General features: G+C 45.6%; 54 protein-coding genes and 3 riboswitches (2 of these 57 cut by a window edge). Of the genes, 26 read left to right on the top strand and 28 right to left on the bottom strand.

Translation table 11 applies throughout. The annotated features are described in order from the left end of the window. Positions 1-2,207, top strand: the 3' portion of a protein-coding gene (locus ADM98_RS02110; RefSeq protein WP_053452046.1) for a DUF3427 domain-containing protein. 958 nt of this gene lie to the left of the window's left edge; the window shows 2,207 of its 3,165 coding nt (coding positions 959-3,165); its start codon lies off the left edge, out of view; the stop codon is at positions 2,205-2,207. On the opposite strand, the gene ADM98_RS02105 is transcribed toward ADM98_RS02110, so the two are convergent. Next, positions 2,182-2,586: a (deoxy)nucleoside triphosphate pyrophosphohydrolase gene (locus ADM98_RS02105; RefSeq protein WP_053452045.1), complete on the bottom strand. Its 405-nt coding sequence runs from the start codon at positions 2,584-2,586 to the stop codon at positions 2,182-2,184. The two genes, ADM98_RS02110 and ADM98_RS02105, sit on opposite strands and share 26 nt — an antisense overlap. 179 nt (positions 2,587-2,765) lie before the next feature. Here ADM98_RS02105 and ADM98_RS02100 point away from each other — a divergent pair, with 179 nt between their 5' ends. Continuing rightward, positions 2,766-3,950 carry a class I SAM-dependent rRNA methyltransferase gene (locus ADM98_RS02100; protein ID WP_053452044.1) on the top strand — a complete coding sequence of 395 codons (1,185 nt, stop codon included), beginning with the start codon at positions 2,766-2,768 and terminating at the stop codon, positions 3,948-3,950. Positions 3,951-4,034: 84 nt separating this feature from the next. Here ADM98_RS02100 and ADM98_RS02095 read toward each other — a convergent pair whose 3' ends face one another. Continuing rightward, a complete protein-coding gene (locus ADM98_RS02095; RefSeq protein WP_053452043.1) occupies positions 4,035-5,033 on the bottom strand; it encodes a zinc-binding dehydrogenase in 999 nt (332 codons plus the stop codon). A gap of 108 nt (positions 5,034-5,141) precedes the next feature. On the opposite strand from ADM98_RS02095, the gene pepT reads away from it, so the two are divergent. Then, positions 5,142-6,377 (top strand): peptidase T, encoded by a 1,236-nt coding sequence (pepT, locus tag ADM98_RS02090; RefSeq protein ID WP_053452042.1) that lies wholly within the window; start codon positions 5,142-5,144, stop codon positions 6,375-6,377. 38 nt (positions 6,378-6,415) lie between these two features. Here the strand turns inward: pepT and ADM98_RS02085 are convergent, their stop codons facing one another. The 4 genes from ADM98_RS02085 to ADM98_RS02070 form a co-directional block, all read right to left on the bottom strand. Continuing rightward, positions 6,416-7,435: a DUF916 and DUF3324 domain-containing protein gene (locus tag ADM98_RS02085; protein ID WP_053452041.1), complete on the bottom strand. Its 1,020-nt coding sequence runs from the start codon at positions 7,433-7,435 to the stop codon at positions 6,416-6,418. A gap of 22 nt (positions 7,436-7,457) precedes the next feature. Continuing rightward, a complete protein-coding gene (locus ADM98_RS02080) occupies positions 7,458-8,153 on the bottom strand; it encodes a WxL domain-containing protein (RefSeq protein ID WP_053452040.1) in 696 nt (231 codons plus the stop codon). A gap of 16 nt (positions 8,154-8,169) precedes the next feature. Next, positions 8,170-9,474, bottom strand: a complete 1,305-nt coding sequence (locus ADM98_RS02075) for a hypothetical protein (protein WP_053452039.1) — start codon at positions 9,472-9,474, stop codon at positions 8,170-8,172. A gap of 206 nt (positions 9,475-9,680) precedes the next feature. After that, entirely contained in the window at positions 9,681-10,550 is an 870-nt protein-coding gene (locus ADM98_RS02070) for a prohibitin family protein (protein ID WP_053452038.1), read from the bottom strand. Positions 10,551-10,849: 299 nt separating this feature from the next. Here ADM98_RS02070 and ADM98_RS02065 point away from each other — a divergent pair, with 299 nt between their 5' ends. The 3 genes from ADM98_RS02065 to ADM98_RS02055 all read left to right on the top strand — a co-directional run bounded on the left by ADM98_RS02065 (position 10,850) and on the right by ADM98_RS02055 (position 14,913). Next, positions 10,850-12,472: an ABC-F family ATP-binding cassette domain-containing protein gene (locus ADM98_RS02065; RefSeq protein WP_053452037.1), complete on the top strand. Its 1,623-nt coding sequence runs from the start codon at positions 10,850-10,852 to the stop codon at positions 12,470-12,472. A 65-nt stretch (positions 12,473-12,537) separates the two neighbouring features. Then, a complete protein-coding gene (locus ADM98_RS02060) occupies positions 12,538-12,918 on the top strand; it encodes an NUDIX domain-containing protein (protein ID WP_053452036.1) in 381 nt (126 codons plus the stop codon). Between the two features lie 114 nt (positions 12,919-13,032). Further along, positions 13,033-14,913 (top strand): PhoX family protein, encoded by a 1,881-nt coding sequence (locus tag ADM98_RS02055; protein ID WP_053452035.1) that lies wholly within the window; start codon positions 13,033-13,035, stop codon positions 14,911-14,913. A 39-nt stretch (positions 14,914-14,952) separates the two neighbouring features. Here the strand turns inward: ADM98_RS02055 and ADM98_RS02050 are convergent, their stop codons facing one another. The 6 genes from ADM98_RS02050 to ADM98_RS02025 all read right to left on the bottom strand — a co-directional run bounded on the left by ADM98_RS02050 (position 14,953) and on the right by ADM98_RS02025 (position 20,634). Next, positions 14,953-15,420: a hypothetical protein gene (locus ADM98_RS02050; protein ID WP_053452034.1), complete on the bottom strand. Its 468-nt coding sequence runs from the start codon at positions 15,418-15,420 to the stop codon at positions 14,953-14,955. Between the two features lie 76 nt (positions 15,421-15,496). Next, positions 15,497-16,444 (bottom strand): ATP-grasp domain-containing protein, encoded by a 948-nt coding sequence (locus ADM98_RS02045; RefSeq protein WP_053452033.1) that lies wholly within the window; start codon positions 16,442-16,444, stop codon positions 15,497-15,499. Then, positions 16,441-17,499, bottom strand: a complete 1,059-nt coding sequence (locus ADM98_RS02040) for an LLM class flavin-dependent oxidoreductase (RefSeq protein ID WP_053452032.1) — start codon at positions 17,497-17,499, stop codon at positions 16,441-16,443. The genes ADM98_RS02045 and ADM98_RS02040 overlap by 4 nt, the downstream gene beginning before the upstream one ends. A 73-nt stretch (positions 17,500-17,572) precedes the next feature. Then, positions 17,573-17,675: riboswitch (SAM riboswitch) on the bottom strand. 111 nt (positions 17,676-17,786) lie between these two features. Next, entirely contained in the window at positions 17,787-18,425 is a 639-nt protein-coding gene (locus ADM98_RS02035) for a DUF975 family protein (RefSeq protein WP_053452031.1), read from the bottom strand. A gap of 63 nt (positions 18,426-18,488) precedes the next feature. Continuing rightward, a complete protein-coding gene (locus ADM98_RS02030) occupies positions 18,489-19,760 on the bottom strand; it encodes a DUF2325 domain-containing protein (protein WP_053452030.1) in 1,272 nt (423 codons plus the stop codon). An 88-nt stretch (positions 19,761-19,848) separates the two neighbouring features. Further along, positions 19,849-20,634: a DUF817 domain-containing protein gene (locus ADM98_RS02025; protein ID WP_053452029.1), complete on the bottom strand. Its 786-nt coding sequence runs from the start codon at positions 20,632-20,634 to the stop codon at positions 19,849-19,851. Between the two features lie 152 nt (positions 20,635-20,786). Here ADM98_RS02025 and ADM98_RS02020 point away from each other — a divergent pair, with 152 nt between their 5' ends. The 5 genes from ADM98_RS02020 (at position 20,787) to ADM98_RS02000 (ending at position 24,778) form a co-directional block, all read left to right on the top strand. Next, positions 20,787-21,452 carry a YczE/YyaS/YitT family protein gene (locus ADM98_RS02020; protein WP_053452028.1) on the top strand — a complete coding sequence of 222 codons (666 nt, stop codon included), beginning with the start codon at positions 20,787-20,789 and terminating at the stop codon, positions 21,450-21,452. A 154-nt stretch (positions 21,453-21,606) separates the two neighbouring features. Beyond that, complete coding sequence (locus ADM98_RS02015; RefSeq protein WP_053452027.1) at positions 21,607-22,062, top strand: MarR family winged helix-turn-helix transcriptional regulator; 456 nt, start codon at positions 21,607-21,609, stop codon at positions 22,060-22,062. Position 22,063: 1 nt separating this feature from the next. Further along, positions 22,064-22,699: a nitroreductase family protein gene (locus tag ADM98_RS02010; protein WP_053452026.1), complete on the top strand. Its 636-nt coding sequence runs from the start codon at positions 22,064-22,066 to the stop codon at positions 22,697-22,699. 50 nt (positions 22,700-22,749) lie between these two features. Continuing rightward, positions 22,750-23,385, top strand: a complete 636-nt coding sequence (locus tag ADM98_RS02005; protein ID WP_053452025.1) for a nitroreductase family protein — start codon at positions 22,750-22,752, stop codon at positions 23,383-23,385. 76 nt (positions 23,386-23,461) lie between these two features. Then, the gene (locus tag ADM98_RS02000) at positions 23,462-24,778 is read left to right on the top strand and encodes an NAD(P)/FAD-dependent oxidoreductase (protein WP_053452024.1); all 1,317 of its coding nucleotides are present in this window, start codon (positions 23,462-23,464) and stop codon (positions 24,776-24,778) included. A 21-nt stretch (positions 24,779-24,799) separates the two neighbouring features. On the opposite strand, the gene ADM98_RS01995 is transcribed toward ADM98_RS02000, so the two are convergent. The 5 genes from ADM98_RS01995 to ADM98_RS01975 all read right to left on the bottom strand — a co-directional run bounded on the left by ADM98_RS01995 (position 24,800) and on the right by ADM98_RS01975 (position 29,854). Then, positions 24,800-26,236 carry a DEAD/DEAH box helicase gene (locus ADM98_RS01995; protein WP_053452023.1) on the bottom strand — a complete coding sequence of 479 codons (1,437 nt, stop codon included), beginning with the start codon at positions 26,234-26,236 and terminating at the stop codon, positions 24,800-24,802. A 63-nt stretch (positions 26,237-26,299) separates the two neighbouring features. Continuing rightward, on the bottom strand, positions 26,300-27,373 hold the full coding sequence (gene rlmN / locus ADM98_RS01990; protein WP_023469793.1) for a 23S rRNA (adenine(2503)-C(2))-methyltransferase RlmN: 1,074 nt from the start codon (positions 27,371-27,373) through the stop codon (positions 26,300-26,302). Positions 27,374-27,497: 124 nt separating this feature from the next. Next, entirely contained in the window at positions 27,498-28,304 is an 807-nt protein-coding gene (locus tag ADM98_RS01985) for an ABC transporter permease subunit (RefSeq protein ID WP_053452022.1), read from the bottom strand. After that, entirely contained in the window at positions 28,301-29,182 is an 882-nt protein-coding gene (locus tag ADM98_RS01980) for an ABC transporter ATP-binding protein (protein WP_053452021.1), read from the bottom strand. Before ADM98_RS01980 ends, ADM98_RS01985 begins: the two co-directional genes overlap by 4 nt. 12 nt (positions 29,183-29,194) lie before the next feature. Further along, complete coding sequence (locus ADM98_RS01975) at positions 29,195-29,854, bottom strand: methyltransferase (RefSeq protein ID WP_082318473.1); 660 nt, start codon at positions 29,852-29,854, stop codon at positions 29,195-29,197. Between the two features lie 89 nt (positions 29,855-29,943). Here ADM98_RS01975 and ADM98_RS01970 point away from each other — a divergent pair, with 89 nt between their 5' ends. From ADM98_RS01970 to ADM98_RS01960, 3 genes are all read left to right on the top strand, one after another. Beyond that, the gene (locus ADM98_RS01970) at positions 29,944-30,267 is read left to right on the top strand and encodes a heme oxygenase (protein WP_053452020.1); all 324 of its coding nucleotides are present in this window, start codon (positions 29,944-29,946) and stop codon (positions 30,265-30,267) included. Between the two features lie 122 nt (positions 30,268-30,389). Further along, positions 30,390-31,127, top strand: coding sequence for a hypothetical protein (locus ADM98_RS01965; RefSeq protein WP_053452019.1), 738 nt, complete (start codon positions 30,390-30,392; stop codon positions 31,125-31,127). Positions 31,128-31,219: 92 nt separating this feature from the next. Next, positions 31,220-31,398: riboswitch (Lysine riboswitch) on the top strand. A gap of 111 nt (positions 31,399-31,509) precedes the next feature. Next, positions 31,510-33,093, top strand: coding sequence for a Na+/H+ antiporter NhaC family protein (locus tag ADM98_RS01960; RefSeq protein WP_053452018.1), 1,584 nt, complete (start codon positions 31,510-31,512; stop codon positions 33,091-33,093). 66 nt (positions 33,094-33,159) lie between these two features. Here the strand turns inward: ADM98_RS01960 and htpG are convergent, their stop codons facing one another. Together htpG and ADM98_RS01950 are read right to left on the bottom strand one after the other, a co-directional pair. Continuing rightward, on the bottom strand, positions 33,160-35,022 hold the full coding sequence (htpG, locus tag ADM98_RS01955; RefSeq protein WP_053452017.1) for a molecular chaperone HtpG: 1,863 nt from the start codon (positions 35,020-35,022) through the stop codon (positions 33,160-33,162). 83 nt (positions 35,023-35,105) lie between these two features. Continuing rightward, positions 35,106-35,975, bottom strand: coding sequence for a hypothetical protein (locus tag ADM98_RS01950; RefSeq protein ID WP_053452016.1), 870 nt, complete (start codon positions 35,973-35,975; stop codon positions 35,106-35,108). 135 nt (positions 35,976-36,110) lie between these two features. Between ADM98_RS01950 and ADM98_RS01945 the strand changes: the two genes are divergently transcribed. Both ADM98_RS01945 and ADM98_RS01940 read left to right on the top strand, forming a co-directional pair. Continuing rightward, positions 36,111-36,941 carry an SDR family oxidoreductase gene (locus tag ADM98_RS01945; RefSeq protein WP_053452015.1) on the top strand — a complete coding sequence of 277 codons (831 nt, stop codon included), beginning with the start codon at positions 36,111-36,113 and terminating at the stop codon, positions 36,939-36,941. Between the two features lie 139 nt (positions 36,942-37,080). Beyond that, positions 37,081-38,241: a M20 family metallopeptidase gene (locus tag ADM98_RS01940; protein WP_053452014.1), complete on the top strand. Its 1,161-nt coding sequence runs from the start codon at positions 37,081-37,083 to the stop codon at positions 38,239-38,241. A gap of 62 nt (positions 38,242-38,303) precedes the next feature. Here ADM98_RS01940 and ADM98_RS01935 read toward each other — a convergent pair whose 3' ends face one another. Then, positions 38,304-38,654, bottom strand: coding sequence for a hypothetical protein (locus ADM98_RS01935; protein ID WP_053452013.1), 351 nt, complete (start codon positions 38,652-38,654; stop codon positions 38,304-38,306). 86 nt (positions 38,655-38,740) lie between these two features. Between ADM98_RS01935 and ADM98_RS01930 the strand changes: the two genes are divergently transcribed. After that, positions 38,741-39,166, top strand: coding sequence for a DUF1801 domain-containing protein (locus tag ADM98_RS01930; RefSeq protein ID WP_053452012.1), 426 nt, complete (start codon positions 38,741-38,743; stop codon positions 39,164-39,166). A gap of 52 nt (positions 39,167-39,218) precedes the next feature. Here ADM98_RS01930 and ADM98_RS01925 read toward each other — a convergent pair whose 3' ends face one another. Together ADM98_RS01925 and ADM98_RS01920 are read right to left on the bottom strand one after the other, a co-directional pair. Then, positions 39,219-40,457, bottom strand: a complete 1,239-nt coding sequence (locus tag ADM98_RS01925) for an MFS transporter (RefSeq protein ID WP_053452011.1) — start codon at positions 40,455-40,457, stop codon at positions 39,219-39,221. Between the two features lie 26 nt (positions 40,458-40,483). Further along, positions 40,484-40,939: a CBS domain-containing protein gene (locus ADM98_RS01920; protein ID WP_053452010.1), complete on the bottom strand. Its 456-nt coding sequence runs from the start codon at positions 40,937-40,939 to the stop codon at positions 40,484-40,486. A 181-nt stretch (positions 40,940-41,120) separates the two neighbouring features. Here ADM98_RS01920 and ADM98_RS01915 point away from each other — a divergent pair, with 181 nt between their 5' ends. Further along, positions 41,121-41,543: a MarR family winged helix-turn-helix transcriptional regulator gene (locus ADM98_RS01915; protein WP_053452009.1), complete on the top strand. Its 423-nt coding sequence runs from the start codon at positions 41,121-41,123 to the stop codon at positions 41,541-41,543. A gap of 77 nt (positions 41,544-41,620) precedes the next feature. On the opposite strand, the gene mmuM is transcribed toward ADM98_RS01915, so the two are convergent. The 3 genes from mmuM to ADM98_RS01900 all read right to left on the bottom strand — a co-directional run bounded on the left by mmuM (position 41,621) and on the right by ADM98_RS01900 (position 45,064). Next, a complete protein-coding gene (gene mmuM / locus ADM98_RS01910; protein ID WP_053452008.1) occupies positions 41,621-42,553 on the bottom strand; it encodes a homocysteine S-methyltransferase in 933 nt (310 codons plus the stop codon). Then, positions 42,528-43,931, bottom strand: a complete 1,404-nt coding sequence (locus tag ADM98_RS01905; protein WP_053452007.1) for an amino acid permease — start codon at positions 43,929-43,931, stop codon at positions 42,528-42,530. The genes mmuM and ADM98_RS01905 overlap by 26 nt, the downstream gene beginning before the upstream one ends. A gap of 77 nt (positions 43,932-44,008) precedes the next feature. Then, positions 44,009-44,110, bottom strand: a riboswitch (SAM riboswitch). A 36-nt stretch (positions 44,111-44,146) separates the two neighbouring features. After that, positions 44,147-45,064, bottom strand: coding sequence for a ketopantoate reductase family protein (locus ADM98_RS01900; protein ID WP_053452006.1), 918 nt, complete (start codon positions 45,062-45,064; stop codon positions 44,147-44,149). A 182-nt stretch (positions 45,065-45,246) separates the two neighbouring features. Between ADM98_RS01900 and ADM98_RS01895 the strand changes: the two genes are divergently transcribed. From ADM98_RS01895 to ahpF, 6 genes are all read left to right on the top strand, one after another. After that, positions 45,247-45,963 carry a GntR family transcriptional regulator gene (locus ADM98_RS01895; RefSeq protein WP_053452005.1) on the top strand — a complete coding sequence of 239 codons (717 nt, stop codon included), beginning with the start codon at positions 45,247-45,249 and terminating at the stop codon, positions 45,961-45,963. After that, positions 45,956-47,497: a gluconokinase gene (gntK, locus tag ADM98_RS01890; protein ID WP_053452004.1), complete on the top strand. Its 1,542-nt coding sequence runs from the start codon at positions 45,956-45,958 to the stop codon at positions 47,495-47,497. The genes ADM98_RS01895 and gntK overlap by 8 nt, the downstream gene beginning before the upstream one ends. A 24-nt stretch (positions 47,498-47,521) precedes the next feature. Further along, complete coding sequence (locus ADM98_RS01885; RefSeq protein ID WP_053452003.1) at positions 47,522-48,868, top strand: GntP family permease; 1,347 nt, start codon at positions 47,522-47,524, stop codon at positions 48,866-48,868. A 20-nt stretch (positions 48,869-48,888) separates the two neighbouring features. After that, the gene (gene gnd, locus ADM98_RS01880; RefSeq protein ID WP_053452002.1) at positions 48,889-50,289 is read left to right on the top strand and encodes a decarboxylating NADP(+)-dependent phosphogluconate dehydrogenase; all 1,401 of its coding nucleotides are present in this window, start codon (positions 48,889-48,891) and stop codon (positions 50,287-50,289) included. A gap of 221 nt (positions 50,290-50,510) precedes the next feature. Further along, positions 50,511-51,074 carry an alkyl hydroperoxide reductase subunit C gene (gene ahpC, locus ADM98_RS01875; protein WP_023469815.1) on the top strand — a complete coding sequence of 188 codons (564 nt, stop codon included), beginning with the start codon at positions 50,511-50,513 and terminating at the stop codon, positions 51,072-51,074. Between the two features lie 14 nt (positions 51,075-51,088). Continuing rightward, complete coding sequence (ahpF, locus tag ADM98_RS01870) at positions 51,089-52,618, top strand: alkyl hydroperoxide reductase subunit F (protein ID WP_053452001.1); 1,530 nt, start codon at positions 51,089-51,091, stop codon at positions 52,616-52,618. A gap of 44 nt (positions 52,619-52,662) precedes the next feature. On the opposite strand, the gene ADM98_RS01865 is transcribed toward ahpF, so the two are convergent. Beyond that, positions 52,663-53,232, bottom strand: a complete 570-nt coding sequence (locus ADM98_RS01865) for a hypothetical protein (RefSeq protein WP_053452000.1) — start codon at positions 53,230-53,232, stop codon at positions 52,663-52,665. Between the two features lie 250 nt (positions 53,233-53,482). Between ADM98_RS01865 and ADM98_RS01860 the strand changes: the two genes are divergently transcribed. Further along, on the top strand, positions 53,483-54,025 hold the full coding sequence (locus ADM98_RS01860; RefSeq protein WP_053451999.1) for an ECF transporter S component: 543 nt from the start codon (positions 53,483-53,485) through the stop codon (positions 54,023-54,025). A gap of 44 nt (positions 54,026-54,069) precedes the next feature. Here the strand turns inward: ADM98_RS01860 and ADM98_RS01855 are convergent, their stop codons facing one another. Together ADM98_RS01855 and ADM98_RS01850 are read right to left on the bottom strand one after the other, a co-directional pair. Next, positions 54,070-55,563 carry a malate:quinone oxidoreductase gene (locus ADM98_RS01855; protein ID WP_053451998.1) on the bottom strand — a complete coding sequence of 498 codons (1,494 nt, stop codon included), beginning with the start codon at positions 55,561-55,563 and terminating at the stop codon, positions 54,070-54,072. 193 nt (positions 55,564-55,756) lie between these two features. Continuing rightward, on the bottom strand, positions 55,757-57,262 hold the full coding sequence (locus ADM98_RS01850; RefSeq protein ID WP_053451997.1) for a glycosyltransferase family 2 protein: 1,506 nt from the start codon (positions 57,260-57,262) through the stop codon (positions 55,757-55,759). Between the two features lie 178 nt (positions 57,263-57,440). Between ADM98_RS01850 and ADM98_RS01845 the strand changes: the two genes are divergently transcribed. Continuing rightward, positions 57,441-57,671, top strand: partial view of a cryptochrome/photolyase family protein gene (locus tag ADM98_RS01845; RefSeq protein WP_053451996.1) — the start only. The gene runs 1,299 nt beyond the window's last position; only the first 231 of its 1,530 coding nucleotides appear in the window; the start codon lies at positions 57,441-57,443; its stop codon lies beyond the right edge, outside the window.

The following is a 57,671-nucleotide window of genomic DNA, read 5'->3' as shown; positions in this document are numbered from 1 at the left end:
CAAAAGCAATGGTCATTGCGGCAACAGGAACGGGGAAAACGTACTTAGCAGCATTTGATGTACGTCAAGCTCAGGCTAAAAAGGTATTATTTGTTGCACATCGTGGAAAGTTACTATCACAAGCTGAGCATACATTTAGGCAAGTTTTTTCAAATGAAAGTTATACATTTGGTAGATATTCAGGATCACAACAAATTCAAGATGCACAATTTACCTTCGCTACGGTTCAAACACTTTCAAAAGAGGTTCATCTTAATCAATTTTTACAGGATACGTTTGACTACATCATTATTGATGAATTCCATCACGCTTCATCTTCTTCTTACCAAAACATTCTTAACTATTTTACACCTCAATTTTTGCTTGGCGTAACGGCAACACCAGAACGAATGGATGGTCAAAATATCTTCCAGCTTGTTGACTATAATGTTGCTTACGAAGTACGTCTGTATGATGCTTTAGCACAAGATTTACTTTCACCATTCCATTATTTTGGGATTCAAGATGATGAATCGATTGATTATTCTCTTATTCCTCAACAAAACGGCTTTTATGTAGAACAAGATCTTGTTGTTGCACTCGAACGATCAACACGAACAGATTATATTATTGAAATGATTCGTAAATTTGGATTCAGTGGTAATCAAGCTGTTGGTTTAGGATTCTGCGTCAATATCAATCATGCAGAATTTATGGAGCAAGAATTTAAACGACATCAGATTGAAGCAATGGCTGTTACAAGTAAACAGTCCGAAGATGAACGCGAAGAGGCCATTCGCCGACTAGAGGACGATCAAGATCCACTGCAATATATTTTTACAGTTGACTTGTTTAACGAAGGAATTGATATTCCAAAAGTCAATCTAATGCTATTTTTACGTCCAACGGAGTCTCCTACTATTTTTATTCAACAATTGGGGAGAGGCTTACGTAAACATAGCTCAAAAGAATTTGTTACGATTTTAGATTTTATCGGAAATAGTCAAAAGGCTTTTGTTGCACCACTTGTGTTGTCTGGTCAACAATCGTTTCATTCTATTGATCGTTATAAAATTGCTACTGCTGTAAAACAGCATTTTCCGATTTTACCGGAAGGGTCTTTAGCCATTCTAGATTCAATTACAGAAAGATTTATTATTGAACAAATGAAAAAAATAGAGTTTTCAGCTAGCAAACAGCTCCGTGAAAGTTATCAAAGACTGACACGCATGATCGGAAATCCTCCAAGTTTAAATGATTTAGTTACGCATAAAGACGCACCAGCTATTGAAAGTATTGTTCAGCAATGGAGAAGTACATTACGTCTTAAACAACTTGAAAAACATGCTACCAAGGAAGAATTACGTTTATTACAAGATGATACTACACGCAAAATTGTTGAACAGCTCGAAGGACTATTCCCAATTCGTGAGCCCTTCAGTTTATTGATTTTAAAACATTTACTAAATCATCCTTCTGCTTCAGTACAAGATATTGAACAAGAAGTTTTCAAAGAATTCGCCTTATCGACGAATCGCTCTTTTTTAAAGCGACCTATTATTCATCATCTTTTTGAACGCTGGTCTACTGCGTTTAAAAATGATCGTATTCAATTGCTAGATGCTGTATCAGAAGAGCGCTATCGCTTTTCAAATACAGTCGTCCAAGCACTTCAACAATCAACTGAATTACGTTCATATATGATGCATTTAATCCAAGCAGGTCTACTTGCATTTCATCAACTACCAGATCGAATTAATTGGTTGATCGAAGACCAGGCGTTTCTATTACATCAAACATACAATCGTTCTATTATCCAACGCCTTCTCTGTTCACCAAGTCAGGAAGGTTCTTGGCGTGAAGGCGTAGCTCAAGCTGGTGACGACTACATTTTATTTGTGAATTTACACAAAGATGAAGCCATTAATGAGCAACTAAAATATAACGATTATTTCTTAGATCAATATCGTTTCCATTGGCAGTCTCAAAGTAATGCAACTGCTACAGGTAAAGCCGGTACTTTATATCAAAACCATGAGAGCGAAGGAATTCGTATTCATTTGTTTATGCGTAAAGCAGATAAAGAACAAGGAAAAACGCTACCGTTCACATACTTTGGCCAGTTAAAGCATCTTCAAAGTACAGGCTCTAAACCGATTAGTGTGACTTGGTCACTTCATTCTCCACTATCAATTGAACTGTTTAAGGAGTGGCAAACTCTTTCTTAATGTACTCAACTGCAGGAATATCGGCAGGAGCCCATTCAAGCTGATCAAGGTCTGAAACAGACACCCAGCGAAGCTCTGCATGTTCTACAGCAATCGGTTCTCCTGTTACGATTTCAGCTTCAAACGTATGAAGCGTAACAATAATAGCATCGTACTCATAAGTCGTTTTTTCTACGGGGTGTTTAACCTTAATATTACATTTTAACTCTTCATTGATCTCGCGAATTAAAGACTGTGATGGCGTTTCATGTAACTCAATTTTCCCACCAGGAAACTCCCATAAGTTTGGTAATGACATCTTGCTACTACGAAGTGCGCATAAAATTTCATTACGATGGTTGCGAATAACCGCTCCCACAACTTGAACATGTTTTTTCATTTTTTTCACTCCAAGTTATTATAAGTTTTATGATCTTTGCTTATCATAACAAAAACCGTTATTCCTTTGACTCATACAAGGGATAGCGGTTTTATTTTATATCTAGTTATCCACATGTGGATAACCCCATTTATGGTATACTAATGGCACTTATCCACAAGTAGAAATGAGGAAATTAGATGTCCCGTGAACTCTATCCCATCGTCGTCAAACCCGAATGGATTGAAACGATTCAAAGCGGTTATCCCGCGTTACGCAAGGAAATGTTCGAGTCCTTGCAACATGTCAAAGATGCAGGCGGACTGCTTCATCTGATGACAGAACATAAAGAATACCTCGCGACTGGCTATTTTGGCAAGCAAGAAAAAGGTGTTGGTTGGACACTCTCGATGGATGAACAGGACACGATTGATGTTGCTTTCTTCAAACAGCTTTTTGAACAAGCTCTAGACAAAAGAAACGATTTTTTTGAAGAAGAGTCCGAAGCTTTCCGTATCTTTAATGGTGCAGGTGATGGTATCGGTGGACTGTCGATTGATTGTTATGACCATCATTACCTCATCACATTCGAAAATGAGGGAATCTATACATTTCGTCCAATGATTCTTGAGGCGTTTGAATCGCTTGTTCACTATAAGAGTATTTATGAAAAACGCGATTTTCTCATCGATCTCCAACCCGTCAAAGGCGACGATTTTTTAGTAGGGGAACGTGGTGATTTTCCAGAAATGCTGCAGGAACTTGAGGCACGATATGCATATGATCTTGACGCAGGCATGCGGACAGGCTTCGATATCGCGCAACGTGAACTCCGTAAAGTTCTGATGGATTCAGTGAAAGAAAAGAACGTACTGAATCTCTTTTCTGATACAGGAACTTTGACAGTAGCTGCACTTCAGGGTGAAGCCTCTCAAACAACAAGTGTTGATTTCTCGACACGTAGTCGAAATAAGACAATAGATAATCTTGCGTTGAACAGTTTTACTCCTGAAAAACAAACAATTTTAATCCAAGATGCGTTCGACTATATCGAACAAGCAGATAAAAAGACTCGTTTTGACGTCGTCTTGTTCCATCCGCCCGTACAAGTCAATACACGGACGCGTCAGTTTCGAACGGAGCAGGATCTTTCCCTTTGGATCCAAAAAGTTATTCATTTGACGAATCGCGGAGGACTCCTTGCGATTACGACAGACAGTCCTGCTCTTGATGCTTCACAATTGAAAAAAGCTGTAGAGCAGGCCTTCAACAAATTGCGCCAAAAATTCGAGGTTGTTTGGGAGCAACCGGAGCAGAAAGATTTCCCGATTCCTCCTTCCATGCCGCAACTCGCTCCAAAAAGTATTCTTGTTCGCCGTAAATGACGTGTTATCTAAAAAATCCGCTACCGAAAATTTCAGTAGCGGATTTTTTATTTTTTTAACAGGAAATGTAAAATAAATGGAGAATCATTTTTTAAGACTTGAATGCACACTTACTTTACCAAAATGTGATGTCTGATCAAATCGTTGATAGAGATCATTTAACGCATCATGCTCATAAGGAATCTGCTCTTCAATCCGAATCTCGATTATACTTTCTTCTACTAATTGTACAAGTTCTGCTAGATGCTTTTGCTGTTGCTTCATCTCATCCGTTTTTCCTTTGAGTAACGGAAGCGCAACGAACACAGCTTCAAGTGATAAGGCTTTACTATGCATCATCGTTAAATCTTGCGTTGTCCGTGTTGCGATTGAAACGATGCGTCCACGCTCTTTTGCGAGTATGAACGATTCTTGCAAATGATCGCCACCGACTGTATCAATGATGACATCAAATCCGTCGAGATTCAGTCGTTTGATCAACGCTTCAGCTGATTCTTCCTTGTACCGGTGAACGCGAATTCCTTTCGCTTCTAGCCAAGCTGCCTTCTCGTCAGAAGAGGCACTTGCTGTGACGTCACATCCATAATGACGAGCGAGTTGAACGGTCAGATGTCCTACCCCACCTGTTCCTCCTGCTACATATATACGGATACCAGGTTGAATCGCGATTCGCTCCTTTAAAATCTCCATCGCCGTCAACCCGATCACCGGTAAACACCCAGCAACTTCAGCCGAGACTCCTTCCGGCCGCAAGACTGCCATCTGTTCAGGCACAAGCATTTCCTCTGCCAACGCACCGGCACGTGTTCCAAGTCCACCACCGAATGCGACGATACGATCGCCGATAGAAAAAGACGTCACACCCTCGCCGATTTCAATGACTCTCCCCGTTACATCGCCCTGGAGAATTCCAGTCGTCGATGCCGCTGCCACATGTCCGAAGAACATCTTCGTATCAAGTGGATTGATGCTCGATCCCTCGACTTGAATGCGTAATTCGTACTTCCCCGCTTTTTCAGGTGTGACGTCTTTTTCTGTAAGTGATGCGTCTTTTCCGTACTGATCGACTACGAATGCTCTCATGAAAAATTCCCCCTTATCGTTATTAGTCTATCATGATTCAAAATTCTCTCACATTAGGTCTTCATGCTATGATGAATATATCTTATGACGAGAAGGGACGTTTTTGATTTGAAACAAGAATTGATTGATCGTCTTACTACATACGTGAAAGTCGATACACAGTCGAACTATGAAAGTACGACAGTTCCAACGACTGAAGGACAATGGACACTGGCTCGATTGCTCGTAGAGGAATTAAAAACAATTGGCATGGAAGAAATAACTGTCGATGACAATGGTTATGTCATGGCAACATTAGCTGCCAACACAGACGCAGACATCCCAACAATCGGTTTCCTCGCTCACCTCGATACGGCAACGGACTTCACAGGCACGAATGTCCGTCCGCAACTTGTCGAATCATATGACGGAAATCCGATCACGTTAAGTGAAGTACCATCCGTGATTCTATCACCAACTGATTTCCCAGCATTAGGCAACTATGTTGGTCATACGTTGATGACGACAGATGGGACGACATTACTCGGTGCCGATAATAAAGCCGGTATCGCAGAAATCATGACAGCGATGCACTATCTAATCACACATCCAGAAATCAAGCACGGTCGTATTCGTGTTGCCTTCACACCAGACGAAGAGATTGGTCGCGGACCACATCATTTCAACGTCGAAGCCTTCGATGCAACGTACGCCTATACGGTTGATGGGGGACCACTTGGAGAACTGGAATACGAAAGTTTTAATGCAGCGGCTGCTAAAATCGTCTTCCACGGAACGAATGTTCATCCGGGAACAGCGAAAGATAAGATGGTCAATTCGCAGAAGCATGCGATGGCGTTCCACGATCGTCTGCCTGGAGAGGAGTCTCCTGAATTCACGGACGGTTTCGAAGGATTCTTCCATCTGATTTCGTTTGACGGTTCTGTTGAAAAGACAACGCTCAACTACATTATTCGTGATTTTGATCGTGAAGCATTCGAAGGGCGCAAACACTTCTTGTCTGCACTCGTTGAGGAATGGAATAAAAAATATGGTGCTGGTAGTGTTGAAATTGACTTACATGATCAGTACTACAACATGCGTGAAAAAATCGAGCCTCATATGCAAATCGTCGATATCGCTCATGCAGCGATGGAATCTCTTGATATCGAGCCAATCATCAAACCAATACGTGGTGGAACGGATGGATCACAACTTTCTTACATGGGTCTTCCGACGCCCAACATCTTCACTGGTGGCGAGAACTACCACGGTAAGTTCGAATTTATCTCCGTTGATAACATGGTGAAAGCGACGCAAGTCATCATCGCCATTGCTAAAGGTTTCGAACAAACCTCACGCTAATCAAAAAGCAGATTCTCAGCTCTGAGAATCTGCTTTTTTCATGCTTGGCGTTGCTGTTTTTTCAAACGATAGATATAACCGATTAATAGGAAGATGATTAAGGTCGATGCAATCATGAGTTCCTTCGACCATTCTCCGACGAATGAATTAGAATTTTCTTCGATATCTCGATCGGGTATCTGTTCTTTCATCTGATTCGCTTGACGCTTTGTAACTTTAAAGCTATCTTTCCACTTCCATGTCTTTTCTTCTCCTTCAACGCGGATACTAATATGATACGTGCCAGGTTCTAGGATTCCTGTCGTTTCAATCGGTGTTTTCATATAAATCGATGGTGCGAATCGAACGTCCATTTGTTTTCGAACCACGACTTTTTTTCCTTTCGTGACGATTGCTTCGAATTTCATCGTTTTACTAATGGTCGGTGCTTGATTCGCTAATTTAACGAAAACAGTAGGTCTTGAAAAAGAGGACTTTGCCTGCACTCCCTCATATGTGATGACGGGTGCAGTCTCTTTGATTGAAGAACGAACTTTTAATCCAATGACGTAGGAATGACGATTTTGAATGCCGATTGTATTGTCGTTGGTCGTTTCACCTTCCGGCTTGCTCTCAATCCGAATACCGGCAAGCAATGTCCCATCCAACTCATTTGACACTTCAAGTGGTAAAGAAACGATTTTCGATTCTCCGCCTTTAATGAATGTTGATTGCGTATTCGGCTTAATGAGATCCGTCAACGAAGTCGATGCTAATGGAACGGATTTTTTCTGATCATAGACGATCAAACCGTTATTATTCGTTGTAGCATTTCGGATTGAAGTTAAAAACGTATGATCAGCGGGTCCATGATTATAGATTCGAACTTGAAGATTCGTCTTTTGTTGCGCTGTCATCCTTAAATCGAAATAGGTCACACCGGAATCGACCTGATACGCATTCGGAACCGCTTCGACCGAAAAATTAACACGATCTTCCGCGAAACTATCTGAAGGTGTCATCCAGACAAAGAATCCATAAAGCAAAACGATTAGACAACCGACTCCCCATCGTTTCATCTCTCTCCCCCCATTTTTCTCATCAATTTACGACGTCAGAGAGCGTCCAATCGAGCGTAGCAGTGTGTGTTCCTTCGACCTGAGCGTTGACAGGGACGTTCAGCGTAATGCGTTCGTTATCCGTCCCGTTTCCCTTCCAATAAATTTGCCACGTCGAAAACGTTCCAGCAGCTGATGCTAGAATAACTTTTGCATCTCCCGGATTACCAGGTGTTAAGGTAATATCGCCTGTAGTAGGTTTTGCGGTATTCGACATTCCAATCAAGGTTTGTACATCACCCGCATTGATCGTTAACGTTGATCCAGCCAAGGAATCTTTCCCACCACTATCTTTAAAGGTGCTGAGTTTTACTTTGACATCCCATTTCGTAGAGAGAATACGTCGATCCGTTACTTGTAAAAAGGGCTTTTGATCTTTTGCTTTAAAAAGTGCTTTATTAACAAGTAATTCGTTCGAGCCAAAATTGAAGTTAGGCGCATAATCGAGTGTGAGCGGTCCTGTGTTTCCGGTTGGTGTATTTCCTCCGTTATCCTGAGGTTTATATGGAGTATTCGGGTTTGGTGAGTCTGGATTGACGATGATAGGTGCTGCATTCGTCGTAAATGTGATTTCAGCCTTGGATGTTCCCGTTGAGGTGTTTGCAGCCCACGCAGAAGTCGTTCCTAACATGAAAGCAGTACTTATCAAGATTGTTGAAAAAGCAAAGCGTTTTTTCATCTTTGTTCTCCCCTTTTCATGGTGCATTGACTAAACTCCATTGAATGTCTGCGCTATACGATAAAGGTTTCGGATATTTTCCTGTTAAATCGAGAACAATGCCTTCATTTTCAGCGTACGTCAAAGGTGTCTGATTCGAACTCGCTGACATCGTTCCCGTAGCCACTTCAATAGCGGTTGCTTGCAGCAATTGGGTTTTCGAAGCGGTCTTAAAATAAAGAACATCAGTTAAGACATCACCTGTTGTACTCGTTAAAGGACGACTGAGACTTGCTTGTAACTTCCAGTTAGATCCTGTGGCGTTTTCGTGAGAGATCGCAATCGTCATTGGGGATAAACGAGGAATAATCTTCTCTTGCCCCGTCAACTCATGACTACCGAAATCAAGAGTGTTCGGAGTCGTCAAACGAAATGTTGAGCCAATCATTAAATCCGCTGATGCTGTACTATTACTTAAAATACTTAAATCAATCGCTCCATCGATGACAGCACTTTTAAATGTATATTTGTTTGTAGAATTGATATTTAAATTGTTTATTTCGAAAACCAGTTTATAGTCGATATTGTTTAATAACCCTAGCAACCCTACCGAAATGATCGAAGACGTATTCCAATAAATTAAATTATTTATCTTATCAATGGTAACATCTTCCTTTTTAACAATATTTCCTGACTTGGAGTATTCTAAATAAGCACTCTCTGTTTTAATTTTATCCATGATACTTGGTGGAATAATAAAAACAATATATTGTTTATCAGAAAGCCCCAATCCCAAACTAAGAAGTGCGGAAAATCGATTCGTTAATTCAATCGTTTTTCTAGTACCGTCATTTTCAATTTGAACCTCTTGGTAGCTTGCGGTTAAGCTTGAAGTACCTAATAAACTTATGGAAAGTAAGTTAGGAACTACTGTATTTTTTCCTTTGTCTGATTTCGATGTTTCAGAATTAGGTGTGTTTTCTTCGTTGTCATTTGACTGAGGTTGCTCAATTACTGTTGTTTCGTCTTCTTTAGTTGGCGAAGTCTCAGGTGTCGTTGGGTCTTCGTTCTCAGGTGGGGATGTCTCGGATGTCGGTGGATCTTCACTCTCAGGTGGGGATGTCTGCTCTAGTTCTAAGAGTTCTTCGCATTGTATCCGTTCTTCTTTCTTCAACAAGTCCTCTTTCATTGGATCATTCAACGTCTCTTCACAAAACGATGACGTCAAAGGGTTTGGTATTTCTAGCTCCTCAATCGTCGCATGACTGTGCGGAATCGAAAAACTTGTCGCAAATAGAATCATGAAGATAATAAATGTATTTGGTGATCGATTTTTATACAAAAATTATCCCCTCCTATTTCAATTAAACCATCCTCTTTTACGTTCGTTTTCCTTCTAAATAAGGAAATTAAACCATAAAATTTACATTTAAAAGATATAAAATAAAAATTTTTTTATCTATATACTAAAATTTAGTAACATATCTATCTCTAATCTACTGATTTACTATTAAAGCATAAAAAATAGACCTAAAAATTAGGTCTACTTTATTTCTTTTCTTCTGTTGTAGCATCTGGAATCGGTAATTGAACCATACTCCCTGATCCGCTAACGAGTGGTGACTTCCCGTCCCACTTCTTGACGGCTTCATATTGAATCATTTCTTCCGTCAACGTCTTTTGTAATTCTTTTTGAGCTTTTGCCAAACCTTGCGCTTCGATCAAACGGGCATCGGCTGCCCCTTTGGCTTCGACGCGCAGACGTTCTGCTTCTGCTTTTGCGATTTCAAGATCTGTTTTCTTTTTATCGAGTTCCTGCGATGCTTTGACACGTGCATCAATCGCTTCCTGTGTCTTCTCATCTGGTTTTGGCGCACCAAGTGCGACATCTTCAATGATGAAACCAATCTCTTTGACGTCTTCCGCAAACTGCGTTTGAATGCTCGTCGAAACGTTTCCTGACTTTTCACCAAATAGTTCAAGGACCGTGACTTTCGAGATCTGCTCACGTGATGCGTCATAAAGACGTTGTTTCAAATAACCTTTTGCAATCTCATCGATTTCGATCGGTCCGAACTTGTTGAAGACTTTCGTCACCTTATCCGGTGAGACGGAGAAGCTGTATGTAAAGTCGACGACGATGTTTTTTCCGTCTTTGGTCGCAAGCGTCATGTTTTCAAGCGACTTCGTCTGTGTCCGAATCGGGTACTCCGTCACACGCGTGATCGGTGAAACGACATGCCAGCCTTGTGAGAGCGTCTCGTCTTTAACACCACTTGATGGTGTATAGACGACACCTACTTGTCCGGGTTCGATTTGTTCGACGATAAACGGTGTCGTTGCCAGTAACGCTAATACGAGCACACCGGCAATGATCATCGATGGGCGGATTTTTTTCTTCGGTTTGATTTCTCTCATTCTGAATCTCCTTTATCGATTTTTTCTTGGATATAGCGGTAGAGTTCCATGCCAAGCAAAACGATGAGGGCGAAAAATAATACAGTGAAAAAGATAGCCATCTAACCCCTCCTCTAACGAATTCCTTATCTTCTTCTACGCAACCATCTGGAAAATGTTTCATTTTTTTAAAAGTCTGGTTGCTTATTTTTAAATTCTGTCCTAATATGGAGGGAACTTTGCCTGCTCTACGACAGATCACGATTTGTGGTACACTCGAATGAGCACATCACTTACTAGAAACGAGGGTTCATCTCTATATGATTACAGTACAAAATGTCGGTCTTCGCTTTGCAGACCGCAAATTATTCGAAGACGTCAACATCAAGTTCACACCAGGTAACTGTTATGGTCTAATCGGTGCAAACGGTGCCGGTAAGTCAACATTCCTGAAAATTCTCGCTGGCGACATCGAGGCACAACAAGGCGATGTCATCATCACACCAGGCGAACGCTTAGGCGTCCTTCGTCAGAATCATTACGAATACGAAGAATTCCAAGTCATCGAAGCTGTCATGATGGGACATAAGCGTCTGTATGAAGTCATGAAAGAAAAAGATGCTATCTATATGAAAGAGGATTTCTCAGATGAGGACGGCATGCGTGCTGCTGAACTCGAAGGTGAATTCGCTGAAATGAACGGTTGGGAAGCGGAGTCTGAAGCTGCCATGCTTCTTCAAGGACTCGGCATCAAAGAAAACCTTCATTCGAAGACGATGGCAGAGTTGACTGGATCGGAAAAGGTCAAAGTCTTGCTTGCTCAAGCTTTATTCGGTAAACCAGACATTCTCTTACTCGATGAGCCGACGAACGGACTCGATTTGAAGGCTGTCAAATGGCTCGAAGAATTCTTAATCGGATTCGAAAACACGGTCATCGTCATTTCCCACGACCGTCACTTCTTGAACAACGTCTGTACGCACATGGCAGATCTCGATTACGGTAAAATCCAGCTTTATATCGGAAACTATGATTTCTGGTACGAATCAAGTCAGCTTGCTTCACGTATGGCAAATGATCAAAACAAGAAAAAAGAAGAGAAAATCAAAGAACTTCAAGCCTTCATCGCGCGTTTCAGCTCGAATGCTTCGAAAGCGAAGCAAGCAACGTCACGGAAGAAGTTGCTTGATAAAATCACACTCGACGACATTCGTCCATCGTCACGCCGGTATCCGTTCGTTGGTTTCACACCGGAACGTGAAATCGGAAATGATCTCTTGATGGTCGACGGTATCTCGAAGACGATCGATGGCGTCAAAGTCCTCGATAACGTCCGCTTCTCGTTGAACAAGACGGACAAAGTTGCGTTCATCAGTCAGAGCGATATCGCGATCACGACACTGTTCAAAATCCTCATGGGTGAGATGGAGCCGGATAGCGGTACATTCAAATGGGGCGTCACGACTTCTCAGTCCTACTTGCCGAAAGATAACTCGGAATTCTTCGAAGGCTCGGATAAAACGATCCTCGATTGGCTCCGTCAGTATTCACCGGCAGATGAGAGTGATACGTTCCTCCGTGGATTCCTCGGTCGGATGCTCTTCTCAGGTGAAGAAGTCATGAAGAAAGCATCTGTCTTATCTGGGGGCGAAAAAGTCCGTTGTATGCTTTCAAAAGCAATGCTTAGCGGTGCAAACGTCCTCGTGCTCGACGATCCAACGAACCACTTGGATCTCGAATCAATCACAGCACTCAACGATGGGTTGATCGCTTATAAAGGCGCAATGCTCTTTAGCTCGCATGACCATCAGTTCGTCGAAACGATCGCGAACCGTATCATCGAATTGACGCCGAACGGTATCGTCGATAAAGAAACGACATACGACGAGTACTTGAACAATGATGCGATTCAGCAGCAATTAACAGCGTTATACGCACAATGATGTTAAAAGAGACCGGAACTGTCGTTTCGGTCTCTTTTTTGAATACGTTGGAGGAGGAATAAGTCATGCGTCATCGGGTATGCGCGGCGTTGGTTGAAAAGCAACAAGTATTAATGGTTGAGTTACACACCTCTTCCCGGGCATTTTGGACATTACCGGGTGGTGGTGTCGAGAGAAATGAAACAAAAGAAGAAGCTATTGTACGCGAAGTATTAGAAGAGACACATCTTCACGTCACGGTCGAACGACAACTCTACGAGATTTCGATCCGTCAAGGGACGGAGACGTGTTTTCTCGTCCAACGTGTCACGAATAGTTCCGTACCTCGGCTCGGGATTGATCCCGAACTACCACTTGATCAACAGGAATTACGAGCCGTCCGTTTCCGACCATTGAAAGATATGCAAGATGATCCACAGATTGCTCGTTTACTGAACTTACTGTAAAGGAAACATTAACTAAGTGAGACATAACTGACCAGGTTTCTTTACACCCTCTACACAATCGACTGATTAAATGGAAATGTAGCAACAATACAAACTCATTTGGGGGAAACGAAAATGAAACGAACACTCATGGTTGGTCTATCAGCAGCGGTCTTGTCATCAAGTATGGTCCCGATGTTCGCGGATGCCCACAGCTCTTCTCATACTACACGCAACATCAAGAAGGTCGAATTCTTGTCGATGGATGCACCGACGAAAATCGATCAAATGGTGAAAACCTATACAGAAGCAAAAGTCAAAGTCACCTATACGAACGGTAAAACAGAAGTAAAGCCGTTGAACTATAATCAATTATTCCTCTCGCAAGACAAAATCGTCGAAAACAAAGGTGAAATGATTGCAGCGGGAACACCAATCGATGCCAAAGGTAATCCAATCATCGACCGCAGTGTACCGGACAAATCGGAAGCATTCGTTTCTGACGCACCAGACTCGAACAGCCTACTTGAAGTGCACGGAAAAAAATATATGGTGTCTCACTTCGAATATGACTCAATCGATAACGCTGGCAATGAAGTCAAAGGACTTCCGGCATCGATGACATTAACGGAAGTCGTCCAAGACAAAAAGACAGGAAAATTGGCTGTCAAAAAAGCGAGCAAAATTGATTTTGAAAACGTCAATGGACTCTGGACACCATGTAACGGTTCCACGACGCCATGGGGAACGCACCTTGGGTCAGAGGAATATGAACCAGATGCCCGTGCTTTCGAGTCAGATAAGACTTCGTCTGCCTATAAAGAAGTCAATGCCTTCGCTGAGCGTTATTTCGGAACGACTAAAAAAGCGAATCCGTACTTCTACGGCTATACACCTGAAATCTCAGTCGACCGTAAAGGAAAGGCGACAGCGGTCAAACATTACAGCACAGGTCGCTTCTCGCACGAGATGATGCAGATTCTTCCGGATCAAAAGACGGCGATTTTCGGTGACGATGGCAACAACACGATGATGTTCATGTACGTCGCAGATAAAAAACGTGATTTCTCTAAAGGAACGCTCTACGCGGCGAAGTTCAAACAGACACGTGCAACAGAAGGTGGAGCCGGTGATCTTGAGTGGATCAAGCTTGGTCATGCTTCTGATAAAGAAGTCAAACGCTTGATTGATAAAGGAACGAAATTCAGCGATATCTTCGAAACAGCTGATGCACCTACACCTGGCTTTAAAGCGGTCAAAACAGCTGCCAGCAAAAAAGTCGAATACTTGAAGCTAAAGCCTGGTAAGGAAAAAGAAGCTGCCTTCCTCGAATCACGTCGTTACGGTGCGTTGCTTGGCGCGACGTCAGAATTCAACAAGATGGAAGGCATCACGGTCAACGAACAGGACAAAAAAGCCTACATCGCCTTGTCTTATGTGTCAGGTAGTACCGAAAAACAAGAAGGTGCTGTCCAAGACGATATCCAGCTTGAAAAACGTGAATCGGGTGCGACATTCGAAATCAATCTCGGACGTGCAAAAGGCATCGACAGCCGTTATGTACCAACGAATATGCAAGCACTCGTCATTGGCGAAGATTTAGCGAAGCCAGATGCTTACGGTAACACAGCGAACCCTGATCTTGTTGCCAATCCGGATAACCTCGCATACTCTGCGACATCCGATACGCTCTTCATCGGAGAAGACAGTGCCCTTCACACGAACAATTTCGTCTGGGCGTATAACCTGAAAACGAAAAAGTTATCACGTATCCTGTCAGTTCCAGTCGGAGCGGAAGCAACTGGTCTTCGTTCACTTGATCATGTTGGTGGATATAGCTATCTTTTAAGCAACTACCAGCACCCAGGTGAGGCATTGACAGGAAAACAAATCACTGCCGTCGATCCAAAGGCGCTTGAACAAGCGATGAAAGACGGCATCGGTATTCAAAAAACAGGTGGTGTCGGTTACCTCTCTGGTTTACCAAGTGGTCACAAATCGTATACGAATCGATAAGATGCTAAAACGGATTCCCAAGCACGGGAATCCGTTTTTTCATGCATTGTTCTTCTTTTGTTTCGCCGCTTCTTCTTCGACACGTTGCAACAACCCGTGAACGATTTTCTCGTTCTCTCGTTCGCCACCGAGTGACAACAGACTTTTCCCGACAAAGTTCGCTCCTTCATTTTTTCCCGTATAAATCAACAGACATTGATCAGGTCCGAGTGGTTTGAGTGTAAAGGTCATCTCGATCTTGAAAATCCGTGCTAACGTGAATCCAATCGTATTTTGTTTGAAGTCAGGTTCATTCGTATAGGCTAAATCGGTCACAATATAGGTTTCAAGTCGATTACCCTGCATATACGTTTGACGATACGTCGAACCGACGACACCCGGTTTTCGTTCAATCACCTCATGTTGGACGACATTTGGAATCAAACGTTGTAGCCGCGTATGATCAAACAAGTGCCATGCTTCTTCAATTGGAATATCGAGCTGTCGTTCTTCTTTCCACGTAATCATACACCTGCCCCCTTTTATATAGAAATACCCCGTCATCCGGTCTTGTAACGTCCGGTGACAGGGCGGGAGCCAATTCTTATTTTACTGTGCTTGTTTCAAGTGCTGCTCCAAGGAACTTCGCTAGTTCGAGCATACCGTAACGTCCTGCCGCTGCTTCAGCGTCCGAGTTATAGTTCGTATTCGTATTGACGTCGTACGTATAGATCGTACCTGACGCATCCTTGATGAACTCAATGCCGGCGACCGCGATTTGGTTCGCTTGGAGGAACGCTTCGTACTTTTCAATGATTGGATCATTGAAACCTTCAACGATTTGGAACTTCATCGGTGTTTGCGGCGCTTCTTCCCCAACTGGGCAGAATAAATCGTCAATTACACACGCATCCGCTGGGCAGAGCTCAAACCCTTCTGACGTATCCACTTGAACCGCATAAACGAATTTTCCACCCACGAATTCACAACGTGTGATGTACGGTTCTGGTGCTTGGATGTACTCTTGAATCAACGTGATGCCATCGACCGGTTCGTCGAATGTCGGACCGTCGAGATAAGCTTCAAGTGCTTCAATCGAGTGGAACAACTGGACACCGAGTCCTTTGCCGGCACGGTTATGCTTCGTGATGAATGACGAAACACCAATCTCTTTTGCTGCTTGGACGATTTGATCACGTCCAACGGCAGCTGTCGTCTTCGGTACACGAATGCCTGCTTTGCGTAGTGCTGTATACTGATTGACTTTGCTGACTTCAAGACGGAGTGCACGCGTTCCGTTAAAGACAGTCCGGTCATGTTCTTCTAACCAAGCGAGGACTCCTTCCGTCAACTCCGGTGCATAGCGATGTCCACGTGTATGCGAAGAGGCACTCATTCGGCTGTAAAAGACACCTTCTGGTGGTACTTCATCGAGTGGCACGATTCCTTCATTCAAGTGCCACTGTTCATACGGTAACTCGAGTTCTTCGAGTCGTTTGATGAGATGGTCCGTCCATTCTTGATTTTCGTGGAGAATATGAATTTTTGTCATGATTGTTGACCTACCTTTCGTTTCGCTTCGACAAGTGGCATTACGTCACGAGCAAAGCGTTCCATTTCTTCAAGTTGTGGTGAGAATTGTAACAAGAGCAACGTGACACCGACAGCTTCGAACGCTAGAATACGTTCCGCAATCTGTTCCGGTGTGCCGATCAAGTTCGGTCGTAGACCGCGGTTTGAGACGGAATAATCATTTCGCTCGACCTGTTGTTCCAGTTGCGATTTACTAATGAAGTCTTGATAACCGGCATAACCAGCGCTATCTTCTTTTACATCCGTAATCCGTTGCCATTCTAGAAGCGCTTCTTCTTCCGTATCCCGGCAAATGATGTAAGCCGCAAGACCAAAGCTTTCGAGTGGAGCTTGTCCCGTCGCTTCCCGGCGTACTTTCATGTCGTTGATTTTGTGAGCGACTTCTTCGACCGTGCCCCCGTGCATGACATACGCATCACAGTGTTCGACGATTGTTCGTTTTCCGGCTTCACTCTCTCCACCGGCGTAGAGCTTAATCCCCGGACGCTGAACCGGCTTCGGGTGTAATTCTGCCTGCTCGATCGTATAGTGATTGCCTGAGAAACTATACGGCGAAGCGTCTGCCCATAGTCCTTTCATGACCGTGACGAATTCTTCCGTCCGCGCATAGCGTTCATCGTGCGCTGTAAAGATACCGTTATACTGTTTCGCTTCCTCTGCCCACCAGGCCGAGACGACATTCAGCGTAAAACGTCCCCCACTCAACTGATCGATGTTTGCTGCCATCTTCGCCGTCGTCGCCGGATTATGGAACCCGGGACGAACCGCTGTCATGATTTCAAGGCGTTCTGTTGTTGCAGCGATTGCCGCTGCCGTCGTCCATGCCTCAAGACTCGGTTCCTTTATTCCTTTGATATCGTTCAAGTTCAATTCTGCGATCAATGTCGTCGAAAAACCGATGCGTTCAGCTGTTTGTGCGACTTGTTTTGCATAATCGAATGTCGCCGGCATCTGTTCATCTTCGACATTCCGTAACCATCCCCCAAAAATCGGTAACCAAAAACCATACTCCACTCCATCATCCCCCTTATAATAAAAAGCGCCCTTTTCGAAGTTCGAAAAGAGCGACGGTATCTTGTCCTGTCCGCTCTTATCTTCAGAAGGTATCCCTTCCTGGAAGTAGCACCTTCCGCCATGGCGGGGTTGCTGAAGTGTCTTCGGGCCAGTCCCTCGACTTCTCTAGATAAGATGTGTTGCATTCATCGTACAGAATTCATTGAACTAAAGCAACCATTAAACCGTCTTTTCCCATCGGAATTGTTTTAGACAAAAAAATCCCGACATGATGTCGGGATCCGGTATTAATATGGTGCGACGAAATCTGATGTCGGCTCTGGCGTTTGTTCACCACGAACACGATCATAGAATTTTGCAAAGGTGACGCTGAAATACGGTGTAATCCACAGGAATGCTAGACCTAAGGTAACGATTCCTAAAAGAGCCCAACCAATAAACGATAGTAAGAGCATGAATGCTTCCATTTTATGCCCGTCCATCATTTTCCGAGAGCGTGTAATGGCTTCTAAGATACCAATTGATGGTTCATCTCGCAAAATATAGAACGTTAGCATATAAGAAAATGATTTAATGATTCCCGGTACGACTAATAGCAGTAACCATAGGAAGATAAAAAAGAATTGTACGATGGCTAGACCAATCACTTTGAAGAACATGCCATATGGTTCAAATAAATCCGTTACTTTCGTTTCTTCTCCACGAGCAATTGACATCGCAATCCAAGTCCAACCGACTCCAACCGGAATCAATAAAATCGATACCAACGATACGACGAGATCCATGGTATTAGCTGGTTCATCCATATCTGATCCAAATAACCCAGGTACACCTTGAATAATACTAAACAGAATAAATGTTAGGACTGCGAATCCCCAACGACCGCTTAACGACGCCTTTGCCGCTTTTTTTAATTGAGATGACATGAGTAAGGTCCTCCTTGAAAAATAAGTTCTCACCTTACTCTACGGCTAATAACTTCTAATGTTTCACTCTTTTTTCAATAATTTCCCGTCTTTTTGCTGTTTGAGCCAAGCACGCTCAAGTTGTCGCTCACACGCTGTATATAATGAACGACGACCATCGAGGCGTTCCATCGCGAACGGAATACTATGTTTTTTCGCCTGTGCGATGACATGCGCACTCGCTGCATGAGAGACACGGCTCGTCACGACGACGATCGCATCCGTCTTTTTGGCGAGACAGGCAATCTTTTTCGCGGATTGTGCGTCTCCTGCGAGATGAATCAATTCAATTCCAGTTGGCGCAAAGAACTCACGATAGACAGCTGTTTGTTGTTCGTTTCCAACGATGACGAGGCGCATACCTGTGAAGCGCGTGAAATCAAGTGGTGTCTTATCGACGAAATCCATCAATTGTCCAGGTACAGCTGTCGTCACGATTGGTTCAATCTTTCGCTCTTTTTGAACACGAATGCGACGCTGCGCTTTTTTAGGTTTTGGAGCCGTTTGCCGTTTCATTTTTCGTGCATACCGGTCCGATTTTTTCGCTGTAACAGTTACCTTCTCTACTAGTTGTTCTAATTTTATCGGGCGATCTGATGGTTCGTTGACAACCGGTTTTTCGTAGGTAAACTGATGCTTCCAGACAATCGTCAAGCTCTCTTTTCGTCCCCGCCACATGACGAGATCGACGAGTTGTCCTGCTTCTAGTCGAAAATAGCGCATGTCCTCTACCGGTACGACATAGTAGAACGGTTTTCCTGCTTCATCTTGTAGCGGACCGTTAACCGTCTCTTCAACAATGCCGTGTACTTTGACGATCGCTTGTTCAAACACGACACGTTCCGGGTTCTCTTTCATCCGTTCCGTTGAGACGACAGCTTCGATGCGACACACCGTTTTCTGGTCATCCTGACGCTCGACACGGACACGGACCTCCATGCCATGCTCGAGATTCCAGTCACGCACGTCTCGTTCTGAAATATGACTACCGGACCATTCTAGTAAAGAGCCACCTTTTAACCCTCGCTGAAACGTGTAAGCATAACGCAGCTTTCGTACAGGTTCGATAGATGTTTGTGACGGCACTTCGATAGTTTGCTCTGGCATTACCTCTACCACTTCGTCGACGAACGTTGTTTCCTGTACGTGGCGTGGTGCATAATAAGCTGACATCTTGACCCACTCATCGATTCCGTTCACTTCGTCGAGCCAAAGTTGCCAGTCTTCGTATCGTTCGACGACTGCTAACTTCATTTGAACCAATTCAGTTGCACGTTCCATCACCTGTTGCATCATGTCCCAACACTTCCTTTGCGTTTTTTTACACTATAGCAACGGAAAAACGCAGAAGTAGATCAAATAAATAACCAGGTTGTTTTTTCATCTAGGTGCGGTGATTGATTTCCACAGCCGGATCCTGATGCTTGTATTTCGCGACGATGACGATCAGAACGGTGATGATGACAAGTAAAAACCAAGAAGACAATTTGCCAAGATCAACGACTGCCCAGCCTCCTTCTTGATGAGGATAGACCCATCCTTTAAAGAACGTCACGATATTCTCCGCGATCCAAATAAAAAACGCGATCAGCAAAAAGGACAGGACAAGCGGCATCCGGTAAACCGTCTGCTCGATCGTAAAATGAACCCATGACCTATAGAAAACGAGGACGACAAGAATCATCAATAGCCACCTCGCATCGAAAATCCAGTGATGGGTGAAGAAGTTTAAATAGACGAGACTCCCGACACTAATCGCAAGCCACGTGGGAGGAAATGCAGTGAATCGTAAATGAAATCGCCTGAACGCCTGACAAACATAACTTGCGACGCTTGCGTACATGAACCCTGCATACAGTGGAACACCCGCCACTTTTGTCAAAGCGTCTTCCGGATAACTCCATGAACCAACGTTCACCTTGAATAGTTCAAGTGCTAGACCGATAACGTGAAACAATAAGATCAGTTTGAATTCTTCCTTTGTTTCATAGCGACTGACAAGTAATGCGATTTGAACGAGAACACACCATAGCAATAAGAGATCGTATCGCGCGATCGGTTCAGTCGGTAGATAACGCGAAAGAGCGAGCGCCGCGAAAATCATCACGGGAAAGACACAACAGACGGCTTCTATATATGTAAAACGAATCAGATGTCGGATCGCTTTCATCCTGTTACCTCCTTTTTTCTCCAGTATACGTTTCTCTTTCACCCTTCCCCTCCTTCTTAGGATGGAAAAAACGGAAAATTTCGTCTTTCTTCTTCCACTTTCCTCATGATACAGTTAACGAATCAATTATTTTAAGAAATGAGGTGCCAGACATGACGCGTCATCGTGCTTCCTGGTTGTTACGCGCTACGTTAAAGTGGGGACTCTTCCTCCTCGGTTTATTTTTACTCGCTCTTGGCTCATCGATGATGATTACAGCGGAACTCGGTGTCTCGACGTGGGATGTGTTACATCTTGGTCTTCAAAAGAAAACACCGCTGTCCGTCGGAACGATTATCTTACTCGTTGGTCTCTTACTCGTGTTCGTTAAGTACGCATTAGACCGCGTCACGCCGCAAATCGGTACACTTGTTAACGCGATTTTCGTCGGCGTCTTTATGAATCTTGTGCTTGGTTCTCATCTCTTACCGTCTTTTGAGTCTATTTGGTTGAATACACTCTGGCTCGTTTTCGGAATCTTCATTATCGGTATGGGCGCCGGTCTATACGTCGCCGTCGGTTACGGAGCTGGTCCACGTGATGGACTGACGCTGACACTCGCAGAGCGCTTCGGAACCTCGATTCGCCTGATGCGAACGATCATGGAAGTCACAGCATGCGGCATCGGTTGGTTACTCGGTGGTCCTGTTTTCTTTGGAACGATCCTCTCGATTTTCTTGATCGGACCGTTTCTCCAATTTTGGTTATTTTATTTCCGTCGTATTATCGCTGCGATTGACGCAAAAGGACTTCCGGCGTCTGAACGCCAAATTAGCTAAGTCGCCTGACTCGATATCATTCCGCGCGAATGATATCTTTTTTTATGTCAGAAGCAGATAAGTTGCGTCATCAAATTAAACACGTTATATTCGTTTACATATCAATCTTTGATACGTCAAAGGTTTCTTCGAACGAAGGGAAGGATGTGATGGATTGAGTATTTCCTGCAACGAAAAAGGACGTTTGATTTATGCACTCGTCTCCGTCAATAAGACGATTGCCCAAAAATTCGATCTCTGTACGGACGGATTCAGTCAGACTCGAATGGATTTGCTCGCTCAACTGCAAGTCGATCAAACGATCAGCCAAAAAGAATTACAAAAACGCGTTAATGTCGATCATGCGGCAGTGACCCGTCACCTGAAGCACCTGGAATCGACCGGGATGATTGCGCGCGAGCGTTCAGCCGCTGACAATCGGGTGATTCTTGTTTCTTTAACGGAACAAGGAGCGACGCGCATCGCACGATTACGCGAACAAAAAGATGAGTTCCTCGAGAATTTACTCGAAGGATTCTCTGCTCAAGAACAACGGACGTTAGCTGAGATGATTCAACGCATCGAAGCGAACGCTGATACATTACCTAAACTAAAAGAGGAGTCGATTTAATATGGCAACGCAAACTACAACAAATTTCATGGAAATCGTCAAAGGACGCCGTTCAATCCGTAACTACGATACAGACGTGAAAATCTCAAAAGAAGAAATGACACAAATCCTTGAAGAAGCAACGCTTGCACCTTCTTCCGTCAACATGCAACCATGGCGTTTCCTCGTCATCGATAGCGAAGAAGGCAAAGCAACACTTGCACCACTCGCGAAATTCAACCAAGTTCAAGTCGAGACATCTTCTGCTGTCATCGCTGTCTTCGGTGATATGAACGCCGTTGATCAACTTGAGAACATCTACGATACAGCTGTTGAAAAAGGTCTTATGCCACAAGAAGTACGCGATCGCCAAGTACCAGCAATTCAAGGGATGTACAGCAGCGTATCAGCGAACGATTTGAAAGACAGCATCTTGATTGACTCAGGTCTCGTTTCAATGCAATTAATGCTCGTCGCTCGTGCACATGGTTATGATACAAACCCAATCGGTGGTTACGAAAAAGATCAAATCGCTGAAGCATTCGGTCTTGAAAAAGAGCGTTACGTACCGGTTATGTTGCTATCGATTGGTAAAGCAGTTGATGCAGGATACCCATCTGTTCGTCTGCCAATCGCTGACATCGCAGACTGGAAATAAGTTTTTCACACTATAAAACAGAGAACACACACAAGGGAGATTGAATAATTATGACTACTCAAACAACTACGGACTTCATGGAAATCGTCAAAGGACGTCGCTCGATCCGTAACTACGATACAAACGTAAAAATTTCAAAAGAAGAAATGACACAAATCCTTGAAGAAGCAACACTTGCTCCATCTTCAGTTAACATGCAACCATGGCGTTTCCTTGTCATCGATAGCGAAGAAGGCAAAGCAACACTTGCACCACTCGCGAAATTCAACCAAGTCCAAGTCGAGACATCTTCTGCTGTCATCGCTGTCTTCGGTGACATGAACGCGGTCGATAGCATCGAGACAATTTACGATATGGCTGTTGAAAAAGGTCTTATGCCACAAGAAGTACGCGATCGCCAAGTACCAGCAATCAAAGGTTTCTACCGTCCAGAAGACGTTGAAACATTACGTGATAGCATTTTGATTGATTCAGGTCTTGTTTCAATGCAATTGATGCTCGTGGCTCGTGCACATGGTTATGATACAAACCCAATCGGTGGTTACGAAAAAGACCAAATTGCAGAAGCATTCGGTCTTGAAAAAGAGCGTTACCTCCCAGTCATGTTGCTTTCAATCGGTAAAGCAGTTGACGCAGGATACCCATCTGTTCGTCTACCAATCGCTGACATCACAGAATGGAAATAAGCAATATCAACCAGTCCGGATTCCTTTCACAGGAATCCGGCTTTTTTGTATACTCAGAGAAAAGGAGGCGTCTTTGATGTATGATGTCACGATTATCGGAGCTGGTGTAGCGGGAATTTTTCTTGCTCATCAGCTCGTTGAACATGGACAGCGTGTCTTATTGCTCGATGCCGGAAAACCGATTCGTGAACGAACGGCAGAAGATGCGTATCTTGGATTCGCTGGGCTCGGAAAATCAGAAGGGAAATTCAATTATGCAACGGGATTCGGTGGAGAGCTCGTCTCAAAAATCGGCGTAGAAACGACGCAACAACTATTCCGAGAAGTCGATGACCTCTTATGTACATATGGTGCAGATACAATCGAAAGCTATTCCACTCACTCGCCTACTGTAGCGTCTCGTGCCCGTCGTGCCGGTCTCCACACAGTCGAAACAACGGTACGTCATTTAGGCACAGCACGGACTGCTACCGTCTTTACAGCGTTTGAGGATGCCTTACTACCGCGACTCGATGCTCGCTTCGAAGCGACAATCGAGCAGATCACGAAGTCCGAGCAGTTTACAATCAAAACAACGAACGAGACATTCGTCAGTCAACGGATCGTGTTCGCGACAGGTCGTTCCGGTGCAGACTTTACACTGCACCAGTTAGCTACGCTTGGTGTCACGCCACAGCGAACTCGACTTGATCTCGGTGTGCGGATTGAAACAGAGGAAGTCCTCTTTCGAACGTTGCTACAGGACACGTTCGAGACGAAGCTCGGCTACGACTCTCCTCATGGTCAAGCCGTCACTTATTGCATGAATCCGCGTGGACGGATCATTCGAAAATATCAAGAAGGCCTCGTCATGCCGGACGGTCAAAACGTCCACGAGACAGCAGACGGATCGACGAATCTGAACTTTACACTGTTTCTCCCACGTTATTTTTCGACACTAGCGAAAGCCAATGCGTATGCGACGCGTGTCATCGGCAAGATCAACCAAGGACAGGATCGCATCGTCGTCCAACGACTCGGTGATTTTCGAAAATTACAAGCGACGACAATGGAGCAATTGACTCGTAACGAAATCATTCCTTCTCTAAGTGCTTCCCCGGGAGATTTACACGCGGAAGTTCCTGTAGAAGATTGTCTCGTCTTAGAAGGTTTTTTAGAACGCCTCGAACGACTTCTTGAGACGGAACTCCCTGCAGATACGTTACTTTACGGACTAGATGGTAAGTTTTACGCACCGATGCTTGAAACGTCCGAAACGTTTGAGACGACGTGTCCCGGTGTCTATGCAATCGGTGATTGTTCCGGTGCAACACACTCTCTTGCTCAGGCAGCCGCTAGCGGACTCCATCTTGGACATGCCTTGACACAAAAAAGCCGGTCCCTCTTCGCCTAAGCGGAGAATGACCGGCTTGTCTTATTTCTTGAATGCTTCGTACACTTTCAATTGTTTCCCTTTGACCTTCGTCGTCTTCATTGCTCGTAAGACAAGCGGACCTTTCCCGTTCAGGATATCGACATACGTCAACGTATCCTGAATCGAGATGATTCCGATGTCGTCTGCTGTGACGCCTTCAATCTTCGCGATCGTTCCAACGAAGTCGACGGCACGGAGTTTCTTCTTCTTCCCACCATTAAAGAACAACTTCATGATGTCGGCATCGAGCTGTTCCGTTTTCGATGAACGCGTATCTTCCGTCGCCATCTTCTCCTCGAACGCATCCGCTGTCCGCATCAAGTCCTTTTCCGTCGGTGCTTGTCGACGTGTCAGCTTCCCGTGATATTGCTCGATTTCCTTCAGGCGACGTTCGTCTGCTGGTGTGACAAGACTAATTGCTTGTCCAGTAGCTCCCGCACGACCTGTCCGACCTGTTCGGTGAACGTAGCTTTCCCGTTCGACAGGGAGATCGTACTGGATGACGTGTGTGATGTTCTCGATATCGATTCCGCGTGCCGCGACGTCTGTTGCAACAAGAATCCGGAACTTACCGGCACGGAACGCTTTCATCGCATCGAGTCGGTCATCTTGTTCCATTCCACCGTGAATCGCTTCAACCGGATAGTCATGTGCGCGCAAGCCATTCGCGACGAAATCGACATGTTCTTTCGTCCGACAGAAAATCATGCAACGATCCGGATTTTCAGCGACGAGGACATCTTTTAAAATGGCGAACTTCGTCTTATCCGTCACCGGAATATAGCTATGCGTGATCGTTGAGACGACCGTCTCACCTGCTTCGATTCGTTTTGGTGCCTCCATGTAACGGTCACTCAACTGTTCGATGTCTTCTGGGAAAGTCGCAGAGAACAATAGTGTCATCCGTTCCTTCGGTAACTCGGACAAGATGGCGTCGACTTGATCGAGGAAGCCCATGTTCAGCATTTCGTCCGCTTCATCTAAAACGACGTAACGCACTTTCTCAAGTGATAACGTGCCCCGCTCGATATGATCGCGTACGCGTCCTGGTGTGCCAACGACGATGTGTGTCTTTTGTTTGAGCTCTGTCACTTGTCCGCGGAACGGTTGTTTTCCGAAGACAGCAGTCGCTTTGATCCGCTTATAGCGTCCGATGTTCATAATATCTTCTTTGACCTGCAAAGCAAGCTCACGTGTTGGTGTTAAGACTAAAACTTGTGGTTTATTTTCTTCCCACTCGACGAGTTCACACAGCGGAATCGCAAACGATGCCGTTTTCCCGCTCCCTGTCCGTGATTTGACGATGACGTCTTTTCCAGACAATACGACTGGAATGACGGATTGCTGAACTTCGGTTGGTGTCGTATAACCGAGTTGCTCGATTGAATCGAGAATCGGTGCGCTTAAGTTAAAATCATTGAATCGTGTACGTGTCATAGGATGTCCTCATTTCTTATCGTAAAAAAAGCTTCCCACCGAAACGATGAGAAGCCCAACGAATTATTTGGATGCTACTTTATCTTTTTTGATTTGCTTACTACGTAATTGACCACACGCAGCATCAATGTCTGTTCCGTGTTCAAGACGAACACCACAGTTCAAGCCGTTCTTTTTCAACGTATCGTAGAACGTCGTGATGTCTTCAGACGTACTGCGTTGATATTGACCGTGCTCATCAACTGGGTTGTACGGAATCAAGTTGACATACGTCAGGTGACGTTTGTCTTCGAACAATTTCGCAAGTTCGACCGCGTGTTCTTTTTGGTCGTTGACGCCACGGAGCAAGATGTACTCGATCGTGATTTTACGGTTCGTCGTTTGAACGTAATAATCGATCGCTGGCATCAATTTCTCAAGCGGGATCGCCCGGTTGATTTTCATGATTTGCGTACGCAATTCGTTGTTTGGTGCGTGAAGCGAGATTGCTAAGTTGACTTGGAGTTTCAAGTCAGCAAACTTGTAAATCTTGTCTGCCAAACCACTTGTTGAAACCGTGATGTGACGTGCACCGATCGCAAGACCATTGTGATCTTTGATGACGTTCAAGAAGTCGACCATGTTGTCGAAGTTATCGAACGGTTCACCGATACCCATGACGACGACGTGGCTGACACGTTCTTCGTTACCGACTGCATCGAGGTGATGTTGAACGTTCATGATCTGTTCAACGATTTCGCCTGCCGACAAGTCGCGGCTCTTCTTGATGAGACCACTTGCACAGAAGCTACAGCCAATGTTACAGCCAACCTGTGTCGTAACACAGACAGAAAGACCGTATTTATGACGCATCAAAACCGTTTCGATCAAGTTGCCATCATATAATTTGAAGAGGAACTTGATTGTTCCGTCTGCTGATTCTTGCTTGACCGCTTCTGTCATCGAGTCAATCGTAAAACTCTGATCTAACAACTCAAGGCAATCCTTGTTGACATTCGTCATTTCCGCGAAAGTCGTGACACGTTTACGGTAGAGCCAATCCCATACTTGTTTGGCACGGAATGGTTTGTGCCCTTGATTCGATAACCATTCTGTCATCTGCTCAAGCGTTAATCCATAAATGGATGGTTTATTCATTTCAAAAGACCTCATTTCTTTTTCCAGAACTACAACATTCCTTTATCTTAGTAAAAATCAGCGCTTGACGCAACGTTCAAATCCTAAATGTTCACTTTCTGTAAAGTTTTTTCGTCACTTTCGATCAAATCGATAGACTACGACGTCCAAATTGAACGAACGCTCCCGTCAAGAAAACAAGACAAAGGACGAGTAAGGAAACCGAGTGGATAAGAAAATGGTCCGTTCCTTCTAATAACTGCGTCGTATTAAATAAGGAGAAGACGGATAGATAACGGAGCCACTCTGTCTTGTCACTCAATTCGGATAGGATTGTCAAAACGATAGAGAGGACTAATACACTACCTGCAAGTGAAAAAGCACGTCGTTCTTCGTCGAATAACGTCGCAATGAATAACGTAAAGGCACCCATCGCAAAGAGTAAAAAGAGAGCATTGACTTGAATCCGCCATAAGATGACATCATCGATTGAAATACCGGTCATCCACCAGTCAGCAACCATCAGTACAAGTCCGTTTAGTCCTACGAGAAGCGTACTAGCGATGCCCATGACGACAGCAACAGCCAGTGTGTATGCATGTCGCGTTATAGGTGCTGCGAGATAAACGATCAGTTCCCCATTATCAATTGGTCGGGCAACCAAGCGTGCCGCTAATGAGAGCAGGAAGAGACTCACAATGACTTGGAAGATCAGTCCGTAATAGTTGCCGCCGAGTAGATCCAGCACGTTATCAAACCCTGTCACCTTATCGTACTGGAAAGCTTTCAAGACCTCGGGGGGTAATGCTTCCAGTTTTGCTTCTAATAAACCCGTCTTCATCATCGATGGATAAAGTAGCGCAAGCATCAATAAGTAGAGACTCGTTCCAATCGCATAAGCAAGCACGGGCTTTCTGACTTGCTTGAACAACGAACGGATCAACAATATCACGATGACTCCTCCTCTCCGTAATAATGCAAAAAGACCTGTTCTAAATCATCTGCTGACGGACGGATCAGTTGTACATCATATTGGGTTAGGTAAGCAATCGCCTGATTTAAGCTCAGCGTCTCGTCCGTTTGAAAACTGACTTCTGTTCGCTTCGATTCCGTACCGATCTGCATCGCGAACTGTGCCGCCTCCACCTCAGTTCGGAAGACGATTGTGTACGTCTTGCGACTCGATCGAACCAACTCATGGATATCCGATTCGACGATGATACGACCCGCTTTGATTAAAGCCGCTCGATCGCAAGACTTTTCCATCTCCGGAAAGTGATGCGAACTCATCAAAATCGCTTTTCCCGCTTGCTTCTCCTGTTCGATCCACTCTAAAAAACGCTCTTGCATCAAAGGATCGAGTCCACTGGTCGGCTCATCGAGTAGATAAACTGGTGCATCCTTCATGAAACAACCGACGAGTGCCAGTTTTTGTTTCATCCCTTTTGACATCTTACGGATTTTCGTCTTCGTCTCAAACGGAAATCGTTTCAACAACAGTTGTCGTCGTGCCGGATCACTGCCATGCAACCGTTGCATCAAATCCAGCATGTCTGCTCCCGTCATATCTCCAGGTAAACTAATCTCGCCCGGCAAGTAACCGACCAACTGCTTCACTTCTTTACTTTGTGTCCAGCAATCAAAGCCGCCAATCGTCGCCTTTCCATCATCCGCAGCCATCAATCCCATCAAATGTCGGAGCGTCGTTGATTTTCCGGATCCGTTTGGTCCAATGAAACCAAAGATTGTTCCCGGCTCAACCGTAAAACTGACATCGAATATTCCACGCCCCGGTGCAAACTCTTTCGTGACATGCTCCAAGCGAATCATCATCCGACCTCCTTATTTTCCATTTCTCTCATCACTGTATTCATACCCGTTTTGAAGCAGTTTCTTCGGATCAAAACGATAGATGACAAATCGTTCGTCGTGATTTTTGTCATAAAAGTCTCGTAATCGAATCTCATCAATTTGCTCGAATACGGTATGTCGCTCCAAATATTCTCGATATTCATCGGTTGGGTAGTACAAGATGAGATCAACCGAACGCGAGGACCGCTCGACCGAACTTAAAATGTGATCGATCACTTTCATGAAAATTTGGGAAGAGAACGGATTAAAGAAATAAAACTTGTTCGCGTCCGCCGGAATGACGTATTGTTCGGCATACGCCTGTTCAAATCGTAAACTTCCCGAACGTCGCTTACGTCGACTTTCGTAATTCGCCATGTTCCGGAGCGCATCTTCGTAAAATTGTCCATTCATCTCGATTCCGATGACGGAGCAGTCAAAACGATCGTGTAAGTAAAAGTTCAATCGTCCTTTTCCGCAACCAAAATCAATGACAGTGTCTTGTTTTTGAAACAGATAGGTTTCGCATAATTCGTCTAGTGCTGCATAAGGCGTTGGTTCATAGCGATTGTAGTGACTAAATACACCATAAAGGTGTTGCATCTCGATCGTCTCGATTCGTAATTGTTGATCGTATTCTTGCTCATTCATTGTATTTTGTTCCTTCTTTCCGGCATTCTTTCCCTCATCGTACTATACTGAAGAAGTACGTTACTCGTTTTTTGAAAGGGGATTTTATGATGATCGTCGTTACGAACCGGATTAAAGTCAAAAAAGGGATGGCTGCTGCCCTCGCTCCTCGTTTTACACGTCCAAGTGGACTCGATACGATGGATGGTTTCATCCGTGTCGAAGTCTTATTGACACAAAACATCGAAGAGCATGATGAGATGAACGTCAACATGTACTGGGAAGACATGAAGAGTTTTCAAGCGTGGCGGGAGAGTGACGATTTCAAAGCGTCACATAGTCGACCTGCGAGTAGTGAAGCTGGAGAATCTCCGATGCTCGGCAGCGAAATTCTGACTTATGAAGTCGCTTCCGTAAAAGAACGCGCGCAATAAACCAAGAAGGACTCGATATGAGTCCTTTTTATGTACCTGTATAAAAAAAAGAGAAAGGGTTTAATTGTCTCAAATGGTATTATTTGTTATCATAATGCCATTACAGAGAGAGAGGATCTTACATGAATTCGTTAACTATATTTGAACATGCTATTCGTGCCTTACCTGACGACCGTACATTACGACGTGATGAATTATGGACGGATGCCTTTTTATTGCAACAGGAGAACGAACTGACCGTTTATTATTCTCCGATTGGTGAGTACGTCAATACCAAAGCAAAAGTCGTCATCATCGGGATCACACCAGGATTTGAACAGATGCGAATCGCTTTCGAAGAAGCGACGGATGTACTTCATCATAGCGTTTCATTGGAAGAGACGGCACGCCTCGTCAAATATACGGCAAGCTTTGCTGGAACGATGCGACGCAACCTCGTCCAAATGCTTGATACACTCGAACTTCCAGCATTACTCGGAATCGAGACGACGGCTACCTTATTTCATCAACATCAGCAATTACTGCATCCGACGTCGTTATTAAAACAACCCGTCTTTTATCGAGAAAAAAATTATTCAGGGCATCAACCGAAAATCAATCGTAGTCCTTTGTTGAGACACTATGCAGAGGAACATTTCGTTGCTGAGATCAATCAATTACATGAATCAGCGCTGTTGATTCCGCTCGGTCGTGTCGTCGAAGCACAAATTCGTAGCTTGATTCATGACGGACGAATTGAACAGCATCAGCTTCTTTCCGGCTTCCCTCATCCCTCTGGTGCAAACGGTCATCGAAAAAAACAGTTTGAAGAGAATCAACCGTACTTAATGAAACAGCTTATTCAACATTTTGCCGAATAAATAACTTTATCTTAAATTATCAGAATATATGGTTGAATCGCTTCTGAAATACATGATAAAGTGTCCATAAGAACAGAATATGACTATTCTATCGATGAGGTAGAGGCGCGATTTCAATCAGTACTTGGTCCGAGGATGACAACGAAGACGACTACAGGAAAGGTGACATCGCCGAAATGATAATATGTGTCCAACATATCGTCGTTGGTCGATTCGGGAAACACCCGATCGATTGCCATACATAGCAGTTGTATGGAGCGCTCCAATTCGGCTAAGAAAGACGCATCCAGCGAGGGTGTCGGCTTTGTTGCCGGTGCCCTTGCTTTTTTTATGCCGCGGGGTCTCATCTTTAAGTTATTTATTAAAGAGGAGGATATTTTTTATGGTCAACTATTCAGATTCCATCATCGCCCTTGTACCTGCTTTATTAGCTATCTTGTTGGCAATCTTTACGCGCAAGGTCGTTCTTTCGCTAGGTGTCGGCATTCTCGTCGGTGCCCTACTACTCCACCGTTTTAACCCGATCGATACGGTGACCTATCTTGGTAAGAACATCTTCAGCCTATTTTGGGCAGATGGTGCCTTGAACGAATGGAACGTCTTATTGCTTGTCTTCTTGTTATTGCTTGGTGTCCTTTCGACGTTGATCCAAACGTCAGGTGGTGCACGAGCTTTCGGAGAATGGGCAGCAACGCACGTCAAAACGGCACGTGGTGCTCGTTTGGTCGCATTCGGCCTCGGAATTTTGATCTTCATCGATGACTACTTCAATAGTCTCGCCGTCGGAAACGTCAGTCGTCCGCTTACGGATCGTCGTGGTGTATCACGTGCAAAACTTGCCTATTTGATTGACTCAACGGCTGCACCTGTCTGTGTCATCAGTCCGCTTTCAAGCTGGGGAGCATTTATCATCTCCATCATTGCTGGTATCTTAACGACGCACTCGATTACGGATTACTCGGCGTTTAGCGCCTTCATGATGATCGTTCCAATGAACTTCTATGCAATCTTTGCTCTTCTGTTAACACTTTACATCGCTTACTCTGGCATCTCTGTCGGACCGATGAAACAACACGAACGCCGTGCTGCAAAAGGTGAACTCTTCGATGCCTCAAAAGGCACACCGATGGGGATGGCAAAAGAGGTCAAGGAACACACGAACGGAAAAGTTCGGGATCTCGTCGTTCCAATCGTTGTTCTCGTCATAGCTACGATCAGCGCGTTACTCGGAACAGGTGCTCAGGCACTTGCAGCCGACAATCGCCCGTTCACTTTGATCGGCGCGTTTGAAGCAACAGATGTCACACGTTCACTCGTCGCTGGTGTTGTCATTAGTTTAATCGTTGCTTTCCTGATGTTGATCGGACGGAAGATTCCGGGACGCGATTACCGTGCAAGCATCGTTGCTGGTATGCGTTCGATGTGGCCGGCAGTCGTCATCCTGTTGTTCGCTTGGACGATCATCGCTGTCATCGGTGATATGAAAACAGGTGACTATCTCGCAAGTTTCGTTAGCAACTCGATTTCTGCTTCGTACTTGCCGTTCTTATTATTCTTAATTGCCGGCTTGATGGCATTCTCGACAGGAACAAGTTGGGGCACATTCGGGATCATGTTGCCAATCGGTGCGGATCTCGTCATGGCGGTCGACGCTTCTCTCTTGTTACCGACGCTTGCTGCTGTTCTTGCCGGATCTGTCTTCGGTGACCATTGTTCACCGATTTCTGATACGACAATTCTCAGTTCGACTGGGGCTGGATCCCATCATATCGATCATGTCACGACACAGTTACCGTATGCGCTAGTCGGTGCAGTTACTGCCGCTGTTGGTTATTTAGTCATCGGTTTCACGGAGTCTTCGGTCTTCGGTTTCATCGGAGCTCTTGTCACATTCGCACTCTTCGTCGTCGTCTTAAACGTTCTCTCGAAAAAAGGAGAAACCGCTTCGGATTTACAGACGGATTAATGTAACACTGTACGAAAAAAGGCATTGGATGCGCGCATCCAATGCCTTTTCTTATACTCATTCGTTTCACACCATCAATAAACACACATCATTTGCGAACGCTACTGGGTCTTCAAGCGGAAGTCCTTCAACAAGCAACGCTTGCTGATACATTAATTTTGTATAGTGTTCGAATTTCGAACGATCGTTTTGATACGCTGTTTCAAGGGATTGGAACACTGCGTGTGACGGGTTCAATTCGAGAATCTTGACCGCCTCTACTCCTTCGTTATTCGGCATTGCCTTAAGGATTTTCTCCATCTCGATCGAGACGGCGCCGTCTGTCGCAAAACAGACGGGATGAGATTTTAGACGCGTCGATGCTTTGACTTCCTTGACTTGTCCACTTAGCACTTCCTGCATCGCTTGGAACATCTCCGCTTGTGCGTCCGTCGTCTCTGCTTCTTCTGCTTCAATCCCTAAGTCGCTACTCGTGACCGACTTGAACGTCTTCTCGTTGTACGTCACGAGCATCTGGATCGCGAACTCATCGATCTCTTCCGTGAAGTACAAGATGTCGTACCCTTTATCACGAACGAGCTCGGATTGCGGTAACTTATCTAAACGATTCGTACTCTCACCAGCCGCATAGTAGATATGCGCTTGATCTTCCGGCATCGCTGCGACGTATTCCGCAAGCGTGATCAACTTCTTCTCCTTCGCTGAGTAGAAGAGGATGAGGTCCTGCACTTGTTCTTTGTGCATGCCATAATCATTATACATACCGAACTTCAGCTGACGTCCGAACGCTTGATAGAACGTTTCGTACTTCGCGCGATCTTCGCGCAGAAGGGCTTCAAGTTGTGTCTTAATCTTACTTTGGATATTTTTCGCGATCAGCTTCAATTGACGATCGTGTTGTAGAAGTTCACGCGAGATGTTGAGCGATAAGTCCTCCGAGTCGACCATTCCTTTGACGAAACTGAAATGGTCCGGCAGCAAGTCGCTACATTTTTCCATGATCAAGACACCGTTCGCGTAAAGCTCGAGGCCTTTTTCAAATTCCTTCGAATAATAATCGTACGGCGCCTGCTCTGGAATGAATAAGATTGATTGATAACGAACGGCACCATCGACACTGATATGAATGTGTTTTGCCGGTTTGTCGAAACCATACCGTTTCTCTTGGTAGAAGTTCGTATAGTCCTCGTCTGTCAATTCCCGTTTGTTCTTCCGCCAGATCGGTACCATGCTGTTGATTGTCTTGACGACTTCGACATCTTCCGTCTCGTCACTGCCTTCGATTGGCTGACGTTCGAGTTCCTTCATCTCGATTGGATAGCGAATGAAATCGGAGTATTTCTTGATGATGCTGCGCAGACGATACGTCTCGAGGTATTCGTCATACGATTCTTCGTCCTCATTCGCCTTGATGTGGAGCGTAATCTCCGTTCCGACGGTTTCTTTGTCGACTTCCTCGATCGTATAGCCTTCGACACCACGCGATTCCCATTTATAAGCGACTGCATTACCGAATGGTTTCGTAACGACAGTGACGACGTCTGCGACCATGAATGCGGAATAGAATCCGACACCGAATTGACCAATGATATCATGACCATCTTGTGCCTCGTTTTCTGCCTTGAAGGCAAGCGAGCCACTCTTCGCGATCGTACCGAGATTCTCTTCTAGTTCATCCTTCGTCATTCCGATTCCAGTATCACGAATGATGAGTTGACGCGCTTCTTTATTTGGTTCAATCGTAATTTTGTAGTGTTCTTTCTCGAACGAAATCGTCTCGTCCGTCAACGCTTTATAGTACATCTTATCCATGGCGTCACTTGCATTCGAAATCAATTCGCGCAGGAAAATCTCCTTATGCGTATAGATGGAATGAATCATCATCTCGAGCAATCGTTTTGATTCCGCCTTAAATTGTTTCGTTTCCATACTATTTCAGCCTCCCTTTTTTAGCACTCAATTATATAGAGTGCTAATTTCATCTCCTATTATTAGGGAGTTCAAAATATCTGTCAATCTCCTTTTTCACTATACTTCGCGACTTTTTCACGGACGAATCGTCCGATTTGACACAAGTGTTCTGCTGCCCCATATGTGCCGTGGCTAATGTCGTTTTTATCCTTCCGATTTCCAAGACCAATGAACTGCTCACTTGGTTTGAAGTGGAGTCCGATCACAGGTACCTGAAATTGTGACGAAAAACCGATTTGAAAGATCGCGTCTGGATAATCCGTCGGTTGATAGGTCGTCCAATCGATGTCTGGTTCAAGCTTTGCAAATCGTTCCGTATGTTCCTTTCCAAGCAGGATGATTCCTTTTATCGAAAACAGTTCAAGCAGGCGCAATAGGAATGTCTGACCGAATGGACTATCTTCTAACACGCCACGTTCCTTGATCGCTCCCATGTAGTGGTGCGTCGGAAACGGAAAAAAGTCCAGATGAATGACTGGATCAAGTGTTTTCTCATAAAACGATGCACTAAATCCATTCAAGAATCCTTCAAGTTTACCGCCACCTGGTCGCCCGAACCATGTCCGGTAAATATTCGGTTGTTTGAAATAATCGTTGAAGCGCCGAATCGATTCCGTCAGTACCTCCTCTTGTAGATAATCATCCCATATCATGGATTGTGGACGTATGAAAAGCGGACCATACTCATCGAACCGTAGCGCTCCCGTTCGGTCTAAAAACTGTGCTCGGGACGGATTTGTTGCAATCGTCAACCAGCTACTCTGCGTCGCATCACCAAACCAGAGGACAGGTGTCGTTTGGTCAATCAACTCGCTTGAAAAAGCACTCTTTTCAAGTGTCATTTGATACTGAACGGCTTCTTGTAATAATTTTTTGGCAAGTTGCCATTGATCAGATGTCAGCGTTCTCATCTCCTTTTATACAACGATTGTGCTGTTGTAGATGTACCCCCTATCCTCTATCACTAGACGCATCGATGGGTTTAATCTCCATTTCTCCGGGAATGTTTCATAAGGTGAACGATACGACTTAGGAGGGATTTAGCAATGGGTAGACTCGAGCAAAAAGTAGCTGTTATTACAGGATCGGCAACAGGAATTGGACAAGCGACCGCGCTTGTCTTCGCAGAACAGGGAGCAACGGTCGTCTGTGCCGATGTCTCACTTGAAAAAGCACAACAAACAGTGGAACAAATTACAAAACAGGGTGGAAAAGCGGAAGCAGTCCACGTCGACGTCTCAGATGTCGAGAGTGTCGAGCAACTTGCGAAGCACGTCAAAGAGACATATGGTACGGTCGACGTCCTCTTCAACAATGCCGGAATCGATGAACAAGGCGGGAAAGTTCACGAGTATCCAATCGATCTCTTCGACCGGATCATCGCTGTCGATTTACGCGGAACGTTCCTCGTCAGTAAGTTTTTGATTCCACTCATGCTCGATAATGGTGGCTCAATCATCAATACATCATCAATGTCTGGTCGAGCAGCTGACTTGAACCGGTCCGGTTATAACGCAGCGAAAGGCGGGATCGCGAACTTCACTCGCGCGATGGCAATCGATTACGCGCGTCACGGCATTCGTGTCAACTCATTATCACCAGGAACGATCGAAACACCACTCATCGATACGCTCGTCGGTGAAAAAGAAAAAGAGCAAGGTAAACAATTCCGCGATGCGAACGCCTGGATCACACCACTCGGACGTCTCGGTAAACCACGTGAGATGGCAACGGTCGCCCTCTTCCTTGCTTCTGACGACAGCTCATATGTCACAGGTGAGGACATCACAGCAGACGGCGGCATCATGGCTTATACATGGCCGGGGGAAATGTTAATCGATTCAAAGTGGAAAGATGAAGCAGAAAAAAGTGAATGAGCAAGGTACGGTGTAACCTTCTGGTTGCACCATTTTCTTTTATCTCAAGACGTTCAGTCCCGTAAATTATTTTCCGAATTCGTTTACCTCCCTGAAGTATTTTTATCAGGGTACATGATAGGTAAAGGGGGAAATACTTATGCAAACAGCCATTACTTACTTACAACGGTGTCTTCAAATTCCAAGCGTCAACCCAATGGACGGAGAAGAAGCCGTCGCACGTTATGTGTACGATGTACTGGTGGATCATCAAATCTCGACAGAATGGATTGAAGTCTCACCAAAACGAATCTGTCTCGTCGCGACCGTTCCTGCGAGCGAGGAGTTTTCACGTCCTGCTGTACTCGGATTATCTGGTCATCTCGATACGGTTCCGGTCCAAGGAGACGGCTGGACGAAAGATCCATACGGTGGTGAAATCGAAGATGGACGCATTTATGGTCGCGGTGCTTCAGATATGAAATCAGGTGTCATGGCGATGGTGCAAGCACTGATTCAATATAGAGAACGTCAAGACCGTCCTAACACCGTCAAACTACTGATTACATCCGATGAGGAAAATGGGATGACAGGTGCTCGCCATTTGACCGAACAAGGGCATGCGGATGATTTAGATGCTTTGTTGATCACAGAACCGACGAGCGGAATGATCGGTTATGCACAAAAAGGGGTCGTTGGGATCGAAGTGACATGCCGCGGGAAAAGTGCACACAGCTCTGCCCCGCAACTCGGACGCAATGCGATTGATGATATGTATCGCGTCATTCAGGAAGTGAAATCGGAACGCTTCTCGATCACGACGAATCATCACGCAGCACTCGGTCCAGTCGTTGCGTCAATCACCTCGATTTCAGGAGGCGAAGGACCAAACGTCGTTCCGAGTCAGGCTTCATTCTATATGGATATCCGGACGATTCCCGGGTTCGGTCGAGCGGATGTACTTGCTACCTTTACAGATATCGAACGTCGTCTTGTTGCAGAAGATCCCGATTTCGCAATGAATGTGACGGTCATCAAGGATATCCCTTCCTGTGAAACTGACGAACACGCGCCTTTCTTACAACAGGTCGCAGATACGATGGAGCAGGTCAGCGGCGTGACACCACGAAAAATCGCTATTCCGGGTGGTACGGACGGTGCCATGTTCAGCCAATCGAAAAAATCATTCCCGATTGCGATCGCTTCTTTCCATGATTTCCGTCTTGCGCATCAAGTGGATGAATCGATTCCGTTGTCGGAATATGAACAAACGATTGCGTTTTGTTTCAACTTGATCAAAACACCACTTCACTCGCACTAAACAAAGAAGGAACGATTTTCGGATGACATATCGAAAATCGTCCCTTCTTCTTTTTTTAGTATCTATTCGTACACACCAAGCTGAGCCAACGCCTCACTTACATAACTTTGGTCACTGCGAAACTGATGATTTGTTTCCCCGTCAGACCAAGTGATGAAGACATGACCAAGTCGGTCGTAACGTAAGCTAAGATGAATCATATCCTGCTCAAATATAACTTCCCCCTGTAACGACTCATGAACATGAGCAAAATCGCGAATGAACGCATCGTATGCTACAAACGAGATGGAAAACCGTTGTTCACTGTTTTCTCCTGTCATCCGAATCGTCAATTCCTCTTTGACTGAATCTACGTCTAAAATCTCCCACTTTACACTATGTCCTTCTCCTCTGAATGCGATTCGATGCACCATCCGATTCTCTCCCTTCCCTATACAGGATATTCGCTTCCTTTTCTCGAAAGTAACCGATATCTTCTCAATGCGAAAGGAGACTGCTTATGTCTGATCCTCCAAAAACAGGTCCTACTGAACAGTCCGTCGACGCTTTCATAGCACAAGTCGAACCGCCGCAACGTCAAGCAGATGGTATTACCTTGCGTCAGTTTTTCGAAGATGTGACGGGATATGAAGCCGTTCTTTGGGGTTCTTCCTTGATTGGTTATGGTGCCTATCATTATCGCTATGCCTCAGGTCGCGAGGGCGACAGCTTCTATGTCGGCTTTTCTCCGCGTAAGACGAATCTCGTCCTTTATCTCGCACTTGGTGAAGACGACATATCAGAACGACTGCTTACCACTCTCGGTACGTATCGACGCGGTAAGTCCTGCATCTACGTAAAAAAACTGACTGACATCGACTTAGACGTGTTGCGAGCGATGATTGAGCACTCGATCCATACGTTAAAAACTATATACCCTTCTTGATTTTACTCAAAAACAGCCGAAGCGGATTCGCTTCGGCTGTCCTGTTATCGAATTAATGTCCGCCTTCTGTCCGGTCGATATGGCGAATGTGTTTGAGATTGACCCCGATGATGATGACGGATAAGAGAACGAATCCACTTCCGACATAAAACGGTAGGTTTGCGTTGAAGATTTCAGCCAATTTACCGGCCATGAATGGTGCAATGGCTGCCCCGAGAAAACGTAGGAAACTGTATGCCGCAGATGCTGTCGAACGTTCGACAGGTGCTGCGTCCATGACAGCTGTTGTGATGAGTGTGTTGTTATTCCCAAGTACAGCTCCCGCCAAGATGACACAGACGATGACGACAGCTGGTGTTTCTGTGAAAATCCCCATCAACAGAAGTAAGATCGCGAATAAAACCAACATCATGACCATCGCTTTGATTGTTCCGAACCATTGTTTCAATTTCGGAGCTGTCAAGACTGATGTGATCGCAAGTAACATACCCCAGCCGAGGAAGACGAATCCGAGTCCTTTAGCTGGTAATTTCATAACAAACGGTGCATAAGCCATGATTGTAAAGAAACCGACGTTATAAAGTGCCGCAACGATTCCGAGTGTCAGCAGCGAACGATGCTTCATCGCTTGGAACGGTGCTTTTAATGATAACTTCTGTTTCGGTGCAGCAGATGCTGCTGGTTTTGGCATCAAGAAGAGCAAGACGAGAAACGCGATGACCATGATTGTCGCAACACCCATGAACGGGGCGCGCCATGTAATCGATCCGAGCGTTCCGCCTAACAGTGGTCCAATTGAAATCCCAAGACCAACCGCTGCTTCGTACAAAATAATAGCTTTTGCTGTTCCACCGGATGATAAGGAAACAATCGCAGCGAGCGCTGTTGCTACGAACAAAGCATTCCCAAGTCCCCATCCACCGCGTAACGCGACGAGTGTCCAAATGCTATCTGCTTGTGAAGCGAAACCAGCAACAGTTGCGATGACAGCGATCCCGAGCATCAATGTTCCTTTTTGACCAATCCGTGATGAGATCGCGCCTGTAATTAACATCGCGAATGCCATGACAGCGTTATAACTTGTAAATAAGAGCGTTACTTCACTTTTGGATGCTTCTAAATTCTCGGCAATCGTTGGTAAGACCGGATTGACGAGCCCCATTCCCATGAATGCTGTGATACTGGCAAAAAAGACTGCCCAGACAGCAACTGGCTGATGGAATAATCCGTGTTTGCTTTCTGCTAATACCGTTTCCGGCTCAAGCGTAGTTGTTTTTTCAGCAAGTGCCATAGTGTCCCTTCTTTCTATTGAATGTGTTACATAAATTGTTTAAACGAATGGCGAATGACGTCGCCTCGACTGATGATTCCAACAAGACGTCCTGCTTTGAGAATCGGAAGTTTTTTAATTCGTTTTGCGCCGAGTGTCGCTGCAATCTCTTCCATTTCTGTGTCAGCGTCCGCTGTTACGACCTTCCGGCGTGCCAGTTCCATGACAGATCGATTCAAGATATGACGAATCCGATCTTCATAATCTTCTTCGTCTCCTTTGATAACATCTACATATAAGAATGTATCGACGATGATGTCCTTGTGTTTCCCGATCGCTCGCATGATATCTCCGTCACTGATATACCCGACGACCTCCTGCTGTGCATTGATGACGGGTACGCCGCTAATACCAGATTGAATGAATCGTTCGATGACCGTACGAATCGGATCTGTATCGTTTACTGTGATGACCTCTTGTTTCATCGACTCATAAGCTTTCATCTGAATTCTCCTTTGTCGTTCGTTTCTCATCTACTAAAGTTGTATGATACAATTAAAAGAACAAAAATGATTGTATAATACAACTACAACTCTGTCAAGCCTCCTGCTTTTCGCATTGACAGCTTATCCACATTGGGTAATCATGAGGGACAGAGAGACTTTTCGAAAGGGGAGATACCCGATGTCTCAACAATCACTCGAAACCATTGAATTGGAGTTAGCGATTCTGATCCGGCGCTTAACGACAGCGACGGCAGACAATCGCAATTTGGATCGTGCTTCCTATCTCTTACTGCGTCAACTATCAGATTCCGGCAACGTCGGTGTCAAAACACTTGCCCGCGAACTTCAGCTCGATGTTTCGACCGTCAGTCGCCAAGCAGCGGCACTCGATCAGAAACAACTCGTTGAAAAAGTAAAAGATCCGATGGATGGACGGGCCTTCTTCTATCACATCACGGATAAAGGACAACAAGAACTCACGATTTATCGAACAGCGCGTCTCGCGAGCATCGAACGTCTATTGACGGATTGGCCTTCGGATGATGCGGAAGATTTCGGACGCCTGTTGCAACAATTCAATCGCGCCTTGCGCGAACGGTAACGGAATCACACCTTATCTAAAAGAACGGACGCGAAATCGATTGATTTCGCGTCCGTTCTTTTTTCGTCCATCATTCATCATGTTTGAGAAACTCGGCAGACCGAACGAATTTGCGCAATATGTTCGGGTGACGTCCGGCAACAACCGCCAATCAATCGTGCCCCAGCTTCATACCACGTCTTTGCGACAGTTTGGAACGATGTGCACTGATTCGTACCCGACCATGTCTTCGCGACCGGATCATAAACCTCGCCGGAGTTCGGATAGACGATGATCGGTACGTTCGTCAATGCTTTGACATGAAGAATGAAATCGGTCGCGTAAGATGCCGGAAAACAATTTGCACCAATCGCTGCAAGTTGCGGATGTTGTCCGATCGTCTCGATACATGTCGCAAGTGGTGTTCCCTCACTGATGTGCGTCGCATCTTGAAGCGAGAACGTCAGCCAAGCAGATACTTCCGGATACGCTTCGAGAATCTGGAACAACACGACAGCTTCCTCAAGTGACGGAATCGTCTCGAACGCCAGCAGATCCGCACCCGCTTCAATCAATGCTTCGATCCGCGGTCTGTGGAAGGCTTCTAGCACATCAGCTGACACACCATAATGACCGCGATATTCAGATCCATCTGCTAAGTAGGCACCATAAGGACCAACAGATCCCGCGATTAGTGCGGCATTCTTTCCGCTACGCGTCCGTGCGTCTTGCGCAAGAGTGACCGTTTGTCGGATCAGTTTCTCTGCTTCCTCGGTTGTGATGTGACGTTGCTTGAACCCTTCGATACTTGCTTGATAGCTTGAGGTGATCGCGACATCGGCACCTACTTCGAAGTAATCGTTATGGACACGCTCAATCTGTTCTGGTGCTTCGATCAAGAGACGCGCTGACCAGAGCGGATCGTTCAGGTCAAATCCCTTTTGTTCGAGTTCGGTCGCAAGCGCTCCATCTAAAATCAGGAAGGGAACTTTCTGTAATCGTTGGTCAACTGGATTTTTGATTCGGGACATCTTCAACACTCCGTTTCTGAGAAGAATTCGTGAACGCATAAACGACATAACAGATCACGATGAATGGAATACCGCAGTACAAAGCAATACGTTGTGTCGGATCAAATCCGATCCCAATTAGGGAAATCAAACAGACAACGAAGGCTGCAATCGGTACGAATGGAAACAGTGGTGTACGATAGACCAATTCGTCGACCGTATGCCCTTCGCGGAGGAATTGTTTCCGGAAGCGATATTGCGCAACGCTGATACTCATCCAGACGACGACGACAGCAAGTCCGGAAATCGAGACGAGCGCGATATAGACACTTCCTGCTGCATAGATGCTAGACAGCAAGGCAAGTCCTCCACCGAGCATGCTGAACAATACAGCTCGAAGTGGAACTCCGCTTGGCGTCACCTGGGCGAAGAAGCGCGGAATCATCCGTTCGTTCGCAAGCGACCAAAGCATCCGTGAGGCCGCGTAAAGTCCCGAGTTCGCTGCCGATAAGATCGCCGTCAAAATGACAAAGTTCATCACGTCTGCTGCGTAGGGAATACCGATCCGTTCAAATACGGCTACAAATGGACTTTCGAGTACGCCCTTTCCTTCCGTTGGCAACAAGACGGCTAATACGATGATCGTACCAACGAAAAAGAGAACCAATCGTAGAATCGTCGTCCGGATTGCAAGCGGAATCGTCCGTTTCGGATCGACTGCTTCACCCGCTGCTACACCAATTAATTCTGTGCCCGAGTAAGCAAAGTTCACTGCGAGCATCGTCATGAAGATGACGAAAGCGCCATTCGGGAACAATCCACCTTCGGTTAACGAAGAAAAGAATGGGGCTGGACTACCATCTTGCAGTGGAATGAAGCCGACGATGGCTCCTGCACCAAGTAAAATGAAAGCAATGATCGTTACGACCTTAATAGCGGAGAACCAAAATTCGACTTCAGCAAAGACACGGACCTTCAAAACGTTAATACCAAGGATCATCGTAGCGAATAATGCACTGAACACCCAGACAGGAACGGATGGGAACCAACGCTGCATCAAAATGCCTGCTGCCGTGAATTCTGAACCGAGGGCGACCGTCCACGTCAGCCAGTAGAGCCAAGCCACTGTATAACCTGTGCCGGGTCCGATATACTTTGTCGCGTATTTATGGAATGAACCAGTTTCCGGCATATGTACAGCCAGTTCACCGAGACTTAACATGACGAGATAAACGACGACGGCCCCAATTAAGTAAGACAGAATCGTTCCGACGCGCCCTGCTTGTTCCAATGTATAACCCGTACTTAAAAATAATCCTGTTCCAATAACACCACCTAACGACAGCATGATCAGATGACGTGATTCCATCTTTCGTCGAAAAGCCCCGCTCGTTTTCATGAATCCATTTCCTCCTCATTCCACCTATTTCAAACAAAAAACGCATCCTCACGGATGCGTCGGTCGACAATTCGGAAATCTTATCGATCGGGTGCAGCACCCGCAGGAATTAGCACAGTATCTTTCGACCTGTTGCTGAGGTTTCATAGGGCCAGTCCCTCCACCTCTCTGGATAAGTATGTAATTGTTCCTAACCATATCAGAATGCAGATAATTCAGTCAACATGCATTTCTTGATTTTTTTGATAGATTCCTAAATTTGACTCGATGAGTTGAAGATGACGTTGAGACATTGTTTTTAGTAAAGTAGTAAAAAAGTGATCAACTTCTACTCGTTGACCTTTTTCCATATCCCGCAACATCGACGATTTCATCTTATCTTCCATTGCATTCATTTGTTTCATCAGTACAGCTTCTACATCATCATTGAAGACCGCACCCTGTTCTTCCATTGCCTGTTTCGATTCCTTCATGACGTCTATGATCATCTGACGCCCGACAGGTTCTTGCCGAATCGGACCGATGGCAGAGCGAAATAGTGTCGTCACGCCAGCGAATGTCGAAATGAACAGATATTTTTGCCACATGTCATCCATGATGTGCGTTGAGTACGCCATCGGCGCCTTTGCTTTCGCAAAACGTGTTGCAATTTCCTCCAGACGAGCTGTTGGTTTACCGATCCGTGAACCAAATAACAGCCGGTGTGACGGACTTGTCTGTACAATACGCCCTTCTGTATCAAGCGTCGATTCAATGAAGCAAAGACCACCGAGCACTCGATCTTCTCCGAAGACTTCTGTTAACCGGCGAATATGTTGCATCCCGTTTAATAACGGAATGATATATGTATCCTCCGAAACGAATGGCGCAAGATCCTTCAATACGTCATCTAAGTGATAAGCCTTCGTCGAAAGCAAGACGACGTCGAATGTATGATCCGGTCGCATGTCGTGCGTCACTAACTGAGGCGTGATCGTGATATCACCGTGAGGACTAGTGATTTGCAGTCCTGTTTTTTGTAGCTGTTCATAACGTTTCGGACGAACGAGGAATGTCACCTGTTCACCTTTTTCAGCAAGACGACCTCCGAAATATCCTCCGACTGCCCCTGCACCTACGACTAAAATATGCATATGTACGATCTCCTCCTTATTTGTTCTACACGTCACTTACTTCTTCACCCTAACATATCGAAAACGATTTTCCTGATTCCTGCTTGAATCACTAAAATTTAAGTTAAGCGTTTGCATTTCAGAAAAAAACGTTTATACTAACTTGTATACAAGTATACTCACTTTAGAAATCAGGTGATTCCATGTCAGAACTGTTATATCCCTTGAAATGGTTATCAAAAGCTTCCGCTGGCGATCGTGTTGCATACGAGCTACGGATGCGCATCATTTCAGGAAGTATTGAAAGCGGTACCATTTTATCTGAAAACAAGTTAGCCTCTGACTTTTCCGTTAGTCGCTCACCCATCCGTGATGCGTTAAAGATCCTTGCATCCGAACAGTTGATTCGATTGGAACGGATGGGGGCGGTCGTCGTCGGTTTATCCGAGCGCGATATCCAGGAAATCTATGATGTCCGGCTGCTCATCGAGACGTTCGTCTTTGAGCGACTCGTCAAGATCGAACGATCGGAGCTCGTTCGTGAACTCAGCAAAATTCTCGAAATGATGAAGGTCGCTATTAAATATAAGGATGCCGATGAATTTTCATTCCAAGATGTGCTGTTTCACGAAACAATCATTCGCTCGATTGACCACGGGTATGTCAGTATGATTTGGCAAAACCTTAAACCGGTCATGGAAAGTTTCATCCTCCTATCGATGCGGGTACGATTCGAGGAAGACATCGAAGACTTCGAACGCATCCTCGCGAACCACGCCCTGTACATCGAAGCGATCGAGACAGGAGATCGTGAACGGATGGTCGCTTCCTTGCATCAGAACTTTGATGATGTCCAGGAAGTCGAAGATCTCTGGAAAACGCAACAAATGATGTCGAAAGGAGTCGATTCACATGACTGAATACATGTTAGGCGTCGATATCGGAACGACGAGCACGAAGGCGGTCTTATTTACGACAAAAGGAGAGGTCATCGGACAAACGAATGTCGGTTATCCACTCCATACGCCGAATCGTTCGACGGCAGAACAAGATCCGGAAGAAATTTTTGATGCCGTACTCGAATCGATCCGCTTGATCACAAAACGTCATCCGAGCATGCCACCGAAGTTCGTCGCATTCAGCAGTGCCATGCACAGTTTGATTGCAATGGACGCACAACACCAACCATTGACTGCCTGTATCACGTGGGCGGACAGTCGGAGTGAAGCATGGTCGAACAAAATTAAGGAACAGTACGGTCTGTCGATTTATCATCGGACCGGTACACCGATTCATCCGATGTCACCGCTCAGTAAAATCAGTTGGCTCGTCGAAGATCGTCCGGAACTCCATGCTCAGACGAAAAAATATATCGGGATCAAGGAATTCGTTTTCCAACGACTATTCGGCAGATATGTCATCGATCATTCTCTCGCTTCAGCAACAGGTCTCTTCAATATTCATGAATTAGCCTGGGATACGGGCGCGTTACACGTCGCCGGAATCGATGCGAGCTATTTATCGGAACCTGTACCGACGACGACGTCATGCACCGGACTGAATGCCGATTATGCACGACAAATGGGACTGTCCGTTGATACACCATTTTTAGTCGGTGCCAGTGACGGTGTCCTTTCTAACTTAGGTGTCAACGCGATTCGCAAGGGGGAAATTGCGATCACAATCGGAACAAGCGGTGCTATCCGGACGATCATTGATCGACCGCAGACCGATGAAAAAGGACGGACGTTCTGTTACGCCCTGACCGAAGACCACTGGGTCATCGGCGGACCTGTCAATAACGGTGGAATGGTTTTACGGTGGATCCGAGATGAACTCGCTTCAGCAGAAGTCGAGACAGCGAAACGTCTCGGCATCGATCCGTACGCTGTCCTGACGAAGATTGCCGAGCGCGTCCGTCCGGGATCTGATGGACTGTTGTTCCACCCTTACTTGTCCGGTGAACGAGCACCGCTTTGGAATCCGGATGTCAGTGGTTCATTCTTCGGTTTGACGCTCTCGCACAAAAAAGAGCATATGATCCGGGCAGCACTTGAAGGTGTCATCTACAATCTGTATACCGTCTTCCTTGCTCTAATTGAGTGCATGGACGGTCCCGTGACACGGATTCAGGCGACGGGTGGCTTTGCTCGTTCTGAAGTCTGGCGCCAAATGATGGCGGACATCTTTGAATCGGAAGTCGTCATTCCGGAAAGTTTTGAAAGTTCATGTCTCGGTGCTTGTATTCTCGGACTGTACGCGACTGGGGAAGTCGATTCGTTCGAAGTCGTCTCCGAGATGATTGGGGAAACACATCGCCATGTACCAAATGAAGAAGCGATGCATGAATACCGTCAGTTATTACCGATCTTCATTAGCTTGGCGCGGACATTGTCCGCGGATCATAAACGGATTGCTGCGTATCAACGGAGCTTGATTCAAGAAGAAAACTAACTTAATCTTTTGGGGGAAGTCATCATGCCTTTAGTCATCGTAGGAATTGGGATCGTTGCGTTGCTCGTTCTCATCATGGGGTTGAAATTAAATACGTTCGTCTCACTCATCATCGTGTCCTTTGGCGTTGCACTGTTACTCGGCATGCCGCTCGATCAGATCGTCAAAACGATCGAAGCTGGTATCGGAGGAACGCTCGGTCACCTAGCACTGATCTTTGGTCTTGGTGCCATGCTTGGAAAGCTGATCGCTGACGCCGGGGGGGCGCAGCGAATCGCCATGACACTTGTTGCACGATTCGGGGAAAAGAACATCCAATGGGCAGTCGTCGTCGCTTCGTTCATCATCGGGATCGCACTCTTCTTCGAAGTCGGCCTCGTTCTGTTGATTCCAATCGTCTTTGCGATTTCACGTCAACTTCGTGTCTCGATCTTATATCTCGGGATTCCGATGGTCGCTGCCCTATCCGTCACGCACGGATTCTTACCACCTCACCCAGGTCCGACCGTCATTGCTGGGGAGTATAAAGCAAATATCGGGGAAGTCTTATTGTATGGTTTCATCGTTGCTGTTCCAACCGTCATCATCGCCGGTCCAGTCTTTACGAAAATCGCGAAACGACTCGTACCTGAATCGTTTACACGGACAGGAAACATCGCGTCACTCGGGGAACAAAAAGAATTTGATTTAGAAGAGACACCAGGCTTCGGCATCAGTGTCTTCACTGCGATGCTACCGGTCCTCTTAATGTCGATCGCAACAATCTTCACACTTTTACAAGAAACACTCGGTTGGGGTGAAAACAGTGTCATCTCAGCGATTGAATTCATCGGGAACGCTTCAACGGCGATGTTGATTTCACTACTCGTCGCGGTCTACACGATGGGAATCGCCCGCAAGATTCCGATGCAATCGGTCATGGAATCTTGTACGACGGCGATCGCCCAAATCGGGATGATGCTATTGATCATCGGTGGTGGCGGTGCATTCAAGCAAGTCTTGATTGATGGTGGTGTCGGGAAATACGTCGCCCAATTATTTGAAGGATCAGCGTTATCTCCGATTCTACTCGCTTGGTTGATCGCTGCGATTCTGCGGATCTCACTCGGTTCCGCGACAGTCGCTGCCCTATCAACGGCAGGTCTCGTCATTCCGCTACTTGAGCAATCCGACGTCAACTTAGCGCTCGTCGTTCTCGCGACTGGTGCAGGTAGTCTGATCGCTTCACACGTCAACGATGCTGGTTTCTGGATGTTTAAAGAGTATTTCGGATTATCATTAAAAGAAACGTTTGCGACATGGACTGTGCTTGAGACGATCATTTCCGTTTGTGGACTTGGTTTCGTTCTTCTCCTCAGCCTCGTCGTCTAAAAAAAGGAGTCGTTCTACTTATGCAACATTCTATTGGAGTCATCGGTCTTGGTGTCATGGGCCGCAACTTAGCATTGAACATGGCGAGTCATCAAGAAGAAGTCGCCATCTATAACTACACACGTGATTTAACGGATGATCTCGTCGCACATGATGAAGGATTACCACTCCATCCGTACTACGACATTGAAGCATTCGTTCAGTCACTCGCTCGCCCGCGTAAAATTTTCATGATGGTTACGGCTGGTAGCGCGATTGATTCGGTCATCGAATCATTACTTCCGCATCTCGAAACAGGTGATATCATCATGGATGGTGGGAACTCGCACTTCCTCGATACAGAGCGTCGTTTTGATGAACTACAACGCCACGGGATCGAATACATCGGCGTCGGCGTATCGGGTGGTGAAGTCGGTGCACGGACCGGTCCTGCGATCATGCCGGGTGGATCAAAAGAAGCGTACGACCATGTGGCACCGATCTTGACGAAAATCGCCGCTCACGTCGAAGGTGATCCATGTTGCGTCTATATCGGACCGAAAGGCGCTGGTCACTTCGTCAAGATGGTTCATAATGGCATTGAATACGCCGACATGCAACTGATTGCAGAAGCGTACAGTTTCCTTCGCTTCCGTCTCGGACTTGATGTCACGGAAGTCGCAGACATCTTCGCTGAGTGGAATGCAGGCGAACTGAAAAGTTACTTGATCGAGATCACGGCGGATATCCTCCGGAAAACGGATGACGAGACAGGACAACCGTTAATCGATGTCATTCTCGATCAAGCCGGTCAAAAAGGAACCGGAAAATGGACAAGCCTGCAAGCCATTGATAATGGGATCGCCTCTTCGATCATTACGGAAGCCTTATTCGCGCGTTACCTCTCGGCTGTTAAAGAAGAACGCGTCGCAGCGTCTGCTGTCTTGAAGGGACCAGAAGACTTGTCATCGCTTGAGCGAGACGCGTGGGTCGAACGGATTCGTCAAGCGCTTTATATGGGGAAAGTCGCAGCTTACGCGCAAGGCTTTACCCAGTACCGGACATCGTCTGAATTGTACGACTGGAATCTACGGCTTGAAGAGATTGCCTTGATCTTCCGTGGCGGCTGTATCATCCGAGCAGACTTCTTGAACGTCATCAGTGAAGCGTTCAAAAATGATGCGAATCTCTCAAACTTGATGCTTGCACCGTTCTTCGCTGAGAAAGTACAGGCGTATCAAGAATCGTTACGCCATGTTGTCGCTGAGGGTGCTCTGTCTGGTTTCGCCCTACCATGTCTATCAACGTCGTTGACGTATTATGATAGCTACCGGACAGCAAATTCAAATGCCAACATGTTGCAAGCGCAACGCGATTATTTCGGCGCTCACACGTATGCTCGAACAGACCGCGAAGGCATCTTCCATACAGACTGGCAATAAGGAATACAGATCTCGACTCCTGTTTCATTTAGGCGTCGGGATTTCTTTTTTTGTTCACACAATCTTTATTGAAATAAGAATTTACCGATTATACCTTGACAAAAGTGTTGGTCTATATGAAATTAGTATTAGATTAGAATTATTCTAGTGTGATAAATACAGATTAACTGTATGCACTAGGACAGATTCTAAATATAGAACCCTTGAGGAGGATTTTTATCATGTCTTTAATCGGAAGTGAAGTAAAACCATTTAGCGCATCAGCATTCCACAACGGAGAATTCGTTGACCTAACGGATGCCAACCTTCGCGGTAAATGGAGTGTCGTATGTTTCTACCCTGCAGACTTTACATTCGTTTGCCCGACAGAACTCGAAGATCTTCAAAACCAATACGAAACACTCAAAGCGCTTGACGTTGAAGTTTACTCTGTTTCAACAGATACGCATTTCACACATAAAGCATGGCACGAAACGTCAGAAACAATCGGTAAAATCGAGTACGTCATGATCGGTGATCCATCACACGTCATCTCACGTAACTTCGAAGTCTTGAACGAACAAGATGGTCTTGCTGACCGCGGTACGTTCATCATCGATCCAGATGGCGTCATCCAAACAGTTGAGATCAACGCAGGCGGTATCGGTCGTGATGCGAGCACGCTCGTCAACAAAATCAAAGCAGCACAATATGTACGTAACAATCCAGGCGAAGTTTGCCCAGCGAAATGGGAAGAAGGCTCTGCAACACTTACACCAAGCCTTGACCTCGTCGGAAAAATTTAAGGAGCGGATTCGCGATGGCTTTAGCCCCAGACATTAAAGCACAACTCGCGCAATACCTCGAGCTTCTCGAAGGCGATCTCGTCCTAGCTGTTAGTGCTGGGACAGACGCCGTCTCGCTTGAGATGAGCGCACTCGTCGAAGAGATCGCAAGCATGACACCACGCATCTCCGTCGAGCAGGCAAGTCTTCCCCGGACACCAAGTTTCACAGTCAACCGTGTCGGTGAAACAAGCGGCATCACGTTTGCGGGAATTCCACTCGGTCATGAGTTCACGTCCCTCGTTCTCGCACTTCTCCAAGTCAGCGGTCGAGCACCGAAGGTCGACGCGGACGTCATCAAGCAGATTCAAGGCATTCAAGAAACGTACCACTTCGAGTCGTACATCAGCTTGAGCTGCCACAACTGCCCAGATGTCGTACAAGCGTTGAACGTCATGAGCGTCCTCAATCCGAACATCAGTCACACGATGATTGATGGTGCGGCATTTAAAGCAGAAGTCGAACAAAAAGAGATCATGGCTGTTCCGACGGTCTTCGTCAACGGTGAAGCGTTCGGTAACGGACGGATGTCACTTGAAGAAATCTTGGCGAAGCTTGGCACAGGTGCCGATGCTGCTGATTTCGCCGACAAAGATCCGTACGACGTCCTCGTCGTCGGTGGTGGTCCTGCTGGATCGAGTGCTGCGATTTATGCAGCCCGTAAAGGGATCCGGACAGGAATCGTCGCAGAACGCTTCGGTGGACAAGTCATGGATACGATGAGCATCGAGAACTTCATCAGCATGAAGTACACAGAAGGACCAAAACTCGTCGCAAGTCTTGAGGAGCACGTTAAGGAATATGGCATCGACGTCATGAACCTGCAACGAGCAACTCGTCTTGAGAAGAAGGACCTCCTTGAGCTTGAGCTTGAGAACGGTGCCGTCTTGAAAACGAAGAGTTTGATCCTTTCAACAGGAGCACGCTGGCGTAACGTCGGTGTCCCAGGTGAACTCGAATTCAAGAACAAAGGCGTCGCGTACTGCCCACACTGTGACGGTCCATTGTTCGAAGGAAAACGTGTCGCAGTCATCGGTGGCGGAAACTCAGGGATCGAAGCAGCAATCGATCTTGCGGGAATCGTCAAGCATGTCACGGTCCTTGAATTCGCACCGGAACTAAAAGCCGATGCTGTTCTTCAAGAACGCCTCGCTTCGCTTCCGAACGTCACGGTCGTCGTCAACGCACAGACGAAGGAAATCACAGGAACGGATAAAGTGAACGGTATCACTTATATCGAGCGCGAAACGAACGTCGAACGTCATGTTGAGCTCGAAGGTGTCTTCGTCCAAATCGGTCTCGTACCAAACACGGACTGGCTCGGTGAAACGGTGAGCCGTAACAAGTTCGGTGAAGTCCAAGTTGATCGTCACGGCGCAACGAACGTACCAGGTGTTTTCGCTGCAGGCGACTGCACGGATAGCGCATATAAACAGATCATCATCTCGATGGGATCTGGTGCAACCGCTGCACTGGGTGCTTTCGATCACTTGATTCGGAATTAATACGAAAAGAGCGAAACTCGTCCGAGTTTCGCTCTTTTTCTATCTCAATAGTAGATTTCACCGTACCAGGTACAATGATATTCTTTCGTGATGTGGTGTTTTGTTAAGATGCCCTGCTTCGCGTATGTACCACTGACTGTTACGACCATTGTTTGCCAAGCATCGATTGGAGTACCAGAGAATCCGGTTTGCGTCCATTTTCCACCATCGATTGCAAGAGACGTCATCGAAAAGACATCGGATAATCGTTGTCGTTTACTCTGTTCCAAGAGTTCCGTCTCGAAATTTCCCATGATCCGGACATCGTTTCCACGTTCCATGTGTTCAAGCGTTCGTTCACTATCCCACTCTAAGCTCGTTTGGACATGTAATGGCTTTAACCGTTTGATTGCCCGTTCCTGAAAACGTTCCGGTGAAACCCAGTCCTCATCTGCGAACTGATCCGCTGCAAGCAACGTGACGTCCGCATTTTCATGTGTCCGATTCAGTTCTCGCACGATTTTCTCGTATGCCGCGTAATAACGTTGATGTTGTGTCGTCTGATCCTTTGCCTCCGAAGTGACTGGTGACAACGAAGCAAGTATGACAACGGCTGTCGCGATCTGGTATTTCATAGACTTCCCCTTCCTTTCGCTGTTCATTGTACGAAAAAAACGAGGAATAGATTCGAAAATGATAACCGTTTTAAAGATTTTTTCATTCAAGATTGTATGAATAGATTAAACTCTTCTGGAATTAAGAACGAATGACGATTGTTCAGTCAATCTGACCCCTATAAATAATTCAAAGTTGACACTTTTGACTAGTCCAGTCATCTGATAGATTGAAGATATCTTAAAATCTATCATAAAGAAGGTTAGCCACATGCAAAAAGCAGCACCGTACTCTAGCACTCGTACCCGCCAGCTTGTCATCACTGCGATGTCGATCGCACTTGTTCTTGTTGCAACAATGTTCATCAATATCAAATTACCCATCGCTCCAAACGGTGGTCTCATTCATATGGGAACAGCGATGCTCTTTCTTGTTGCCATTTTATTCGGTCCCCGGACAGCACTGCTTGCCGGTGCTGTTGGAATGGGCTTGTTTGATCTTCTATTGGGCTATACGATTTGGGCCCCTGGTACAATCATCGCACGCGGACTTCAAGGATTGATTGTTGGTTACATCGCGTGGTCAGGTGGTCGTAACGGAACGAATGTCACGTTCAACTTAATCGGGATGATCGCTTCCGTTCCTGTTATGCTACTCGTTTACTTCGTGCATGAAGGAATTGCATTCAGCAACTGGGTCGCACCATTCGGTTCAATTACAGGAAACATTATTCAAAACGTCCTCGGAATCCTTGTCGCGATTCCAGTCGGGATCGCACTGAAGAAAACGCGCTTCTTCCGTAACTTCCGCTAAATCAAAAAAACCGTCCGGCTCTTGTAGAGTCGGACGGTTTTCGTTTAGCGAATCGGTTGACCTTGTTCAAGCTCAAGCGTTTTTGCTGTTTCTGCATGGATCTGTTCGAACAACTCCGGATGTTCAACGAGTGAGATCCCGTAAGACGGAATCATCTCCTTGATTTTTGCTTCCCACGCCGGTAATTCGGACGGGAAACATTTGCCGAGTACTTCGAGCATGACTGGAACCGCTGTTGAAGCACCTGGAGAAGCTCCAAGTAAAGCAGCAACAGATCCGTCAGCTGCACTGACGACCTCTGTTCCGAACTGGAGTGTTCCTTTTCCTTGCGGTGTATCCTTGATAACTTGGACACGTTGACCAGCAACGACGACATCCCAGTCTTCCGTCTTCGCATTCGGAATGAACTCTCGTAATTCGTTCATTCGTTGTTCCGTCGACAAGAGAACTTGTTCGATCAGATACTTCGTCAATCCCATCTCTTTTGCTCCCGCAGCAAGCATCGTCAAGACGTTGTTTGGTTTGACGGACGCGATCAAATCAAGATTTGATCCTGTCTTGAGAAACTTCGGTGAGAAGCCAGCAAACGGTCCGAAGAGGAGCGATTTCTTTCCATCGATGTATCGTGTATCCAAGTGCGGTACTGACATCGGTGGTGCTCCGACTTTCGCTTTTCCGTAGACTTTCGCATGGTGCTGTTCAATGATCTCAGGATTTTTACAGACGAGGAACAAGCCGCTGACCGGGAAACCACCGATTTGCTTCGATTCCTCGATGCCTGTTTTTTGGAGCAATGGTAGACTACCACCGCCGCCCCCGATGAAGACGAACTGCGCCGTATGATGCTCGATCCGGTGATCGCGCTCATTCTTCACTTTGACTTCCCAACCACCGTCAACACGTTTCAAGTCCTCGACACCGTGCTGGTAGTTGATCTCTACATCGTGCTGTGCGAGATATTCAAACAGGATCCGTGTCAACGCACCGAAGTTGACGTCCGTTCCTGAATCGATTTTTGTCGCAGCGATCGGCTCTGGTGACGTCCGACCGTTCATGATGAGTGGAATCCACTCGGCTAATTTTACTGGATCTTCCGAATACTCCATCCCTGCAAACAACGGATTTGCTGAGAGCGCTTCCAATCGTTTTTTCAGGAATTCGACGTTTTCCGTCCCTTCGACCATGCTCATATGTGGAATCGGCATGATGAATTCTTTCGGATTCGGCAAGACCCCTTCCTTGACGAGATGCGACCAGAATTGACGCGACAGTTGGAACTGTTCGTTGACTTTGACCGCTTTACTAATATCGATCGAACCATCGGCGTTTTCCGTCGTATAGTTCAGTTCACACAGTGCGGCGTGACCTGTTCCTGCATTGTTCCACTCGTTCGAGCTCTCTTCCCCGGCACTCGCGAGTTTCTCGAATACCTTGATGTTCATCTCAGGCGCGAGTTCTTTTAATAAGACCCCTAACGTCGCGCTCATGACTCCGGCACCAATTAAAATAACGTCTGTTTTTTTAGGCATACTGCTCATGATATCCTTCCTATCCCCGTTGATATTATGGACTACCTGTCATGAAAAACTTCCCCCTCATGACGACAACTTACCTTTCCATTATAACCCTATCATAGCTTGCACAGAAAGGAACTTCTTTTACATTCAGAAATGTGCTGCAGTAGCCGATTTTACAAAATCGTCTGCCTCTTTTCGAAGCAGACGATTGCATTCATTTGATTCGTAATCCTAAGTTTCCTTTAACGGTTTCATACCAGCGAAATGTGTGGTGGCATTGTTGAATTACTGGCTCATCCATCGTAATAGCCATCACCTGCTGTCCATAGTCATCAAAGCGTAAATAAACAAGATAACTCCCCTTTTCGATTTGTTTGGGTAGTTCTATCCGTAAGTGATAATAATGATTTTCAAGATCTGTAACATGCGTCGTCAAAAGATGTGTTTCTTCCATCCATGTACGATGTTGTAACGTAATCCCTTCTACTCGAATTTGTCGATCTCCAAGTGTTTGAACCGTTAGATTTAGTCCATCTTCTGTCCGTTCTAATTTGTGTACCTTCACATATAGAGGGAGCGCTAGCATTTGTGTCTGACCATTGCCTAATGGAATATTCCAATAAGGTTGATCATTCACCCATTCGACTTTCTTTATTTCTTTCGATTTCGACCACTTAACAGCATCCAAAAGATCATCAAAACGTTCAGCTTTCCAATAGTGATACAACAGACGATTGAACGGCTTTTCAATCAATGAATCGATAGGATAGGAACGATATTGCGTAAACAAGGCGACGACACGCGCAAACATCTGATGATAGACTGATGGATCATTACTTTTGAGAAAGTGCTTACGATCATAAAAGCGTGTGATACAGTCAAACTCAATCAGTCGATTGAGGATAAGTCGTTCCTTTTCAGCAGATAAGTCATATTCCAACACACGACGTAAGACGATAAGATTCGTTTCCATCTTTTCCATAATGTCGGTCTGCTTCGTTAATGAGTCATTCTCGTCGAGACGATTCAAATAATAGATGGGGGCAGTAACTGTCGAGATCATATCTGTTCGTACTAAGACATCGATAAAAAATTGTTTATCTTCGGCGAATTTCATCGAAGGAAATTGAATAGCATGACGTAACAGGAAATCTCGACGCATCATGCGGGCACGTGGGCCGAGATGATAAAAAGCGTGCTTTAAAGTATACGGAGAGACGTGATCACGATCGCGATTAGATTCGTGAACACCAATGATTCGATTCGGTTGATTCGTCGATACTTGAATGGTACGCCCGACGGCATAGTCTACTCCGGTTCGATTCATCGTCTCACTTAGAATCCGTAATCCGTCATGTGCTAACCAATCGTCGGCATCCAAAAACGTGACATATTTCGATCGTGCCAGAGTCAAACCTAGATTACGTGGCATCGCAGGCGTACCTGTATTTTTTTTCAGCAGTACGCTGACAAGTTGAGGATATAAGGCGGATAAGCGTCGTAAAAGGCGACGTGAGCCATCTGTGGATTTATCATCTACCGCAATGATCGTCACGTTTCGAATACCGATTGTCTGTACTAAAACGGAGTTAATCGTTCGTTCAAGATAGATAATCGCGTCGTACACTGGAATGATGACTGTAATAGCGACATGACGTCTCAATCGTTTTTTATTGAGCACCTCATAGTCTTTCGGTAGTGATGAAATATTCGATCCCACGTGTCTCACTCCTCGTTCGCAAAGGTGATTCAATTTATAAACGATAATGGTTTTAAATGTAAAATATACATAGTATAAATAAAATTTTACGATTCTGCAAGCGTGGTTTGAACACATGCCAACGTATGAATTTATCCAAAAACGGTAATCATATAGCAAAGGTAAAGGAGGAACTCTAATGGCGACACGCTGGATATTTGGTAATCAATTGAATCACGATCTCCCCTTATTGCAGGAAGCAAACAAACAAGATGACGTCATCCTGATGGTCGAAGCGACCTCACGCTCCAAATGGAAGACGTATCATAAACAAAAGCTCATCCTCGTCTTCTCGGCGATGCGGCATTTCGCGGAAGAACTACGCGAGAAAGGCTTCACCGTTGATTACCGGGAAGCCGACTCGTTCGAT

Source organism: Exiguobacterium sp. BMC-KP (assembly GCF_001275385.1).
In the GTDB taxonomy this organism is placed as follows: Bacteria; Bacillota; Bacilli; order Exiguobacteriales; family Exiguobacteriaceae; genus Exiguobacterium_A.
This window is presented reverse-complemented; position numbering and strand designations above follow the sequence as displayed.

Excerpts from the sequence above, each read along its gene's own strand:
- ADM98_RS02105 (WP_053452045.1), bottom strand. The coding sequence starts at position 2,586 with ATGAAAAAACATGTTCAAGTTGTGGGAGCGGTTATTCGCAACCATCGT.
- ADM98_RS02100 (WP_053452044.1), top strand. The coding sequence starts at position 2,766 with ATGTCCCGTGAACTCTATCCCATCGTCGTCAAACCCGAATGGATTGAA.
- ADM98_RS02095 (WP_053452043.1), bottom strand. The coding sequence starts at position 5,033 with ATGAGAGCATTCGTAGTCGATCAGTACGGAAAAGACGCATCACTTACA.
- ADM98_RS02085 (WP_053452041.1), bottom strand. The coding sequence starts at position 7,435 with ATGAAACGATGGGGAGTCGGTTGTCTAATCGTTTTGCTTTATGGATTC.
- ADM98_RS02080 (WP_053452040.1), bottom strand. The coding sequence starts at position 8,153 with ATGAAAAAACGCTTTGCTTTTTCAACAATCTTGATAAGTACTGCTTTC.
- ADM98_RS02070 (WP_053452038.1), bottom strand. The coding sequence starts at position 10,550 with ATGAGAGAAATCAAACCGAAGAAAAAAATCCGCCCATCGATGATCATT.
- ADM98_RS02065 (WP_053452037.1), top strand. The coding sequence starts at position 10,850 with ATGATTACAGTACAAAATGTCGGTCTTCGCTTTGCAGACCGCAAATTA.
- ADM98_RS02060 (WP_053452036.1), top strand. The coding sequence starts at position 12,538 with ATGCGTCATCGGGTATGCGCGGCGTTGGTTGAAAAGCAACAAGTATTA.
- ADM98_RS02055 (WP_053452035.1), top strand. The coding sequence starts at position 13,033 with ATGAAACGAACACTCATGGTTGGTCTATCAGCAGCGGTCTTGTCATCA.
- ADM98_RS02050 (WP_053452034.1), bottom strand. The coding sequence starts at position 15,420 with ATGATTACGTGGAAAGAAGAACGACAGCTCGATATTCCAATTGAAGAA.
- ADM98_RS02045 (WP_053452033.1), bottom strand. The coding sequence starts at position 16,444 with ATGACAAAAATTCATATTCTCCACGAAAATCAAGAATGGACGGACCAT.
- ADM98_RS02035 (WP_053452031.1), bottom strand. The coding sequence starts at position 18,425 with ATGTCATCTCAATTAAAAAAAGCGGCAAAGGCGTCGTTAAGCGGTCGT.
- ADM98_RS02030 (WP_053452030.1), bottom strand. The coding sequence starts at position 19,760 with ATGATGCAACAGGTGATGGAACGTGCAACTGAATTGGTTCAAATGAAG.
- ADM98_RS02025 (WP_053452029.1), bottom strand. The coding sequence starts at position 20,634 with ATGAAAGCGATCCGACATCTGATTCGTTTTACATATATAGAAGCCGTC.
- ADM98_RS02020 (WP_053452028.1), top strand. The coding sequence starts at position 20,787 with ATGACGCGTCATCGTGCTTCCTGGTTGTTACGCGCTACGTTAAAGTGG.
- ADM98_RS02010 (WP_053452026.1), top strand. The coding sequence starts at position 22,064 with ATGGCAACGCAAACTACAACAAATTTCATGGAAATCGTCAAAGGACGC.
- ADM98_RS02005 (WP_053452025.1), top strand. The coding sequence starts at position 22,750 with ATGACTACTCAAACAACTACGGACTTCATGGAAATCGTCAAAGGACGT.
- ADM98_RS02000 (WP_053452024.1), top strand. The coding sequence starts at position 23,462 with ATGTATGATGTCACGATTATCGGAGCTGGTGTAGCGGGAATTTTTCTT.
- ADM98_RS01995 (WP_053452023.1), bottom strand. The coding sequence starts at position 26,236 with ATGACACGTACACGATTCAATGATTTTAACTTAAGCGCACCGATTCTC.
- rlmN (WP_023469793.1), bottom strand. The coding sequence starts at position 27,373 with ATGAATAAACCATCCATTTATGGATTAACGCTTGAGCAGATGACAGAA.
- ADM98_RS01980 (WP_053452021.1), bottom strand. The coding sequence starts at position 29,182 with ATGATTCGCTTGGAGCATGTCACGAAAGAGTTTGCACCGGGGCGTGGA.
- ADM98_RS01975 (WP_082318473.1), bottom strand. The coding sequence starts at position 29,854 with ATGAATGAGCAAGAATACGATCAACAATTACGAATCGAGACGATCGAG.
- ADM98_RS01970 (WP_053452020.1), top strand. The coding sequence starts at position 29,944 with ATGATCGTCGTTACGAACCGGATTAAAGTCAAAAAAGGGATGGCTGCT.
- ADM98_RS01965 (WP_053452019.1), top strand. The coding sequence starts at position 30,390 with ATGAATTCGTTAACTATATTTGAACATGCTATTCGTGCCTTACCTGAC.
- ADM98_RS01960 (WP_053452018.1), top strand. The coding sequence starts at position 31,510 with ATGGTCAACTATTCAGATTCCATCATCGCCCTTGTACCTGCTTTATTA.
- htpG (WP_053452017.1), bottom strand. The coding sequence starts at position 35,022 with ATGGAAACGAAACAATTTAAGGCGGAATCAAAACGATTGCTCGAGATG.
- ADM98_RS01950 (WP_053452016.1), bottom strand. The coding sequence starts at position 35,975 with ATGAGAACGCTGACATCTGATCAATGGCAACTTGCCAAAAAATTATTA.
- ADM98_RS01945 (WP_053452015.1), top strand. The coding sequence starts at position 36,111 with ATGGGTAGACTCGAGCAAAAAGTAGCTGTTATTACAGGATCGGCAACA.
- ADM98_RS01940 (WP_053452014.1), top strand. The coding sequence starts at position 37,081 with ATGCAAACAGCCATTACTTACTTACAACGGTGTCTTCAAATTCCAAGC.
- ADM98_RS01935 (WP_053452013.1), bottom strand. The coding sequence starts at position 38,654 with ATGGTGCATCGAATCGCATTCAGAGGAGAAGGACATAGTGTAAAGTGG.
- ADM98_RS01930 (WP_053452012.1), top strand. The coding sequence starts at position 38,741 with ATGTCTGATCCTCCAAAAACAGGTCCTACTGAACAGTCCGTCGACGCT.
- ADM98_RS01925 (WP_053452011.1), bottom strand. The coding sequence starts at position 40,457 with ATGGCACTTGCTGAAAAAACAACTACGCTTGAGCCGGAAACGGTATTA.
- ADM98_RS01920 (WP_053452010.1), bottom strand. The coding sequence starts at position 40,939 with ATGAAAGCTTATGAGTCGATGAAACAAGAGGTCATCACAGTAAACGAT.
- ADM98_RS01915 (WP_053452009.1), top strand. The coding sequence starts at position 41,121 with ATGTCTCAACAATCACTCGAAACCATTGAATTGGAGTTAGCGATTCTG.
- mmuM (WP_053452008.1), bottom strand. The coding sequence starts at position 42,553 with ATGTCCCGAATCAAAAATCCAGTTGACCAACGATTACAGAAAGTTCCC.
- ADM98_RS01905 (WP_053452007.1), bottom strand. The coding sequence starts at position 43,931 with ATGAAAACGAGCGGGGCTTTTCGACGAAAGATGGAATCACGTCATCTG.
- ADM98_RS01900 (WP_053452006.1), bottom strand. The coding sequence starts at position 45,064 with ATGCATATTTTAGTCGTAGGTGCAGGGGCAGTCGGAGGATATTTCGGA.
- ADM98_RS01895 (WP_053452005.1), top strand. The coding sequence starts at position 45,247 with ATGTCAGAACTGTTATATCCCTTGAAATGGTTATCAAAAGCTTCCGCT.
- gntK (WP_053452004.1), top strand. The coding sequence starts at position 45,956 with ATGACTGAATACATGTTAGGCGTCGATATCGGAACGACGAGCACGAAG.
- ADM98_RS01885 (WP_053452003.1), top strand. The coding sequence starts at position 47,522 with ATGCCTTTAGTCATCGTAGGAATTGGGATCGTTGCGTTGCTCGTTCTC.
- gnd (WP_053452002.1), top strand. The coding sequence starts at position 48,889 with ATGCAACATTCTATTGGAGTCATCGGTCTTGGTGTCATGGGCCGCAAC.
- ahpC (WP_023469815.1), top strand. The coding sequence starts at position 50,511 with ATGTCTTTAATCGGAAGTGAAGTAAAACCATTTAGCGCATCAGCATTC.
- ahpF (WP_053452001.1), top strand. The coding sequence starts at position 51,089 with ATGGCTTTAGCCCCAGACATTAAAGCACAACTCGCGCAATACCTCGAG.
- ADM98_RS01865 (WP_053452000.1), bottom strand. The coding sequence starts at position 53,232 with ATGAAATACCAGATCGCGACAGCCGTTGTCATACTTGCTTCGTTGTCA.
- ADM98_RS01860 (WP_053451999.1), top strand. The coding sequence starts at position 53,483 with ATGCAAAAAGCAGCACCGTACTCTAGCACTCGTACCCGCCAGCTTGTC.
- ADM98_RS01855 (WP_053451998.1), bottom strand. The coding sequence starts at position 55,563 with ATGAGCAGTATGCCTAAAAAAACAGACGTTATTTTAATTGGTGCCGGA.